The organism is Candidatus Methanoprimaticola sp. MG2 (assembly GCF_047501175.1).
Taxonomy (GTDB): Archaea; Thermoplasmatota; Thermoplasmata; order Methanomassiliicoccales; family Methanomethylophilaceae; genus Methanoprimaticola.
The window spans coordinates 1-52856 of record NZ_JBEQWH010000011.1; the positions used below are offsets into that span (position 1 = coordinate 1).

At 56.5% G+C, this 52856-nt stretch carries 76 protein-coding genes and 2 tRNA genes (1 of these 78 running past the window's edge); 53 read left to right on the forward strand and 25 right to left on the reverse strand.

The window, feature by feature from the left end:
- From V5D86_RS08010 to V5D86_RS08080, 15 genes are all read left to right on the forward strand, one after another.
- The coding region (locus V5D86_RS08010; RefSeq protein WP_414596162.1) for a hypothetical protein at positions 1–311 on the forward strand (311 nt) is incomplete at its 5' end.
- Between the two features lie 342 nt (positions 312–653).
- Positions 654–2117 (forward strand): putative Ig domain-containing protein, encoded by a 1464-nt coding sequence (locus tag V5D86_RS08015; RefSeq protein ID WP_414596163.1) that lies wholly within the window; start codon positions 654–656, stop codon positions 2115–2117.
- 54 nt (positions 2118–2171) lie between these two features.
- Positions 2172–2810 carry an InlB B-repeat-containing protein gene (locus tag V5D86_RS08020; RefSeq protein WP_414596164.1) on the forward strand — a complete coding sequence of 213 codons (639 nt, stop codon included), beginning with the start codon at positions 2172–2174 and terminating at the stop codon, positions 2808–2810.
- A gap of 2 nt (positions 2811–2812) precedes the next feature.
- The gene (locus V5D86_RS08025; RefSeq protein WP_414596165.1) at positions 2813–4114 is read left to right on the forward strand and encodes a putative Ig domain-containing protein; all 1302 of its coding nucleotides are present in this window, start codon (positions 2813–2815) and stop codon (positions 4112–4114) included.
- Between the two features lie 123 nt (positions 4115–4237).
- Positions 4238–6058 carry an InlB B-repeat-containing protein gene (locus V5D86_RS08030; RefSeq protein WP_414596166.1) on the forward strand — a complete coding sequence of 607 codons (1821 nt, stop codon included), beginning with the start codon at positions 4238–4240 and terminating at the stop codon, positions 6056–6058.
- A complete protein-coding gene (locus tag V5D86_RS08035) occupies positions 6055–7869 on the forward strand; it encodes a hypothetical protein (protein ID WP_414596167.1) in 1815 nt (604 codons plus the stop codon). The genes V5D86_RS08030 and V5D86_RS08035 overlap by 4 nt, the downstream gene beginning before the upstream one ends.
- Complete coding sequence (locus V5D86_RS08040; RefSeq protein ID WP_414596168.1) at positions 7866–8186, forward strand: hypothetical protein; 321 nt, start codon at positions 7866–7868, stop codon at positions 8184–8186. Before V5D86_RS08035 ends, V5D86_RS08040 begins: the two co-directional genes overlap by 4 nt.
- Positions 8186–9127, forward strand: coding sequence for a hypothetical protein (locus tag V5D86_RS08045; RefSeq protein ID WP_414596169.1), 942 nt, complete (start codon positions 8186–8188; stop codon positions 9125–9127). The genes V5D86_RS08040 and V5D86_RS08045 overlap by 1 nt, the downstream gene beginning before the upstream one ends.
- On the forward strand, positions 9111–9536 hold the full coding sequence (locus V5D86_RS08050; RefSeq protein ID WP_414596170.1) for a hypothetical protein: 426 nt from the start codon (positions 9111–9113) through the stop codon (positions 9534–9536). The genes V5D86_RS08045 and V5D86_RS08050 overlap by 17 nt, the downstream gene beginning before the upstream one ends.
- Positions 9533–9895 (forward strand): hypothetical protein, encoded by a 363-nt coding sequence (locus V5D86_RS08055; RefSeq protein WP_414596171.1) that lies wholly within the window; start codon positions 9533–9535, stop codon positions 9893–9895. The genes V5D86_RS08050 and V5D86_RS08055 overlap by 4 nt, the downstream gene beginning before the upstream one ends.
- A gap of 3 nt (positions 9896–9898) precedes the next feature.
- Positions 9899–11044 carry a hypothetical protein gene (locus tag V5D86_RS08060; RefSeq protein ID WP_414596172.1) on the forward strand — a complete coding sequence of 382 codons (1146 nt, stop codon included), beginning with the start codon at positions 9899–9901 and terminating at the stop codon, positions 11042–11044.
- A complete protein-coding gene (locus V5D86_RS08065) occupies positions 11041–11316 on the forward strand; it encodes a hypothetical protein (protein WP_414596173.1) in 276 nt (91 codons plus the stop codon). The genes V5D86_RS08060 and V5D86_RS08065 overlap by 4 nt, the downstream gene beginning before the upstream one ends.
- Positions 11313–11507, forward strand: coding sequence for a hypothetical protein (locus V5D86_RS08070; RefSeq protein ID WP_414596174.1), 195 nt, complete (start codon positions 11313–11315; stop codon positions 11505–11507). The genes V5D86_RS08065 and V5D86_RS08070 overlap by 4 nt, the downstream gene beginning before the upstream one ends.
- A 5-nt stretch (positions 11508–11512) precedes the next feature.
- Positions 11513–12634, forward strand: coding sequence for a hypothetical protein (locus V5D86_RS08075; RefSeq protein ID WP_414596175.1), 1122 nt, complete (start codon positions 11513–11515; stop codon positions 12632–12634).
- Complete coding sequence (locus V5D86_RS08080; protein ID WP_414596176.1) at positions 12631–12777, forward strand: hypothetical protein; 147 nt, start codon at positions 12631–12633, stop codon at positions 12775–12777. Before V5D86_RS08075 ends, V5D86_RS08080 begins: the two co-directional genes overlap by 4 nt.
- Before the next feature lie 471 nt (positions 12778–13248).
- On the opposite strand, the gene V5D86_RS08085 is transcribed toward V5D86_RS08080, so the two are convergent.
- Positions 13249–13863 (reverse strand): hypothetical protein, encoded by a 615-nt coding sequence (locus tag V5D86_RS08085; RefSeq protein ID WP_414596177.1) that lies wholly within the window; start codon positions 13861–13863, stop codon positions 13249–13251.
- Positions 13864–13927: 64 nt separating this feature from the next.
- A complete protein-coding gene (locus V5D86_RS08090; RefSeq protein ID WP_414596178.1) occupies positions 13928–14173 on the reverse strand; it encodes a ribbon-helix-helix domain-containing protein in 246 nt (81 codons plus the stop codon).
- 93 nt (positions 14174–14266) lie between these two features.
- Between V5D86_RS08090 and V5D86_RS08095 the strand changes: the two genes are divergently transcribed.
- From V5D86_RS08095 to V5D86_RS08125, 7 genes are all read left to right on the forward strand, one after another.
- Entirely contained in the window at positions 14267–14431 is a 165-nt protein-coding gene (locus V5D86_RS08095) for a hypothetical protein (RefSeq protein WP_414596179.1), read from the forward strand.
- Between the two features lie 2 nt (positions 14432–14433).
- Positions 14434–14604, forward strand: coding sequence for a hypothetical protein (locus V5D86_RS08100; RefSeq protein ID WP_414596180.1), 171 nt, complete (start codon positions 14434–14436; stop codon positions 14602–14604).
- Entirely contained in the window at positions 14601–14864 is a 264-nt protein-coding gene (locus V5D86_RS08105; RefSeq protein ID WP_414596181.1) for a hypothetical protein, read from the forward strand. Before V5D86_RS08100 ends, V5D86_RS08105 begins: the two co-directional genes overlap by 4 nt.
- Positions 14861–15004 (forward strand): hypothetical protein, encoded by a 144-nt coding sequence (locus tag V5D86_RS08110; RefSeq protein WP_414596182.1) that lies wholly within the window; start codon positions 14861–14863, stop codon positions 15002–15004. The genes V5D86_RS08105 and V5D86_RS08110 overlap by 4 nt, the downstream gene beginning before the upstream one ends.
- Positions 15001–15525, forward strand: a complete 525-nt coding sequence (locus tag V5D86_RS08115) for a hypothetical protein (RefSeq protein ID WP_414596183.1) — start codon at positions 15001–15003, stop codon at positions 15523–15525. The genes V5D86_RS08110 and V5D86_RS08115 overlap by 4 nt, the downstream gene beginning before the upstream one ends.
- 132 nt (positions 15526–15657) lie before the next feature.
- Positions 15658–16131, forward strand: coding sequence for a hypothetical protein (locus V5D86_RS08120; RefSeq protein WP_414596184.1), 474 nt, complete (start codon positions 15658–15660; stop codon positions 16129–16131).
- A 114-nt stretch (positions 16132–16245) separates the two neighbouring features.
- Positions 16246–16590 carry a YegP family protein gene (locus V5D86_RS08125; protein WP_414596185.1) on the forward strand — a complete coding sequence of 115 codons (345 nt, stop codon included), beginning with the start codon at positions 16246–16248 and terminating at the stop codon, positions 16588–16590.
- Positions 16591–16627: 37 nt separating this feature from the next.
- On the opposite strand, the gene V5D86_RS08130 is transcribed toward V5D86_RS08125, so the two are convergent.
- From V5D86_RS08130 to V5D86_RS08155, 6 genes are all read right to left on the reverse strand, one after another.
- Positions 16628–16849: a hypothetical protein gene (locus V5D86_RS08130; RefSeq protein WP_414596186.1), complete on the reverse strand. Its 222-nt coding sequence runs from the start codon at positions 16847–16849 to the stop codon at positions 16628–16630.
- A gap of 92 nt (positions 16850–16941) precedes the next feature.
- The gene (locus tag V5D86_RS08135) at positions 16942–17208 is read right to left on the reverse strand and encodes a hypothetical protein (protein ID WP_414596187.1); all 267 of its coding nucleotides are present in this window, start codon (positions 17206–17208) and stop codon (positions 16942–16944) included.
- Between the two features lie 101 nt (positions 17209–17309).
- Positions 17310–17618: a hypothetical protein gene (locus V5D86_RS08140; protein ID WP_414596188.1), complete on the reverse strand. Its 309-nt coding sequence runs from the start codon at positions 17616–17618 to the stop codon at positions 17310–17312.
- Between the two features lie 342 nt (positions 17619–17960).
- Positions 17961–19067: a hypothetical protein gene (locus tag V5D86_RS08145; protein WP_414596189.1), complete on the reverse strand. Its 1107-nt coding sequence runs from the start codon at positions 19065–19067 to the stop codon at positions 17961–17963.
- Positions 19064–19642, reverse strand: coding sequence for a DUF4365 domain-containing protein (locus tag V5D86_RS08150; RefSeq protein WP_414596190.1), 579 nt, complete (start codon positions 19640–19642; stop codon positions 19064–19066). The genes V5D86_RS08145 and V5D86_RS08150 overlap by 4 nt, the downstream gene beginning before the upstream one ends.
- Positions 19639–19935: a hypothetical protein gene (locus tag V5D86_RS08155; protein WP_414596191.1), complete on the reverse strand. Its 297-nt coding sequence runs from the start codon at positions 19933–19935 to the stop codon at positions 19639–19641. The genes V5D86_RS08150 and V5D86_RS08155 overlap by 4 nt, the downstream gene beginning before the upstream one ends.
- A gap of 150 nt (positions 19936–20085) precedes the next feature.
- On the opposite strand from V5D86_RS08155, the gene V5D86_RS08160 reads away from it, so the two are divergent.
- The 9 genes from V5D86_RS08160 to V5D86_RS08200 all read left to right on the forward strand — a co-directional run bounded on the left by V5D86_RS08160 (position 20086) and on the right by V5D86_RS08200 (position 23462).
- Positions 20086–20238 carry a hypothetical protein gene (locus tag V5D86_RS08160; RefSeq protein WP_400235380.1) on the forward strand — a complete coding sequence of 51 codons (153 nt, stop codon included), beginning with the start codon at positions 20086–20088 and terminating at the stop codon, positions 20236–20238.
- 69 nt (positions 20239–20307) lie between these two features.
- Positions 20308–20550: a hypothetical protein gene (locus V5D86_RS08165; RefSeq protein ID WP_414596192.1), complete on the forward strand. Its 243-nt coding sequence runs from the start codon at positions 20308–20310 to the stop codon at positions 20548–20550.
- A complete protein-coding gene (locus V5D86_RS08170) occupies positions 20547–20786 on the forward strand; it encodes a hypothetical protein (protein ID WP_414596193.1) in 240 nt (79 codons plus the stop codon). Before V5D86_RS08165 ends, V5D86_RS08170 begins: the two co-directional genes overlap by 4 nt.
- A gap of 112 nt (positions 20787–20898) precedes the next feature.
- Positions 20899–21270 carry a hypothetical protein gene (locus tag V5D86_RS08175; protein WP_414596194.1) on the forward strand — a complete coding sequence of 124 codons (372 nt, stop codon included), beginning with the start codon at positions 20899–20901 and terminating at the stop codon, positions 21268–21270.
- 2 nt (positions 21271–21272) lie between these two features.
- A complete protein-coding gene (locus tag V5D86_RS08180) occupies positions 21273–21596 on the forward strand; it encodes a hypothetical protein (RefSeq protein ID WP_414596195.1) in 324 nt (107 codons plus the stop codon).
- 672 nt (positions 21597–22268) lie between these two features.
- On the forward strand, positions 22269–22487 hold the full coding sequence (locus V5D86_RS08185; protein WP_414596196.1) for a hypothetical protein: 219 nt from the start codon (positions 22269–22271) through the stop codon (positions 22485–22487).
- Between the two features lie 23 nt (positions 22488–22510).
- On the forward strand, positions 22511–22675 hold the full coding sequence (locus V5D86_RS08190) for a hypothetical protein (protein ID WP_414596197.1): 165 nt from the start codon (positions 22511–22513) through the stop codon (positions 22673–22675).
- An 80-nt stretch (positions 22676–22755) separates the two neighbouring features.
- A complete protein-coding gene (locus V5D86_RS08195) occupies positions 22756–23127 on the forward strand; it encodes a hypothetical protein (RefSeq protein ID WP_414596198.1) in 372 nt (123 codons plus the stop codon).
- Positions 23124–23462 (forward strand): hypothetical protein, encoded by a 339-nt coding sequence (locus V5D86_RS08200; protein ID WP_414596199.1) that lies wholly within the window; start codon positions 23124–23126, stop codon positions 23460–23462. Before V5D86_RS08195 ends, V5D86_RS08200 begins: the two co-directional genes overlap by 4 nt.
- 91 nt (positions 23463–23553) lie before the next feature.
- On the opposite strand, the gene V5D86_RS08205 is transcribed toward V5D86_RS08200, so the two are convergent.
- Entirely contained in the window at positions 23554–23724 is a 171-nt protein-coding gene (locus tag V5D86_RS08205; RefSeq protein ID WP_414596200.1) for a ribbon-helix-helix domain-containing protein, read from the reverse strand.
- Between the two features lie 86 nt (positions 23725–23810).
- Here V5D86_RS08205 and V5D86_RS08210 point away from each other — a divergent pair, with 86 nt between their 5' ends.
- Genes V5D86_RS08210 through V5D86_RS08240 form a run of 7 tightly spaced genes read left to right on the forward strand, consistent with a single transcriptional unit; the run spans position 23811 to position 26144 of the window.
- Entirely contained in the window at positions 23811–24014 is a 204-nt protein-coding gene (locus V5D86_RS08210; protein ID WP_414596201.1) for a hypothetical protein, read from the forward strand.
- Positions 24015–24037: 23 nt separating this feature from the next.
- Positions 24038–24202 (forward strand): hypothetical protein, encoded by a 165-nt coding sequence (locus tag V5D86_RS08215; RefSeq protein ID WP_414596202.1) that lies wholly within the window; start codon positions 24038–24040, stop codon positions 24200–24202.
- Positions 24199–24573 carry a hypothetical protein gene (locus tag V5D86_RS08220; RefSeq protein WP_414596203.1) on the forward strand — a complete coding sequence of 125 codons (375 nt, stop codon included), beginning with the start codon at positions 24199–24201 and terminating at the stop codon, positions 24571–24573. The genes V5D86_RS08215 and V5D86_RS08220 overlap by 4 nt, the downstream gene beginning before the upstream one ends.
- Positions 24570–24755 (forward strand): hypothetical protein, encoded by a 186-nt coding sequence (locus tag V5D86_RS08225; protein ID WP_414596204.1) that lies wholly within the window; start codon positions 24570–24572, stop codon positions 24753–24755. Before V5D86_RS08220 ends, V5D86_RS08225 begins: the two co-directional genes overlap by 4 nt.
- The gene (locus V5D86_RS08230; protein WP_414596205.1) at positions 24752–24907 is read left to right on the forward strand and encodes a hypothetical protein; all 156 of its coding nucleotides are present in this window, start codon (positions 24752–24754) and stop codon (positions 24905–24907) included. Before V5D86_RS08225 ends, V5D86_RS08230 begins: the two co-directional genes overlap by 4 nt.
- Positions 24904–25146, forward strand: coding sequence for a hypothetical protein (locus V5D86_RS08235; protein ID WP_414596206.1), 243 nt, complete (start codon positions 24904–24906; stop codon positions 25144–25146). Before V5D86_RS08230 ends, V5D86_RS08235 begins: the two co-directional genes overlap by 4 nt.
- Positions 25143–26144, forward strand: coding sequence for a tyrosine-type recombinase/integrase (locus V5D86_RS08240; RefSeq protein WP_414596207.1), 1002 nt, complete (start codon positions 25143–25145; stop codon positions 26142–26144). The genes V5D86_RS08235 and V5D86_RS08240 overlap by 4 nt, the downstream gene beginning before the upstream one ends.
- A 134-nt stretch (positions 26145–26278) precedes the next feature.
- Here the strand turns inward: V5D86_RS08240 and V5D86_RS08245 are convergent.
- Positions 26279–26356: transfer RNA gene (locus V5D86_RS08245), tRNA-Arg, on the reverse strand.
- A gap of 322 nt (positions 26357–26678) precedes the next feature.
- Here V5D86_RS08245 and V5D86_RS08250 point away from each other — a divergent pair.
- The 3 genes from V5D86_RS08250 to V5D86_RS08260 all read left to right on the forward strand — a co-directional run bounded on the left by V5D86_RS08250 (position 26679) and on the right by V5D86_RS08260 (position 28296).
- Complete coding sequence (locus V5D86_RS08250; RefSeq protein ID WP_414596208.1) at positions 26679–27479, forward strand: DUF6293 family protein; 801 nt, start codon at positions 26679–26681, stop codon at positions 27477–27479.
- Positions 27480–27671: 192 nt separating this feature from the next.
- The gene (locus tag V5D86_RS08255) at positions 27672–27818 is read left to right on the forward strand and encodes a hypothetical protein (protein ID WP_414596209.1); all 147 of its coding nucleotides are present in this window, start codon (positions 27672–27674) and stop codon (positions 27816–27818) included.
- A 43-nt stretch (positions 27819–27861) separates the two neighbouring features.
- Positions 27862–28296, forward strand: a complete 435-nt coding sequence (locus tag V5D86_RS08260) for a hypothetical protein (protein WP_414596210.1) — start codon at positions 27862–27864, stop codon at positions 28294–28296.
- 33 nt (positions 28297–28329) lie between these two features.
- Here the strand turns inward: V5D86_RS08260 and V5D86_RS08265 are convergent, their stop codons facing one another.
- A complete protein-coding gene (locus V5D86_RS08265) occupies positions 28330–29031 on the reverse strand; it encodes an FKBP-type peptidyl-prolyl cis-trans isomerase (RefSeq protein WP_414596211.1) in 702 nt (233 codons plus the stop codon).
- Between the two features lie 127 nt (positions 29032–29158).
- Between V5D86_RS08265 and V5D86_RS08270 the strand changes: the two genes are divergently transcribed.
- Positions 29159–29233: transfer RNA gene (locus V5D86_RS08270), tRNA-Thr, on the forward strand.
- A 79-nt stretch (positions 29234–29312) separates the two neighbouring features.
- A complete protein-coding gene (locus V5D86_RS08275; RefSeq protein ID WP_414596212.1) occupies positions 29313–30761 on the forward strand; it encodes an alanine/glycine:cation symporter family protein in 1449 nt (482 codons plus the stop codon).
- A 16-nt stretch (positions 30762–30777) separates the two neighbouring features.
- Here V5D86_RS08275 and V5D86_RS08280 read toward each other — a convergent pair whose 3' ends face one another.
- On the reverse strand, positions 30778–32034 hold the full coding sequence (locus V5D86_RS08280) for a hypothetical protein (protein WP_414596213.1): 1257 nt from the start codon (positions 32032–32034) through the stop codon (positions 30778–30780).
- Positions 32035–32136: 102 nt separating this feature from the next.
- Between V5D86_RS08280 and cls the strand changes: the two genes are divergently transcribed.
- The 5 genes from cls to V5D86_RS08305 all read left to right on the forward strand — a co-directional run bounded on the left by cls (position 32137) and on the right by V5D86_RS08305 (position 36294).
- Positions 32137–33615, forward strand: coding sequence for a cardiolipin synthase (gene cls / locus V5D86_RS08285; RefSeq protein WP_414596214.1), 1479 nt, complete (start codon positions 32137–32139; stop codon positions 33613–33615).
- On the forward strand, positions 33591–34646 hold the full coding sequence (locus V5D86_RS08290; RefSeq protein ID WP_414596215.1) for an FAD-dependent monooxygenase: 1056 nt from the start codon (positions 33591–33593) through the stop codon (positions 34644–34646). The genes cls and V5D86_RS08290 overlap by 25 nt, the downstream gene beginning before the upstream one ends.
- A 65-nt stretch (positions 34647–34711) precedes the next feature.
- Positions 34712–35227 carry a hypothetical protein gene (locus V5D86_RS08295; protein WP_414596216.1) on the forward strand — a complete coding sequence of 172 codons (516 nt, stop codon included), beginning with the start codon at positions 34712–34714 and terminating at the stop codon, positions 35225–35227.
- Between the two features lie 6 nt (positions 35228–35233).
- Positions 35234–35767 (forward strand): cysteine hydrolase family protein, encoded by a 534-nt coding sequence (locus V5D86_RS08300; protein ID WP_414596217.1) that lies wholly within the window; start codon positions 35234–35236, stop codon positions 35765–35767.
- Positions 35743–36294, forward strand: a complete 552-nt coding sequence (locus tag V5D86_RS08305; protein WP_414596218.1) for a GNAT family N-acetyltransferase — start codon at positions 35743–35745, stop codon at positions 36292–36294. The genes V5D86_RS08300 and V5D86_RS08305 overlap by 25 nt, the downstream gene beginning before the upstream one ends.
- On the opposite strand, the gene V5D86_RS08310 is transcribed toward V5D86_RS08305, so the two are convergent.
- From V5D86_RS08310 to V5D86_RS08335, 6 genes are all read right to left on the reverse strand, one after another.
- Positions 36295–36831: a hypothetical protein gene (locus V5D86_RS08310; RefSeq protein ID WP_414596219.1), complete on the reverse strand. Its 537-nt coding sequence runs from the start codon at positions 36829–36831 to the stop codon at positions 36295–36297.
- Positions 36828–37394, reverse strand: coding sequence for a prephenate dehydratase domain-containing protein (locus tag V5D86_RS08315; RefSeq protein WP_414596220.1), 567 nt, complete (start codon positions 37392–37394; stop codon positions 36828–36830). The genes V5D86_RS08310 and V5D86_RS08315 overlap by 4 nt, the downstream gene beginning before the upstream one ends.
- Before the next feature lie 62 nt (positions 37395–37456).
- On the reverse strand, positions 37457–37783 hold the full coding sequence (locus tag V5D86_RS08320) for a hypothetical protein (RefSeq protein WP_414596221.1): 327 nt from the start codon (positions 37781–37783) through the stop codon (positions 37457–37459).
- Positions 37780–39438: an AAA family ATPase gene (locus tag V5D86_RS08325; protein WP_414596222.1), complete on the reverse strand. Its 1659-nt coding sequence runs from the start codon at positions 39436–39438 to the stop codon at positions 37780–37782. The genes V5D86_RS08320 and V5D86_RS08325 overlap by 4 nt, the downstream gene beginning before the upstream one ends.
- Before the next feature lie 158 nt (positions 39439–39596).
- Entirely contained in the window at positions 39597–39959 is a 363-nt protein-coding gene (locus V5D86_RS08330; RefSeq protein WP_414596223.1) for a DUF86 domain-containing protein, read from the reverse strand.
- Positions 39949–40254, reverse strand: a complete 306-nt coding sequence (locus V5D86_RS08335) for a nucleotidyltransferase family protein (protein WP_414596224.1) — start codon at positions 40252–40254, stop codon at positions 39949–39951. Before V5D86_RS08335 ends, V5D86_RS08330 begins: the two co-directional genes overlap by 11 nt.
- Positions 40255–40732: 478 nt before the next feature.
- On the opposite strand from V5D86_RS08335, the gene V5D86_RS08340 reads away from it, so the two are divergent.
- Both V5D86_RS08340 and V5D86_RS08345 read left to right on the forward strand, forming a co-directional pair.
- On the forward strand, positions 40733–42241 hold the full coding sequence (locus V5D86_RS08340; protein ID WP_414596225.1) for a hypothetical protein: 1509 nt from the start codon (positions 40733–40735) through the stop codon (positions 42239–42241).
- Between the two features lie 22 nt (positions 42242–42263).
- A complete protein-coding gene (locus V5D86_RS08345; protein WP_414596226.1) occupies positions 42264–42497 on the forward strand; it encodes a hypothetical protein in 234 nt (77 codons plus the stop codon).
- On the opposite strand, the gene V5D86_RS08350 is transcribed toward V5D86_RS08345, so the two are convergent.
- Together V5D86_RS08350 and V5D86_RS08355 are read right to left on the reverse strand one after the other, a co-directional pair.
- Positions 42489–43394: a DUF5685 family protein gene (locus tag V5D86_RS08350; RefSeq protein WP_414596227.1), complete on the reverse strand. Its 906-nt coding sequence runs from the start codon at positions 43392–43394 to the stop codon at positions 42489–42491. The genes V5D86_RS08345 and V5D86_RS08350 overlap by 9 nt on opposite strands.
- Before the next feature lie 39 nt (positions 43395–43433).
- Positions 43434–44771: a sodium-dependent transporter gene (locus V5D86_RS08355; RefSeq protein WP_414596228.1), complete on the reverse strand. Its 1338-nt coding sequence runs from the start codon at positions 44769–44771 to the stop codon at positions 43434–43436.
- A gap of 261 nt (positions 44772–45032) precedes the next feature.
- Between V5D86_RS08355 and V5D86_RS08360 the strand changes: the two genes are divergently transcribed.
- Positions 45033–45341 carry a hypothetical protein gene (locus tag V5D86_RS08360; protein ID WP_414596229.1) on the forward strand — a complete coding sequence of 103 codons (309 nt, stop codon included), beginning with the start codon at positions 45033–45035 and terminating at the stop codon, positions 45339–45341.
- A gap of 17 nt (positions 45342–45358) precedes the next feature.
- Positions 45359–46492: a radical SAM protein gene (locus V5D86_RS08365; RefSeq protein WP_414596230.1), complete on the forward strand. Its 1134-nt coding sequence runs from the start codon at positions 45359–45361 to the stop codon at positions 46490–46492.
- 96 nt (positions 46493–46588) lie between these two features.
- Here the strand turns inward: V5D86_RS08365 and V5D86_RS08370 are convergent, their stop codons facing one another.
- The 4 genes from V5D86_RS08370 to cobO form a co-directional block, all read right to left on the reverse strand.
- Positions 46589–47437 carry a class I SAM-dependent methyltransferase gene (locus tag V5D86_RS08370; protein ID WP_414596231.1) on the reverse strand — a complete coding sequence of 283 codons (849 nt, stop codon included), beginning with the start codon at positions 47435–47437 and terminating at the stop codon, positions 46589–46591.
- Between the two features lie 73 nt (positions 47438–47510).
- Positions 47511–48431: a homoserine O-acetyltransferase MetA gene (gene metA / locus V5D86_RS08375; protein WP_414596232.1), complete on the reverse strand. Its 921-nt coding sequence runs from the start codon at positions 48429–48431 to the stop codon at positions 47511–47513.
- Between the two features lie 4 nt (positions 48432–48435).
- Positions 48436–49344 carry a cysteine synthase A gene (cysK, locus tag V5D86_RS08380; protein ID WP_414596233.1) on the reverse strand — a complete coding sequence of 303 codons (909 nt, stop codon included), beginning with the start codon at positions 49342–49344 and terminating at the stop codon, positions 48436–48438.
- 47 nt (positions 49345–49391) lie between these two features.
- Positions 49392–49940, reverse strand: coding sequence for a cob(I)yrinic acid a,c-diamide adenosyltransferase (gene cobO, locus V5D86_RS08385; protein WP_414596234.1), 549 nt, complete (start codon positions 49938–49940; stop codon positions 49392–49394).
- Positions 49941–50033: 93 nt separating this feature from the next.
- Here cobO and V5D86_RS08390 point away from each other — a divergent pair, with 93 nt between their 5' ends.
- Entirely contained in the window at positions 50034–51566 is a 1533-nt protein-coding gene (locus tag V5D86_RS08390; protein ID WP_414596235.1) for a nitrite/sulfite reductase, read from the forward strand.
- A gap of 406 nt (positions 51567–51972) precedes the next feature.
- Here V5D86_RS08390 and V5D86_RS08395 read toward each other — a convergent pair.
- Positions 51973–52856, reverse strand: part of the annotated coding region (locus V5D86_RS08395; protein WP_414596236.1) for a hypothetical protein (this coding region is incomplete at its 5' end). The annotated region continues 4110 nt past the right edge of the window; 884 of its 4994 annotated nt are in view.

Genomic DNA, 52856 nt, shown 5'->3' on the forward strand with positions numbered 1-52856 from the left:
AGAGCGACGACGAATGGCCCGGACACAGGACCACCGACGAATGGGCCCGCAGGATCGTCCTGTATGCGAGAGCGCACAGCGATGATCCGGAGTTCGGATATACCGATGTGACAAACTACGGGTTGTTCGACTATCAGATCGACGAGGCTTTCGACAGGCTGGCGGAGGAGGGCCTGCTGGATTGGGACAGCGCCGATCCCCGCAGTAGGCGCTTCAGCGGCATAATCGGCATGTATGCTGACGAGGTCGCCGAGTTGGATCCGGAGGAGCGCGAGCGCAGGATGCGCGAGACCAGGGAGGAACTCTCATGAGTAAGCGCATCGAGGGACAGGCCGCTATAATACACGGGGTCTGTTCCGAGTTCGTACCGCCTGAATGTCACCAGGTGCAGGCGCATCAAAATGGACAAAAGCTTCGATGGAATGGCCATGTCGTCATAATCACGCCCTACACTATGTAGGGCCCCTTTCCCAAACATTGTCAAAAAACGGGGTCCTAGGGAGTATATAAACTCCCCACCAAAAAGACAGACTGTCAAAAAACGGTCATTTTCCGACACGATTTCTATTATAATCCTGAAGAAGAGTGAATAATGCGGGTTCGGCCCGTGTTCTGAAAGAGCATCCCATGAGGGTCGGACTCAGGCGATTGACATGAGTTACGCAATGCATACCAAGATCACGATTGCAGCGATAGTTTCGTTGCTCGCAATCCTGGGATCCGTTGTGGCAGTCATGGGTTCAGAAACGGATGCGGCATATACCGAGGACTATGGTGAGATCTTCGAGATTGACATAGCACCCGGTTTCTCGCATTCCTATGCCCCATCCTACCCCAGCGATCTTCAGGTTACCACGTCGATTGAGAAATATGAAGACACTGGAATCGATGCCGAGATTATCGGCGGAAACACTTTGAAGGTGACCGTCAAGGATGGAGTCACCACAGGATCATATGATCTCATTCTCAAGGCAAGCTCGAACACTGGTGGATTCGATCAGGTTGCTTATCAGCACATCAGATACAATGTCGTTGCAGGTCTTTCTGTCTCCGGAAGCATCAACGACATCATCAAGGGAGCCTCGATCAATTTCACTCCCAATGGAACTTCCTCCATGGGAACTGTCACATGGGCAGTGAAGTCTGGAACGACTCTGCCTGACGGACTTTCGCTTTCCAACAACACCATTACTGGAGTACCCACAAATGTCGGTGAAAACACAGTCTCTCTGACTGCAACGGCAAAGGGCGAGACCAAGGATCTTGTCGTGACGTTCACTGTTTACAACAAGATCGTCACTGGATCCGCTGAGACTATAACATCTTATGGTAATGCGGTGTCTTCGACAGCCATCGTCCAGACCGGAAACGATCTGGGCGTCACATGGAAGGTCACTAATGGAACCATGCCCGCAGGCTTCACACTCGATGAATCTACTGGTGTGGTCTCCGGTTCGTCTGCAACTCTCAATGAGACGAGCATCACGATCACTGGGACTTCTGCAAACGGTCCTGCACAGACAGCAACCAAGACCATCACGATCAGATCCGAGCCCGAATTCAGCATTTCCGCTCCTGAGTCGACCATCGTCACGTTCCCCGGAGCAGACAACAAGACGCTCCAGCTCACTGCAACTTCTGGAACTTCCGATGTCACATGGAGTATCAACAGTGTCACAGGCATCACGATAAGTGATGCGGGACTTTTGACCGTCTCTGGCAATGCCACCTCCGCTAACATCACTGTTACGGCTAACACTGCATATGGCCAGACTGCCACAGAGTCCATTATCGTTGCTGTCGAGGATGTTGCCACCATCGATGGAAACGGGTCTCTCTCCGCCAAGGTCAATACACCTGCTACATGTGCGTTCGTAGGATCCATCGAAGGAACCTGGTCCGTGGATGCGAGCAATGTTCCTGCCGGAGCAACTGTGACGATCTCCAATCTCGGAGTTCTCACTCTCGAGGGCAATGCTCCTGCAGATTTCACCGTCACGATCAAGCTCACCACTGCTGGAGGACAGGAGATAACCAAGGAAATCACCTGTAAGATCGTCAGTACACTGATATTCACAGATGTGCCCACGAGTGGTCTCATCATCTACGAGGTCTGATGAGGGTTGGCCATGAATCAGCACTTGATCAGGTCCATTTCTTTGATCAGTGTCATGATGATGGCCATGGTCGCCGTAATGGCGATCATCCCTTCATCTGACGCTGCCGATCAGGCATATGATGTGGATCTGGGAAAGAAATACAGTCTTCAGACTCAGCTAATCTGGGATGGGAAGGATGCTGAGTCCATTCTGTATGAATTCTCGGATGGAACAAGCTCCACTGAGTGGAATCCTCTGAAGACCTGGCCGGCTCCCGGAGTGTATTACATCACGCAGACTGCCACAAACTCCTACAACGGTGGTTCTTCCACGACCACTGTCTACAAAGTGGAGATCATGGGATACCCTGAGATCTTCTTCGAGGAGAATGGGGGAACTGAGGTTGCAGACATAGAACAGACCAAGTTCAACGTCGTGGCCACTCAGCCTGAGGATCCTACACGCGAGGGATACACATTCACAGGATGGTTCGTGGATGAAGCCTGTACCGAGATCTATGATTGGTCTCAGGGAGTCAAGAAGGACATGACGCTTTATGCCGGATGGGAGGGGTCCGATTCCCCTGTAGATCCGGACAAGCCGTCTGAAGATGACAAGGATTCTGATGGGTTCAAGATTGACACCTGGATGATCATCCTTGTGATCCTGATTGTCATCGGAATCGCTGCAGTGTTGTACATGAGGGGCTGATCATGTCAGGAAATCACCTAAAACTCCTTACAGCCCTCTCTGTCCTCACACTTGTAGTATGTACAGTGAGTGGGATTTCTGCATTTTCTGAAGATTCAGATGCGGTTACAGATTTAGGTGGATATATTGGAGGAACGAACCAAAGTTCATCGACGAAGGTATATAGTGTTGTCACAGGAGAAATATCAGATTGTTACAACAAGGGTACGTTCTACGTTTCTGTTGGGGCAAGAATCGGTCTCTCTGACCCTCCTGGTTATTCTGGATGGGTTGAGGAACCGCCTCAGGGATGGGGGTTGTATCTTCAGCCTGGAGATGTGGCTTCAATTGATGGGACGGTATCAAAGGCGGGAACATTTACCTTGACGTATGTGTACGACCTCAATGACACATCTAAGAAAAGATCTGTGACGTTTACAGCGGTTGAGTCATCTGATGCAGATCCTGTAGAATCGATAAAACTGACATGGACCCTTGGAAGTTCTAGTATTGTAACGATGAACAGTACGACCTCTGTACGTGCTATCGTTTCACCTCAGACAGCTTCCGATCTGACCGTGTCCTGGTCTATCACGGAGAATACCGGATCTGCAACCATCACAAGGGAGTGGAATGACACATACAATGGAGAATATAGAAACGGATGCGACATCCGTGGTGATTCTCCAGGAACGGTAACTCTCACGGCCACCGCGAATGACGGGTCCGGAACTTCCAAGTCTGTAACGATAACCATCAGACCATACACCTATTTCCTGGACTATGATCCCAATGGGGGGCTCAGCCCAGACGGTGATGAATATTCGTGGTATGATGAGCTGACAACAACAGACAGCAGTCGGGACGTCACATTTACGATCACGGATTTCGAACCCACTCGTGAGGGATACAAGTTCAAAGGATGGTCGAAGAGCAGTAGTGCGAGCACTGCCACCTATGAGGCTGGTGACCGCATCTCTGTTGGTTACGGTGAGGAAGTAATTCTCTACGCCGTGTGGGGTCAGAGTAATCTGTCATTCAGTTCGACACAGTCTGATACCAATGTGATTGTTGGGAGTAGCTTCGCTTACTCGCCGACCATGAATGTTTCCGGTTGCTCATTCTCGGTGACGGGGGCATCATGGCTGTCGGTGTCTGGTGGGACGATCTACGGCACTCCAACCACCCCTGGTACCTATAACGTCAAAGTAACGGCATCATGTAGTGGATACACGAGTGCCTCCCAATCGTTTACCATCACGGTGCTAAGCTCTCTGGAATTCACAACATCCCCAACCAATGGTCTGATCGCAGTAGAGAGGTGATCTTTCACGCATTCAGACCACTTCAAACTCCTTACCGCCATTTCGGCATTCGCGCTAGTGATTTGCACCGTGTGTGGAATCACACTATCTTCCGAGGATTCCGATGCTGCAAGTGCCCATTCGGTGTCGTTCGAGCTGAATGGAGGTTCGGGAGTGTATCAGACATGGACCGTGTTGAACGGCAGTTCCATTGAACTTCCCACATCGATCTATGGGAGGGACGGATACTACTTGTCCGGATGGACCGATTCTGCCAAGACATACCTGCCGGGCGAGACATTTACGGTCTATGGGGATACCACTTTCAAGGCTGAATGGACACTCATCGATTCCGATGCGGTGGCGGATGACCAGACAGCTGAGAAGGGGAAGATGTTCTCCTACACACCATTCGATGTCACACTGGATTCAAATCCTTCCGAGAGTGATCCTTGGTACAAGCTCTGTTACAATTATTTTGCTCTCGCTAACGAAACTCGCATAACTGCTGTCAAGTGTCCCGACTGGCTGACATTATCCTATGAGCGCACTCCAACTGAAGCCAAACTCACCTTCTCCGGAACTCCTACCGACTCTGGAGTGTATCTCGTTGAAGTTCATACTGAGGTTAATAAGTTGGCCGGTTGGCAACATGTCGATTGGACATACGTTGCATTTACGATTACAGTTGAGTCAAAATCAGACACGGTCGGTACGATCTCGTTTGATTCCAACGGCGGTTCGGGGTCGGTCAACGAGATCTCAGCACCGATCGGGACTGTTGTATCTCTTCCTGGAAAGGTCATCTCAAGGTCGGGATATTCTCTCTCCGGATGGGATATAACCGTTACTGAGGGAATCGGTACGTTCCCGCTCAATTCGTATTTCATCATGGATGGGGACTATACCGCGAAGGCCCATTGGCTTGCCAATGCCAATGTGGTCATACTGGACGGTAGCGGCCAGATAGGCAATCAGATCGATGCCTTCGTCGGATACAACAACGAGACCGTGTCCCTCCCGTCTGAAGGATACAGCAAAGACGGTCACACATTCAACGGATGGAGGTTGACGTCGGATCCAGACACGATCTACGCTCCTGGTTTCATTTATACGATATCCGGACCGACATACATGTCTGCATACTATGTTCCGAACGGGACACCGACATGCAATGTCGTCTTCGATTCCAACGGCGGGACAGGATTTCTGGAGCTTAAGGTCGAATCCGGAAAGAATGTCGTTCTGCCGGACAAGGGATTCAATGGAACAACCAATCTTGAGGGATGGGAGTTCGAAGGTAAGACCTATCTTCCAGGATCTTCCGTAAGTGTCACAAGTGACACGGAATTCAAGGCCGTCTGGGGAACGTCTGCCCCGGATGTGGTCGCCGTAACATTCGATCTGAACGGCGGGTCGGGATCGGTCGCAACTCAGATCCTCAATTATGGGCAGAAGGCATCTCGTCCTGCGGATCCTGTCAAGAGTGCATCGGTCTTCCTCGGATGGTCGATCATCGGAGAGGGGAGTTACTTCGACTTCAGTGTGGGTGTGACATCCAGTGTGACGCTTCGTGCAGACTGGGATCTTCATTTCACACGCACGTATGATGGGAATACAGTCACCATCGAGCTCTCGGAGAGGTATCGCGCATGTCCTACAATCGTCGATTGGGGAGATGGGAAGTATAGTGAGGGGACGTTGTCATTCGAGCATACCTATGAGGGGGAATTCTCCGGGACCGTTACCGTGAATTCCAAGGTCGGGGCCGATCAGATGACTGTGACATCGACAGCTCATGTTTCGGTCGGTCCATCCATTCCAACGGATCCGGATGATCCTGTGGACCCTGACAAACCCTCCGAGGATGAACCGAAGCAGCAGGGCAATCGTCTGGACGTTTGGTTGATCGCAGGAGCGGTCGTGCTTTTCGCAATAATAATCGTCATTTGGAGGTTCACATGACACTGGAAGCTGCAAGGAAGACAATGGCCGTGTTGGCAGTGGCGATAATTCTGACTGCGGCAGTCGGCACCACCATCATGACCGATGATGAGAATGAATCGGAGGCGATCCCGCCACTGGCAATCGCATTCGGCCTTCTTCTCTCAACCGCTGCAACACTGGTCGTGGCAGAGTATGTCCTGAGTCACAATTCACAGAGTGGCGATGAACAGGTTGTCAGAGGGTATGAAGCAAAGGCTGTTGCCGAATCCATCTACAATAACTTGGCATTCTATGAGAACACGCTTTCGAACTATGAGCAGATCTGGGGATTGACCTCCGAGCATCATGTCCGTATGGCAGAGCTCGCAGCCTCAGAGCTCTGGGATGAGGATTCCACATTTTCCGCATCCGACATTCTGGAGCTTTCGGGGGTCTATCTGAACTCCTCATTCATGCTTACGAACTCCACAGCCCAGGTAAACACTATGTGGGATCTCATGACGGAGAGTCTGAAAGATTGGAATTCCGATGACATCTACAAGGACAACATGGGTCTGGAAATCAGTTGGCAGGGTGGGAGCATGTCCACCAAGTCCGATTTCGGATTCCACATAGGTTCTGTGGTCAAGTCCGTTCAGTCCGGAGAGGACAGAGTCTTCATTGGAGACAGTGGGAGGATCTGGTGTGACGGCGATTCGACAATCACAGGGCCTGACGGGAAGATTGTCAACATTCCCAAGGGATTCTCGGACATTTCCACGATTCCAGGTTTCACTTCAGGAGTATATACTCTACAATCCGGGTTATCGTACTGCGGCGATCTGATGCCCGTTCTGGATGCCAAGGCGGCACCCATCCATTCCGGAGCCGTATCCGATTGTGATGGAACTTCGAAGTTGATCACATTCGAGAATGGAAAGGTCATCGTGGATGGGAAACAGTCCGATAGTCTGTATTTCTCCATCCATCCTGCAGGTGCCGAGTCTCAGACCAAGGATATAACCAACAACCTGTCATCGTACGATTCTCTGCTGGATACTGTTCATAGGACGATGTCCACGGCGGCATCTTCTGCAGGTGCGGTGTGGAGCATCTTCGATACTGCCGGGGAGGCATCGTCATACATTACCACACTGGCAGTCCCTAGCATATATGATGGCATCGAGCTCAATGCCTCACAGAAGAAGATCATCACGGTCCTCGCGATGGAGCAGCTTGCCAGATATTGGCAGGATAATGGAGGGGAGCTGAAAACCGATGGTTACACGCTCAGTGACTCGATGAGTCTGGTTGTTCGCGGAGACATCATGTCGGTCACGGGAGAGGTCCTTTACAAGGACGTGATCTACACACCGTTCTTCTACCAGGATACGACGCTGAAGGTTGGGTCGAACTCGGTTTCCAGACAGGCGGTCGTTGCAATCTGGTCCGAGGAAGGATCCAATCTATCGGGGTGGTCGGGTATAACCGATGCATCCAGAGCATCTCTGGCCACGATCGAGAGCGGATATGTTCTAGCTATCGCAGAGATGGAAAAGGATGGCAAGCAGGTCAGTAGTGTGGATCTCACAGTGTCCAAGATCGACATCATTGACCCGTCGGACATGGAGCACATCAAGAACGATATGAAGAGCCCTAATGACCTGGACCGTCTTCTGACGCTTCTTTTCGTCATCGTCGGAGCACTTGCACTGCTGAGCGGATGGAGATCGGGAGGATACGTCACGATGTTCATCGGAGCGATTCTGATCATTGTGGGAATTATGTTCACAGGAACGATCGCTGATGCGTTGGAAGACTGGTTCGGATGGAGGATAGACCTCGGATGATCGAGATCACCTTTGATGGAGTGGGTGCCATCTGCGGCTATCTGGGGGCGATATGGTGTATCCTCAATTTGGCATGGGGTCTGTTCCGCAACGACGCATCCAGGGTCCTGATCTATGGGATCGGGACGTTCGCGGCCATCATCGTGATGCTCAATGTCGGAGGTGTCCTGAACAGTACGACCTGGGGAATCTTCGGATGCTGCGTGTTCGGACTGCATTGTTTGTATGCGGCGGCGACCGGGGAAGCAGCCTGGAAGGTCGTTCTATACGGTATCCTCCTGACGTCTTCGTTCCTGTCCGTCGTAGGGGTGTTCTGATGGATGCAGCTTCAATCGCATTGGGATTTGCGATTACAATGGTCATGATTGTTGTCGGATACAGGATGCGCACAGTATCTCATGCCATCCTCCCTCTGAGAGACCCTGTGTTCCTGATGCTGATTGCGGTAGAATGCACGATCATGATATTGGATTATGTCGGAATTCTGCCTCTTGGGTTGACATTCGTTGAAGATGACACACTGTTCATCACTGACAGAGGTTCCCTTGCACTCCTGATGATGGGTGCAGGAGATGTGGGGTACATCGCAGGATACATCATGTGCCGTCCCGGAGACGTCCTCTATCTAGACATGCCGGATGAGACCCTGACGTACACAGAGGTCGCTCCTATGGTGTGGTATGTCCACAATGGGAACACATATATCATGCCCCAGACCCTCGGAGGGATAGTGGCATCGTTCCTGGGGGCGAAGCATCCTGCGGACATCCCCACGTACGAGATCGCCAGACGGAGGTCTTGCACATTCTCCAACGGTATCCGCATGCCGATGACCATGGATGTGGTCCCTGTGTCGTTGCATGAGACCGAGACGATCACCATCGGCGTGTTCAGAATCGGCAGTAGGAAGATCCGCGATGAGAACCGGAACATCATAGCCGAGTCCCCGAGGTACCTGTGGCATCCCGAGGTGACGTCCCATCGTGTGAGGTTCTCCTCATCTGTGACCGATGACCATCTGGCGTTCTGGGTGAAGGATGGGATCTACCGCGAGTCGATAGAGGATGCCATTGAGGCCGAGGAGAGGGCGGCCAGGCTAGAGATACAGATGCAGTCTGCCAAGTACGATGCCGGGGCCGATCTGGTCGCCGGTCTCGTGTCGCTGTCGACGGATGCGCCCGGCTCACATGAGGAGATCCTTGCGAGGATCGAGGCGGAGAGGAAGAGGAGAGGTGAGGCTGATGCCGAGCATTCCTGATGATGGCACCATGGATGCTGCGCTCTATGGTTCGGCGCACATCGAGACCGCTCTTGCAAGGGAGGATGGGGAGAGGCTGCTGGACGTTATGGGGTCCAGGATGGACGCCCTCCTCTCGAGGATGGACGTGGAGTTGGCCTCAGTGGTCATGGAGGAGGCTCCTGGTCTCGTCTACTCGGACGAGGAGCCGGACATGGTAGCCTGGCCCGGTGACGTGCTCTCGACCGTACGCGATCTGAGAGAGTTGGCCAGGCTGACCCTGGCCTTGGACATAGTCGCATCATGGATCTCGAAGGCCGATCACAGGGGGAGGCTGATCGGACTCGGGGAGCACTCCGCTAGGGTGACGCTCTCCGGAGATGCGGATGCCAACTACAAGGCTGCGGTCCTGAGGAGGTCGATGCCGTGATATCGGACATGTCCTCGGGGAACATCTATCTCAACGTCGTGGCCAGGATCAATCAGGACTACGGGGAGCTGATAGAGCACCTGAGGCAGATGGACACTCGCGTGGCGTATCTCAAGATGTTCGAGCTCTCCCTGAGCTCCGCTCTTCCCAAGCCGCTGTGGGATGTGGATGCATATCGTATACAGAGCTCCAGGACCCCCATGCCGTCGGATCCCTACGGGATACTCCCGTTCGAGACCTTCCGTGCATGGATGACCGTCTATGAGATGGTGATGCGCGATGAGGGCCTCATCGGGACGAGACAGCAAGCCATCCTCGGAATGGATGATGATACTACTCGGGAGAGGTCGGAGGTGTGAGGGATGACAGGCGTCAGAGAGTTCATGCATGACATCCTCCAGCCGGGCGAGACCATCGTCGTCGCCGGTCGCAGGGGACATGGGAAGACGGCGACGGTGATATCCATAGCTCAGCATGTCATGGAAGGCGATTATGGGCATGGTCCTGCGGAGATCATCACCAACATCAAGTTCGGAAGGGTAAGGAAGGGGCTCGAACCGGTAGAGGACTATCCTTCAGGCGTCCACTACGAGGACACCCTGGCAGGTACCCTTCGCAAGGCGGGGGAGATCATACGCGAGTATGGGCCTGGAGGGTGTACGATCCTCTGGTTGTTGGACGAGGCCCAGAACTACATGATGGCTGACGAGAACGGGCGTAAGGAGAATCTCGCTCTCACTAAGTATCTGGGGAATGCCAGGAAGTTCGACATATGCAACATCTTCATGACTCCTGTCCTGAACAATCTGACCCCCAGGGTCCGTTGCTTCCCTACAGGAGAATCGAAGTCAGGTTACTGCTCGCTTCAGATGATCAAGGATAAGGATCTTGGGGCCAAGGTCGCAGGTTCCCGTGCAGATCCCCGCAGCATCACATTTGTGAGGATGGGGCCTGGAATGGGTCTGACTCCGATGTTCATCTCGCCGATGCCATGGATACGGAGCATCTACAGCGGGCTACCGGACGGCTCTTACGGATACGACACCAAGGCCATGGCTACATTCTCCATCGGTGCCAACGACTACGGCGTTCCGTTCAGTCTGGAGGAGTTCCTGAAAGTGACTTCAAAGGGGCTGTCGCACGAGCTGCCGGACAAAATCGATGAATACTTCGACCGTTGGGAGTCGATGGGCTCCGGAGACGAGGAGGCCCTGCCGGGCGAGGATCATTCGATGATCAGAATCTCCGATCAGTGCAGGCGCATCGAGAGGATGCGTGCAGTGGGATTGAAATGGAGGGAGATCGCCGATATCGAAGGTGAGGTTATGACCACCATTCAGTCCCGGTTCTATAAATATGCGGGCATCAGGCCATCGTCAGGGTGTGGCGATGCCAGCATCTTGATGAATGACGAACAGAGGGTCGTCGGTGCGGGCGCGTATATATACAACCCTAAAAGGGGAGGGGGGCCCGAGGGGTCGCCTTCGTTGGAAGGGGGTGAGGCATGATGTTCGGGAGGTCTAAGGATGGAAGAACAGTGAAGAGGCAATCGAAGAGTGAGAGGAAGGCAGAACGTACACACAAAGGTAGGGGGAAGCGTGCACGGAAGACAATCCGTGAGATACCGTCCAGGACGATACAGCAACCGGTTACGAAGAAGCAGACCAGACCCGATGCGGGCCCTCCTCTGAGGACATCAGGAGGGCCGACGAAGAAACAGATTACCGGGCCGACCCCGGAAGAAGTGGTCAGGAATGTAAGAGGAGGAAGGAAGAGATGAGTCTGTTTAGGGAGAGCAAGGAAGTACAGAAGGCGAAGGAGCAGAGGAAGATCGAGAAGCTGAAGAACAAGACCAAGGAGGAGCAGATCAGACTTAAGGCCAAGGAGGCGAGGGTCGAAGCCCGTGCTAAGAATGGAGGGGTCGGAGGAAGCTTTGCATTCCATGACAGGCGCAACGTCCCAAAGAGGTGACCCCGATGGCCACTGTTGGAACGCACTATGGAATCCCCGTCGACGAGGACGGTCACGTTCCTGAGGAGGAGCTGCTCAAGCACTTCCGGAACGTTATGGCAGGACGTCAGCGGGAGTACGATCGGAGGCGCAGGGAGGCGGAGCTCGAGGTTATCGCCGGGGTCCCTGATGCGCACAGGATGCCAAACATCAACCTGGCAAAGAGGGACTACGACAGTACCTCCGACACGGTGATACCTCTCCAGTGCACTCCGGAGCAGGTCGCGGTATGGTGGAAGGATCCCACATGCTGTGACGTCCAGGACATAGACACGGCAGGACCTCCGAAGACCAACATCCCGAGGGACATGACACTCGAGCAGAGGCGCAGTCAGGGGAGGATCAAGGTCGTGGCCACTCCTTCCGAGGAGGCTAAGCTCAGGAGGGAGCTGGTAATGACGTACACGCCGGAGGATCTGAGGAGGATCGCCGAGACCAACCCGACGATCGCCGTGAAGCCCACGGGGGTGGCATACTCGGGACGCTACGTGCCGTCGAGGACGAGAATAGAGTTCGACAGGAAGGATGGATTTGACCAGACGACAATCGCCCACGAGGCGGGTCATCTGCTGCGTGACAGGGACCCTCACAGGGACGACGTAATCACCACACGCAACCCAGAGATCGGCATCGAGGAGTCGTGCACCGTGGCCGAGCAGATGGCCAGGTCTGACAAGCCCGACTACACCGGGTACTACATGAGTGTCGCCGTGTACGACGAGAGGAAACACGTCTGGAGGAAGGCTACGAGGTCCGAGGCCCGCAGGATGGCGGAAGAGGATCACGATCTGTTCACCTACGGTCGTGGTAAGGGCCTCAAAGGGGACGAGGCCCTGAGGTCCGTGGAGCAGAATTGGGCTAAGTCCCATATCGCCAGGCTGTTCACGTCTCGCGGGATGGCCGTCAATGTCATGGCAAGGGAGTACGGTAATGTGGAGAAGGTCACCATGGCCAAGCCCAGGTCCGTTAGAGCCGAGGAGGAGAACAGGAACGTTACAATCACTAATGCCACCGCGGGGATGCCAGGTGTTGCCTCGGCGAACAAGGGAGGCAGACAGATCACGTTGTTCGGGAGAAGGGGAAGATGAAGGAGCTCAGCTATTTTGATAAAAGGAGGATCTGTCAGGAGTACGAGAGAAACTGCCGGAAGGGCAGGAGGGATAGGCGCAGGAAGTTTTTCCGCGCCCTGTTCTCCAGATCCGGTAAGGATGATGGGGAGGATCTCCGGTGAAGCCTGCATTTACGCATCAGTGGGCAGTATCCCGATCCCTCCAGGAATCTCTGGAGCTTGTCCGTCGGCATATTGTAGAGCAGTTTGTCCGACCTGTTGGTAAACTTCACTAGATTTTCATTTCCGAGCTTTGCGGTCTGATAGACTAATGTGAGAGATGTGAATTCCATCTGTACTTCATGGCTAAGGTGGAGAGGTTTGCCGTGATTCGACCGTATCGGTCTGATCACCGCCTCTTTTTATTGTTGGAAACGAAACGACCCTTGCTATCGCGGGGCTGTTTCTTTGCTTGACGGCTTTTTTTATCCGTGCTTTTGCTGGATCCGTTGGAATCATTCTTGATTCCTTTGGTGCCGTAAGCGTTATCCCTGTACTTTCCAGAGTATCCCGGGACATCGGTCTTGCCTCTTGCTTCTAATTCCTCACGATCATACAGACGACCGAAAAGCCTTCCACGAATTTTCATCATGATTATACTCCCATTACAATCGATGACATCACGAAAGCCGCACCGACCACCAGGATGATGGAGCTGGCAATCAGGGCCCTGCGCAATTTCTCATTACAGTATATGTACCAATCAAGCGAACGAAGGTATTGTTCGATCATATCCTCTTCGAGACTCTCTAGATCACCGGCGATGACTCTGTCTTCCAGATCCCATAGGTGCATCCCTATCTGCGGATAGGTGTACGATGAGAGGATGCCCCACACTTCGAACAACATGCTGAGGACAATGGTCACAATCCCGGTTGCATATATCAGTGATCCGACATCTGACAGAGAGAAGGTATGATCGATATTCAATATGGACTCTATTAGTATCAGTGATGAGAACGCGAACAGAATGCCCTGTCTTTGAATGTACGATTCATGTTTGCGAGATTCCATCTCTCCCTGCGAAACAAATTCGTTGTAGATCGTCCTCATCATGGACGAATCTAACTTCCTGAACGATTTATAGAACAGGTCGAACGTATATTTCCCAGGGACAGGCTTCCAATCTTCATCAGACTCGATAGGATCATCGTTTGGCGGGCTACCCTCATCGACCGGAATCCGCCCATCATCCTGTTCATGGAGCATGGATTGCCACTCTCATAGGGTAGATATGTCCGCATAAATCATCTTCATTATGCATCTCGATGGGTCAACCTCCCCTGGGGGTAAATTCCCGCCGTTTGGCGGCATCTTCCTTGGTATTTGAGGTAGCCGTGCTTTTCCCCGCGCCCTCTGATACGGAGCTGAAGCGTCCATCAGATGCCGTCAGTAACAGGAACACAGCTTTGGAGCAGAAGTCCGCGCGGCTGGCGTAGTGTCCCTCTTCCACGAGGCGGTCTATTCCTTCGGCGTCCGCCTCGGGTATCATGATCTTGACCGCTACCGTGTTGGCCATGTTCTAAGAACTTCTTAGATACTTATTAGTGTAATCGAACTGATTAGTAACTTATTAGAAACTTATAAATCTTGTAGAACTAATCAGTTACCGATGAGTGAAAATAATCAATCCACGGCTGTGAAGATTTCTCTGTCCAAGGCTGAGATGCGCGATGTCGACCGTGTCGTAGGGCTTGGCTACGGGAAGTCCAGGGCCGATCTGTGCCGCAAGGCGCTGATAATCTATCTTGAATCCTATCTGCAGCAGGAGGTGTGAGGATGCTGGTCTACCTCTGTCCGATATGCTGCGCGAACCTCGAGCAGGCCAGGAACCCGATGAAGGGGTTCTGTCCCGACTGCCACGTAGTCTATTCTTTGGACAGGTGCATCACCATGGAGCGTATAGTCCCCTCGGACGAGAGGGCGAGATGTCTGGAGGCGGGACAGTGACGTGGCCAGACCTCATAGTGTCTCTGGACTCTGCGGAGACGAGCCTGGATGACGCTGCCATGCTGTGCGACGAGGTCTCCTGCATGCTCTCGTCATTGTCATGGGGGGACGAGGGCCTGATACAGGTCTGCCTCTCAGGGGAGGTCGTGGTGAGGTGTCTACCGCCAGACATTGCTGACGGGGTGGTCAAGACCATAATAGGAAGGTACAGGTCAATCGTCCGGGGGATCATGGATTCCGACGGGAGGGCCCTGGCATGATCGATGTCACCTGGTTGGACGGGGACGAGTTCCGTTCCGCGAACTTTGAGGAGGAGTCTGAGGGACGGGAGTTCCTGGAGTCTCTCCTCGCCCTCGACCTGACATACTGCGCCGTGTGCACGGGGGGTAGGATCGGATGACCGCCACATGCAGGCCCAGGCAGGTTCAGTATACCATGGTTCTCCCCGATGGTCGCCCATTGCTCTTCGGAGCCTTTGGCGACCGTGGGGCCAGGATATTCGCGTTCAACTGGATGTTGGAGCACGGTGTGACCCATTCGTTCCTCATACGGAGGCCGGCCGGGAAGGACCCGGTGCCACTGTTCCACATCTACATCGACGGAACCATGGCAAGGGTGTCCGAGTCGACCGACCCGGATTCCGTCCCACTGAATGAAAGAGAATGGATCACTCGCAGGTTCGTCTTATGCTGCATGGACGACATGGTCGTGATGGATGCCGAACTAGTCTATGAGTGCAATATCCCTTTGATGGTCGATTGGAACGTCGGAGTGGCGTGCGGCTCCGTGTCGGAGGGGTGGTGCAGAGGAGGGTTCGTGAACATCGAGGATGAGGTTGTGAACGGTTACACCCTGGAGGAGTCTAAGATCGGTAATGCATTCAAGGTGTGGACTGTTGAGATGAAGGTTATGGAGGAGTGAATGGTCATCGCGTGTAGATTTATTGTTCCAAGTGATTTCATCGAGTAAGTCGGCTCCCATATCGATTGTATTATGTCTGCGGGACAGGTCTCAGATAAACATTATTATGCAATCCGCAAATTACCACGGGTGATGGACGCCCTCTTAGACGAGACCTCCAAATGCGAGGAATCGAAGGATCCTGTCAGGTTCAAGGTCTGCATGTCCGGTGCCATTGCCGTGATCGTACTGATCGCGGGGTATGTTACAGATCATGTGCCTTCAGCATCTGCATTCTTTTCGATGTTCGTGGCGTCTGTGGGCATGCTCGGATTCCTGATGGTTCCATATCTTCTGATTCTCATTACGAGAGGTAGAAGGTTCAAGGAAGTGTCCGGACACAAGATCGATTTCTTCACGACCGCCCTGTATCTCGGGTGTTCAGCAACAATAAGTCTTCTTCCGTCACTGTTCTATGATCTTATTGGGACATATTCACAATACGTTATGATTCCATGCGTTTTCATGTATATGCTTGGATTGCTAAGTGTTGTGATCTTGATGATGAATTCCATGAGGCTTTTTAGCGGGAGTCGTCTCCTTGATTGTTTATCACAGGATTTGTAAGATCGAGCAGTATGCAACACATCCGACATGATGTGTTTTTAAACGTTGGTCTCGATTCTTAAACGGGATATCATGGGAACCTTTCACATTAAACCTACGAGAGATGGCAGATTCATGTTCAATCTCATCGCTAACAATAATAGGATTATCAGCACATCCCAGACCTATGCTTCGGTCGAGAATGCGAAGGTCGGGATAGAGAGCATTCGCAAGAATTGCTCATCGCACGTCGAGGATCAGACAGTCGAGGGATACGAGGTATTGAAGCATCCGAAGTACGAAGTATATCTGGATGTAGCCGGAAACCCGAGGTTCAGACTCAAGGCATCGAATGGGGAGATTATCGCCGCATCCGAAGCCTACTCCAGCAAGTCATCCTGCATGAATGGCATACGCAGTGTTGCCGACCATGCTCCGGATGCGGAGATCGTGATAGACGACGAACTGAGTGAAGAATGATTAAACTCTTGCCCACTCCGATCACCGAGTGGGTAAGTCATTCCCTTTTACCATCAGTGTGGTTTTGCGCTGATTCCACTTCGCCCTTGTCCATCATCATCTGGAGATATGCATTGCCGCTAAGGTTGCAGTCCACCAGTTCCAAAAACTCACGTTTGTCCAGCTTAAGCTGCCTGGCCATCTTTAGGATCAAAGGGTCCCCTATCTCACGTTCCCCATGACTAATCTTGGTACGTATCCTCGTCTTGATTCCATCCACATAAAGGATCAATTGGCAATGGTCTGCATCATCGTTCCTTTCGAAGCCTTTGTTACATAACCTTGATGACACCACTTTGGCTTTGCGGGTCGTCATTCCTCTGGCCCCTCTATGTTCTCTAGAAGCCATCTCTTGTAATCTCTGGCCACGGAGTCCAGTTCGTCATCCTCGCAAAGTGCATATTCTCTCCAGGCAATGTGAAGTTCATCCAGGAGATCCTTCTCGGCCTCATTTACGTTCACACCTGCCGCATGGAGATCGGCTTCTTCATTGCTGAGGATGACACCCCCTTCCACGTTCTGGATATCGAAATAGAGTGTTTTCTTCATAGAGAACGGGCCAAGATTGTCAATGCCCATCAGATGGGGCGTGGATGCTAACTGGTTGGAGATAGAAGAGTACCCGGATAACGACCGGCTACTGGTAGGATCAAACCAGCCTAGGGCCCCTCCTGCAGATATCACGGCTGAACCCCCAGTATGTGCCCCAGCCAATCATAGATCTCCTTTGCACTCTCTTCGGACATTATCACACCGCATGGCACGGTCCTGATCATGGGCATGGCTTCAGGTTTGACCCCTATACGGGAGTTTAAGCTACCTTCCTCGGAAAGCTTGAACGTCTCTGAGTTCGGTATTGGGATTCTCTCCAGAAAGAAGTTGATTATGACCTCTCCCTTGGGACTCTTGCCCCCATAGCATCCGTTTACGTACATCGGAGTATAGTCGTCAGGGAACTTGTACTTGAATTCTATCTTGTCTTGTTTCATGCTATCTATTCCTGAATATCAATTATGTAATTGTCACTCTTCTCTTCAGTGCATGCCTTGATGCACATTTCTCGGCTTGTACTTCATCGAGATCTCGTCGTTATTTCAGATTTCCAATGCTATTGAATTCCTTGCGACTGGAATGAAACTGGCAACCTCCTCCCTTTTGTCGCGCACATCGCAGTTTCTATCTCATGGGGGCCACAATTTATGATCTCGCCCCACTCCCTTTCGTCTCAGGTAAGCTGTGATCTGTATCATTCATCGAGCAGTTCGATATTTTTTGTGTTATCTTGGAAATGTCTATGCTTTTGCTTGTCTGGTGGTTTGAGTGGGCAAGTTTTAGCTTAGAATTTTGAACCCTTTGGGATTTTCGATGTGCTTACGTCTTCCTCCGGTCAAAACTCCAGTAATTTGCACATTACTGCGCGTCTTCGATGCGTTATATGCATTGTTCAAATCATCTCCAGAAAGCTGGAATGAAGCGTTATATGACTTTCCATCTATATCGACAAGTGTAATCGTAACATCGGCAGATTCATCATTAATTTCGTCACGGGGGTCTTTTAGAACTGTGATCTTACCAACGAAATCGCGTTCTACGGACATCTCTTCTGGACGCATGTTTTTTTCAATGACGTCAATCCTGGGGAATATATTCTTAGTTAGGGTATATGGTTTTGAAATATCGTTATTTTTGCTGATTGTTTTTACTCTGTTTACTTCTATTTCGGCAGCATCGAATCTCAGGTCTAGAACTGAGTTAACGAAATTGTATGATATTTCTAAATCAGAGTCAAGATTTGTTTTATTCCTTTCTGCAGCGTCGATGATTGCACCAAGGGATGACTCAATTTTATCACATAAATAGCTCATTTCGGGTTTGTCAGGAATCATTGTACCGAAAAGGGTCGTTCTTATTGGACCATCTTCCATTATCGGATATATAAATTGGACAATGTAGCTTCCAGCAACAGTTGGACCTACACGTATGTCTTCAAGGATTTTCTTCCCTTTCCAGTTGGATGATCTATAAGATGGTTTAAACTCGCAGTAGTCCCTATAGGCATAATTGTTGATGCTATTCCCAGCTTCTATGATACTTATTAAGTCGGGTACTGGTATGAGGCCAATCTCTCCATTCTCTGGACTGTAATGATACTCGATTGTATCTGAAGATGAGGATATCGTCATGCCTGTGAGTACGCGTTGTATGGATAGGTTATCTGATTCTGACACATCACGGACGACTTCTTCTACTCTGCGAACATAGTCGATGAAGTCTCTGCTGTTAGGAACAGTGACCATCACACTGGTTTCAGGATTCTCAAATATGTCAAATGTAGCAGTCTTTCCACTGGGTACCCAACCGCGAGATGATAGAAACAGTCTGATCTTCTGTGGACTGATTTCTTTTAACACATCTGGAGAGAAGCCATCAATTTTCATTCATTGACCTCCATTTGTTTTATTAGAAGGTGATATAGGCTATTTTCATCGACTTTGTTAGAAAGTGGTATTTTAACCGTAATATTCTTTTTATTTGGCTTTGTGACCTGCCCTGTTGCATCATACCACAACATGGACCCTCTGGCGATCAATTCCTTTTCTTCTATAGATATCCACCCTTCCACATCTTGGGGTAGGATCAGTACGAAAAGCAACCACGGGGAGCATTTCTTTTTACTACTCAGATCATCAAACAGTTTTTTATCAATCTTGTAAGCTAGATGTCCTTCTCTATCATACTTGGGAGTGGATGTACCTTTGAGCTGTACATCTAGATGGAGAGGGATTGGGTGACCTTCTCCTCTTGGAAGAGATATTATCACATCAACACCTGAATTGTCCATTTGTTTTCCCGCATATTCGATGCCGGCACCAATGTACGCGCAAATTTGTCTCAAGTATGCGAAGCTGAGCTCTTCTTTTATCTGATTGTATCTAGAATTGTTGTGTTCATATTTGTGAGAGAAGGAGCCACAGTTCACTTTGGAGCACTTTTCGCTTTTTATGTCACTCACGACCTCACCCCACTCCCTTCCGCCTCAGATGAGCCGCAATTCGTTTCGGACTCCGGCAGGATACCGTTGAGGCGATCGTTGGCGCGTTTGAGGTCTCTGGCGATTTCCAGTCCCAACGCCGTCAGCTCATAGACCTTGACCGTGTGGCCGTCTTTCTCCATCCATGTATCGACAAGGTTGCTATCAACGAGTTTGGCAGCGACATCGACCGCTGTGTAATAGTTCTTAACAACAGCCGTAAGCTGACTTTCCTTGACCTTTCCATTCTCGAACAGGAACAACAGCATGTTCATCACATGTCTGTCCGAAAGGACTGTCTGACCGCCGCCACTCACGTTCTATCAACCGTGTTCTATTCAAATATTAATTTTTATCCATTTTTGTAGACTTCTACATAAACAAACATTTTTATATCAATGCATGTCTACATTATTGTAGATAAAATGGCGACTTTCGTAGACAGCAAGAGGATCATGAAAGCGAGCAGGGTTGCTCTCTCTGATGAGGTCAAGAGCAGATTGGATGTCGATGAGGGCGACATGGTGTTCTTCATTGAGGAAAACGGGAAGATCTACCTGAAGAAAGCAGAGGCCTGAATATGGAAAAACAGGGCACGGGTGCCCTTGGAAACGTTCCCGTGCCCACTCACAAAGAGTTGATGCTGAATGGAAATCGAGGATATAAAGAGATTGTGCGAGGGGAGAGGGATGCCGACAGACGGATGGATGACGTTCTCCGTTCCGGAGAATCCGGTCCAGATCTACGACCGGCCCGGGTTCAGGGCGACGGTCAACAGGGACACGGGCAGGATAAGGGTCTACGACCTGGCGGTCAGCCGCATCCGTCCGGAGATCGACACCGGGGAGGACGACTGGGTGCAGGCGACGATCCTGGAGGCTATCGCATGATGGCCCAGAACATCCCCACGTTCATCCTCCGGTTCGCCTGTCTGCACGGGGGCGTCAAGGCCTCCGCCGTGACCCGGCACATCTGCCCCGAGCTGCGGATGGACATGGAGGAGGCGCAGGGGATCCTGGACGTCCTGGTGGACGAGGGGTTCCTGTCCTCCCCCGGGTCGGATGGCATGCACCGCATCACGGCGGCCGGGCGCACGTTCCTCACGGACCTAGGGGTGAGCGCGTGAGGGCAGCAGTCTTCCGGAACGAGGAGGGACGCCGATGCCGAGCGTCACCGCTGAAATGATAACTACTCCCTTCCCGATGTCCGGGGAAAGGATGAAGGGAGGTGAGAAGAGAATGGCAAGCGAATGGGAGGAGCTGGAGAGGCTGTCCAAGGAGGAGCTCATAATCGAGCTGGTGAAGGAGCGCACCGCGCACCGCGAGCTGGACAGGTCCATACGCGGACTCATAGAGGTCGATTATCCGGCAGACAGGAAACTGCCCGTGTTCGCCGATGACGAGGACACGTCCTTGAAGGAGACCACGGACGATTGGGCCTACAAGGTGGCGAGATACGCCTACGAGCATGCGGAGGATAGGGACGATTTCAGCCACTATGACCTGGATGCGTACGGTCTGGACGAGGATCAGGCGGAGGCCGCATACCGCAGGCTCCGTGAGGACGGCACGATAACGAACGACAGACATGACCAGGAGGGGTGGTTCTGACGGTGCGTGTCTCCAAACGCAGGCACGACTACGAGGCCGCCTCGGTGGAGATCGAGGCCGACAGCATCTCCAAGCCGGTGAAGTTCCGCAGAACATCGGATCATAACGCACTGCAGGTGGATGCCGGAGGGGATGTCAGGATCAAGGTCCGCGGACAGTACCCTAACAAGGGGACAGGGGTGATCAGACCGGAGGTCGGTACCGAGATCCGCGGCGAGGAGTTCATGGTGGATGCACGTAAGATCGTGAGGCAGAGGCCACACGGGAAGAGGGACGTCGCAACCGCCAGCAAGTTCGTCCGTATCTTCAGGAGGTCGAGGGAATGACCTCCGCAACCCGTGTGTTCTGTCCGAGGATTGGTATTTATACGATCCACGACTATCGTGAGGACAGAGGTGTAACGGCTCCCGAGGGAGCCGGATTCCTTGAGGGAATCACTCTTCGGCATCCCTTATGGGATGTCTATGACGATCACACCGTCGCCGGTGATGATCGTCAGCCGGAAACCGCAGTCCCGACACTCGAAGACAATCTCGAGGATCGTCTCACCTCCTGCCGGGCAGGTTCCCTAGGCTCGCCGTCAGACTGGAAATCCAGGCAGAGCCTAAGGACTTCCCCGCTTCGGCATTTCTGCGCAACTTGCGGATCGGACATAAATCTATCGTCCGCAATCATGATTGACGGTTCCGCTGATGGCGGGATAAGAAAGCACAATGAAGCCCTGAGGATTCAATGTTTTGGAAGTAACGCTCCATTGCCTCAGGGCTTCTCCCCTCTTTCCTCTGCTTGCTTGTACCGGAGCACGCAGAGTTCCACTCCGTGGGCCATACTGGCGAAGTCTCTGGAATCCACTTTGTTCTGCAAGTATTCAATGATCTCAGAAGGAAGAGAGACTGTCAATGATATTTTCCTTGAACCTCTTGGCATTAAAGCATTATCAAGTAAGTTACTTTTAAATATCTTCAAGCATGTTAAAGCAATATCAAGTAAGTTACTTGATGGAGCGTTACAATATGCAAGAAATCAACCACTCAGCGGACGCTGTAGACCTCGCCGTGGAGGTCCTTCAGCCGATATGGGACGCACCGACGGACGGGTTCGTGGCGGTGATGATCTGGATGCCGCAGAGGACATCCGCCGCACTGCTGGAACGCATGGAAGCGGAGACCGCCGCCTTCGTATCGAAGCTGCACTCCTCAAGGGAGTCTACCTTCTGAGGAATCTCACAGGAGGGTTCATGATGGCGGTAAGGGATAGGATCCTGATAGACATCAGGACGTGCGACCTCACTCTGTCAGAGGTCATGAGGCGGATGGTACGCTACCAGGAGGAGATGCCCGGTCACGAGGTCTTCATGGACGGGGACCTCTACGCGATCGTCGCAAGAAGGAGGGGTGTCTCGTGAACGGATCGAGCATCCAGGAATTAGCCATAAGAATGCTGTCACCTATTCCTTTCCAGAACGGAAAGGGAGGTGAGAAGAGAATGGCAAGCGAATGGGAGGAGCTCGAGTCGCGGTCCAAGGAGGACCTGATCATCGAGCTGGTCCGCATGAGGAACCTCTATGGCATGCTCCGCGAGGACATGCAGCCCGACAACCCGCTGATACCGTACATGGAGCGCAAGCATACGGGTGAGGGGGACGACTACGTCGAGGGTGAGACCACCACCGACGGATGGGCCGAGCGGATCGCCCTGTACGGTGCGATGCATCCGAAGGACGGCGCGTTCTACTGGTGCGACCTGATGGACTACGGCCTGACCAGCGACCAGTCGTACGATGTCTGTGCGAGACTGAAGGCCGAGGGGCGTCTGAAGCTGCCCGATGGCGTCAGTCTTGGGGAGGATCTCCCATGAGGACGAGACGCAAGCCCGATCATGAGGCTGTGGAGGTCGGCATCGAGGCCGATGAGATCAAGGGGCCCGACTACTTCCCCAAGTCGAAGACCGACGGTGCCAACAGGATCGTGGCCAAAGGGGATGTCATGATCGATGTCCGCAAGCAGCACCCGGGCAGCAGGGACAAGGAGGTCCGTCCCGATCCGGGCACGGTCCTCAGGGCCGATGGCAAGAACGCCAAGATGACCGTGGAGGGTCGGACCGTCAGGAAGGTCCGCAGAGGCGGCCCCAGGGAATCGACCACCGTCGGAGGCATGGTGGAGATCTTCAGGAACAGGAGGTCTCGCAGATGACCTCCGCAATCATGATTAACGGCACTGCGTATGGCGGTGCGAGAACTCATCATGAGTTGCCATCAATCAATGATTCTGGATTGGTACTCCTTTATCTCGGTGGCAACTCGCCCTCTTCTAGGTATTTCCTGTACCAGAACAATGCAGCTTCAAACGCATGCGATCTGCTAGCAAAGCGTTTGGTCTCGACCTCTGAATCAACCCATTTCAATAATGCAGGGTCTATTGTGACTCCTACTTTCGGTCTGTTCTCTTCTTTCATGTCTACTAAAATTCCACCAGAGAATATTAATATTCATGACCGTTTGTATTCTATTATCCACGAAAGTGGGATAGGAGTACCAACACATGACAACAATCAACCATTCAGCGGACGCTGTAGACCTCGCCGTGGAGGTCCTTCAGCCGATATGGGACGCACCGACGGACGGGTTCGTGGCGGTGATGATCTGGATGCCGCAGAGGACATCCGCCGCACTGCTGGAACGCATGGAAGCGGAGACCGCCGCCTTCGTATCGAAGCTGCACTCCTCAAGGGAGTCTACCTTCTGAGGAATCTCACAGGAGGGTTCATGATGGCGGTAAGGGATAGGATCCTGATAGACATCAGGACGTGCGACCTCACTCTGTCAGAGGTCATGAGGCGGATGGTACGCTACCAGGAGGAGATGCCCGGTCACGAGGTCTTCATGGACGGGGACCTCTACGCTATAGTCGCAAGAAGGAGGGATGCAGCATGAGGGCGGCGACACTGTTCGAGGCCCTCGACGCCCTGACCAAGCAGAGATGCTGGAGGTTGGAGAGCGGCGGACAGGACAAGATCTCCTATTCCGAATGGAGGGACACCCTGATGTTCTTCCGGCAGATCACAGGGTCCGAGAGGAAGGCGAAGGAGCTCTGGAGTCAACTGAGGACCGTGAAGACGCCTGACGGGAGGAGACTCGCGCGTCAGGTCAACCAGTCCGACAGCCTGATCCTGGACCTGGCAGCCGCGGGGGACTTCCTCGCGCTGAAGTTCCCCACGTATGCCAAGGCGATGAGGTTCGCGAAGGAGGGGAGCGTCACCGCTTCCCTTCCGGACAAGGACACGATCGAGGAGGATGGGCAATGATCGGCATCGGGCCCCATTGTGTCGGATGCGGATACCTGTTCCTCGGGGCCTACGCCCCGTTCTGCGGAAGAGGGACGTTGACCCCTCTGATCGTTCTTACCGAATGTCCCCGTTCCGTGACGGACGTCCGTTCCGCCGGAGCGAGGGGACGGCAGCTGACATTGGAGGAGGCGTTCGCATGAGGGTGGTGCGTGTGAAGTTGGAGAACAAGAAAGGGGTCTCCGAGCAGATGGTGGAATGGCCCCCGTACTGCATTGAATCGTTCATGATCCGCCTCTTGGAAGAGGTCGAGGCTGGACACAAGGTTACTCTGAAGATGGAGGAGCGCAAATGAATGGGAAGATCACGGTCAGGATCAGGGAGGACGCATCGTTCCTGGATGCACAGCGCATCGTCGGGGACATGATGGACTTCAACACGTACTGCGACATGGACCTGTACACGGACCTCTACGGCACGATATCGGCGGATGCCACGTGGGACGCCCCGGTCGAGCGTATCGTCCAGTTCGTCCATGCCAGGTCCAGTCCTGTGATACTGTCGATATGCTCCGGAGGACGGCAGCTCGCATGAGCAGGTTCTCGGATGCGATAGAGGAGTTCCTGGAGGAGTACGATATGGTCTACGCGGAGATCACCATGCAGGTCAGACGGAGGGAGCTCTATCGCCTGTGTCATGTCGTGGACGATCTGTTCGCGAGGGAGATGATCTCCACGGACGACCCCTCGTCGATGCAGGTGAACGATGTCAAGGTCATAGCCGCCATTCTGAAGAGGGACGGCGGCATGAGCGTGAACACCCGTACCCACATGCTCGGGAGGCTCAACCTGCTCTGCAGGTTCAAGGGGAACCAGGTTGTGGATTCCGCGAAGGTGCGGTACCCATCGCTGTTCCCGGCGAAGGTGGAGACCCGTCTGGGGGTCCTGACCGGGGAGGAGGTCCGCAAGGTCATGGAGTATGCCGGACGCCCGGACCACGACTACAGGACCCTCCGGTCCTGCTGCTCCGTCGTGCTGCCCCTCGCGACAGGCATACGTCCTCAGGAGACCAGGATGCTGAAGGATTCGAACATAGACCTGGAGGCCCGCCTCGTCACGCTGGAGTATGTCAAGGGGATGGATTACTACGGCGAGCCCAGGACCGTGCCGATACTCCCGGATGCTGTGGAGATCATCGCGAGGTATCTCGATGCCTTCCACGCCAAGGGGAAGACCGGCTACATCTTCCAAGGACCGCACGGCGAGCCCGTGTCGGGAAACACTCAGAGGAAATGGAGGGAGCGCTTCGCGGAGGGCTCCGGGGTTTCCCTGGACCACAGGATCCTGAGGAGGACCTGGGGGCAGATGCTCGAGGATATGGGCGTTCCGGAATCGGATGTGTCCGTCCTCCTCGGGCATGCGAGCACCGCCACCACGGCGAGGTACTACGCAAGGGTGAGCGAGAGGCGCGCGATTGAGAGCGTCCGCAGGACGTGGGCCGAGATGGGGAGCATCGTGGCCCGTGCGGAGGCGGACGGAGATGAGAACGAGAGTATGGAGAGGGAGCGATCCCATGAGGGATGCGAAGGGTAAGAAGGGTGTGAACGGTATGAAGGATGTGAAGGATACGACGGATGCGCAAGCGGCGGAATGGACCGGCGAGATGACCGAATTCTCGTGGTCGGAAGTGAAAATCAGGGAGAAGTCTAGCGCTAAAGCTGGAATATTGGCGAACGGGAGGGGATTCGAACCCCCGGCTTGCAGCTTAGGAGGCTGCCGCCATATCCAGACTAGGCCACCCGTCCGTTGAAACGAGTGATATTGGCATCGGATATAAGGGTTTGGGTCGACTGGGATATTGGGATGGAGATGTGATGCAAATTGCGAACCCAGCCGGTTGTCTGGAACCATCTCATGGGTGGAGATGACCCGAACCCGTACCTCGGGGGAGGTACTAGTTGCACCATAGTCGGACATGATATTAAACTATTGTCTGTTATGCTCGTAATATGTGTACATATTGTTTACAATGACTGATTGTTTTGTATGTTATGCTAGTTATTTATATCAGTCATTGCCTGTCATAGGTCGGGATACACTTTGCCGTCTGGTCGCAAAAAGAGGATTATGATAGCCTGCGTCACGTTCGAGACCGCCAAGGTCGTCGAACCTGCACTCTACTACGAGGTGAACAAGGTCCACATAATCCGCTACCTGAAGGATCCCACCTCCGAGGGTGGCAAGATCTATGACAGCTTCTGCAACCGCGTCACGGAGCTTCTCAGAGAGGAGTCCCCTCTGGATGTCGAGGTCTCGATACACAACGAGAGGGTCAGCGACTTCTCGACGATGCTCCGCACCGTGCTCTCCATAATCCAATGCGAGATGCGGGAGGAGCCAGGATGCGAGTTGTATGTGAACATCTCTGCCGGAACGCCCGAATACGCGGCCGCATCCGCCATAGCGTCCATGATGGTCGACGGGGTCATACCGTTCTCCGTAGGGTCCAAGGAATACACCGTACCCACCGAGAGGATCCCGGAGATCTACTATGTGGATGGCAATCCCGTCGGCCTTACCAAGGCCACATACGATCCGCGCGTCCTTCCAAGCTACAACATCGATATGCCCGACGAGGCCCTCATAAAAGGTCTCCGCATCCTCAATGATAGGAACGAGGCAGGGCTGCCGGTGACAAGCGGGAAGATGATCGTCGCCCTGAAGGATGCCGGTCTGTGGTATCGGGACACCGAGGCAAGGAGCGAGGACCGCAAGTCCAACCAGAGGCAGACCGAAGCCGTGTACTATCAGAGGGACTTCATCACCAAATGGCTGAGGAGCGGTTGGATCGAGAAGGACGAGCGTCGCAACAGATACGTAATCACGGATGAGGGGCGCAACTTCATCACCACCTTCTTCACGGACTGAGTCCGGATACGGACGGTTGTTTCGGGAGACGTCCGTCGTCCTCCCATCTTTATTCCAGATCGCCTGTAGTTCCCACTCTCTTTCGCACTCAGGACAATTACAAAGATGACTAATATTACAAAGATAACAACAAGCAGTAATTATATCGATTCCACAATGTGCATATGCGGCGAAAAGTCGCAGGAAATCGAAATGGCACACTACAGACAGACTCTGATTATCCCCGCCCCCAAGCAGAACCTCAACCAGATCAGACCGGTCAGAAGAGCATACGGCAAGTGTAAGAGCAACGAGAACCGCAACCAGGGGATCAACTCCATCCTGGCATATTTCAACTGACGCGGACCGTGGAGTATAAAGGATGCATGAGCGATTGCCATCCATGGGCAGCGCATGCTTCATCCTTGCAGACTCCGATGGAACGGATTGCGACGCGTCTCTTCAGGAGATGCGCATACGCAGATGCAGAGGTTGTGTCAGATGCCTTACCGAACATCCGGGGATCTGCGAGATCGATGACAGGTTCACAGAGCTCATCCCGGTGATACTGGCCCACAGCGAATTGAGGATAAGTGTGGCACCGGAGCACGGGAAGGTCCCGGACAGGGCAAGGAAGGCCATTGAACGCCTGTCAAACATATTGGACGCATACACGGACTGTGGAGGGAACGTGCCTCTACCGGCCGATTCGGTGGATCTGAGGAGGATCACCGTGGCGTATCGCGGAAACTTCGAGGACAGGATGGAATCCGAGATAACCGGGGCCCTCAGGAAGGGTCCCGTCTCGGATGTGGATTTCATTTATTTTGAGAATTGAAATGGTTTTTGAAGGGGTTTGGGTGAAGAGGGATCACTCCTTCTTCTCGTCAGCCTTCTTGGCGGACTCCCAGACCTCGACGAACTCGACGCGGTCGACTCCGAACACGTTGCGGTAGTCGGAGACGAGCCTGTACTTGGCGACGGGCCAGGACTCGTGGAACTTGCAGACATCGGCCTCGGTGACGACGACCTTGTCCTCCATGATCGCGAATCCGAAGTCATCGGCGGACCCGAAGTCGATCTCCATGATGGCCTTGGCCTTCTCGACGGCGTCGGTGATCTCCTCGATGACGGTGACCTTGTACATCAGGTCGTGGCCGGCGAGAGGGCTGTTGAAATCGACCTTGACACGGCCGGCTCCGACGGACATGACGGTTCCGGTGCGGTTTCCGAGGGAGACGGGCATTCCGGGGTAGGGGTTGATCTCGGCCTTGTAGAAGTCCTTCAGGGAGTGGAGCTCGATGAGCTTGGGGTTCCTGACTCCGGCTGCCTTCTCGCAGGGGACGGTGACCTCGATCTCCTTTCCGACCTCGGCGTTGGCGATGGCCTCATCGACCTCGGGGTAGAATCCCTTGGATCCGACGACGTATGCGAGGGGGGCGTAGACAGCCTTCTCGTTGTAGAAGTCGTTCTTCTTGGCGCACTCCTCGATGTTCGAGTCGTACATCCTGTTGTCAGCGTCTGCGAAATAAGCTTTGAAATTGATACGGACGATCTTTTTGGTGTCTGCCATTTCTATAGCACCTCTTTTAAATTAAGGGCGCCGAACGCTTTTTCTGATATAATGGTGTCGGTATAAATCTGGAGCTGGCGTTGCAAAGCAAAGCGATATAAATGATGCGCATTATGGCTGGTTTGGTGCCGCCTTGGCTTAGGGGTATAGCGGCTGACTTGTAATCAGCAGGCCGGGGGTTCAAATCCCTCAGGCGGCTCCACTTATCAATCCCTGGTTCTGTCCATATGTCGCCGTCTGGCAATAGTTTATATGTCTGAAGGCGTCGGCCCGACGCTATCATGACCGTCATCGAGACAATCTCGAACCTCGTCAGTCCGATCTACGATGTGCTGTGGGCGATCGCTTTCGTGGTCCTCATCGGGTCCGGACTGTACTTCACGTTCCGTCTGAAAGGCGTCCAACTCGTCCGTTTCGGACGTTCCATGAGACTGACGTTCGAGCGTGAGAGGCACAAGGACGGTCGCACCGTGTCGGCCTTCCAGGCGTTCTGCATAGGCATGGGGACCCGCATCGGCGTGGGCAACATAGCGGGGGTCGCGACGGCAATAATCACCGGCGGTCCCGGGGCCATATTCTGGATGTGGGTATTCGCCCTGGTGGGCGCCGCGACCAGCTTCATGGAGTCCACACTCTCCCAGATCTACAAGGAGAGGAAGGAGGACGGGGGGTTCTTCGGAGGGCCGGCGTACTACGCATCCAAGGGCACGGGGAACAGGAGGCTCGGCATCGCCGTGGCCGTCGTCCTGACCCTCACGCTGGGGTTCGGGTTCATCGCGGTGGAGGCGTCAGTGTCGGCCTCCGCGCTGTCGTCCGCATTCCCGTTCGAGGGGAACACCTGGGTGTTCGCGATAGTCATCGCGCTCCTCGCGACGGTCCTCATAACCGGGGGAGTCAGGAGGATCGCCAGGTTCTCCACCGTGATCGTCCCGCTGATGGCCGTGTCATGGATCGTGTTCGCAGGTGTCCTGATATGTCTGAACATCGGCAACGTGCCTGCGGCGTTCGGGATGATATTCGAGCAGGCCTTCGCCCCCAGCTCCATAGTGGGAGGAGGGATCGGGACCGCCATTTCCATAGGCCTCCAGAGGGGCATATTCTCCAACGATTCCGGTCTGGGCACGGTGTCCAACGTCGCAGCCGTGGCGGACATCAGGCATCCCATAAAGCAGGGGTTCATCCAGTCGTTCGGCGTTCTCGTGGACACGCTGCTGATATGCACCGTGACCGCCCTGGTGATCCTGTCCTACGGGTCGTTCGAATCCATCTACTGGGGGTTCGGGGATATGGTCGACGGGTCATGGAATCCCCATGACGGTTCGGTCCTGGTCCAGGACGTGGCAGCCGCGACGATCGGGGGCGCGGCGAACGTCATAATAGCACTTTTCATGCTCGTGTTCTCGTTCACGAGCCTCGTCGGAGACTACGTCTCCAGCGAGTCCAACCTGAGGTTCATCCGTGACGATCGCAGGATAGTGACGTTCCTGCGCATAGGCATCATAGCGATCGCGGCCGTGTCCGCGGTCCTGGACACGGAGTTCATCGACCTGATATGCTTCACATTCATCGCGGTCATGGCCATACTGAACGTCGCCATCATCATGAGGCTGAGGAACGACGTGTTCGAGGCGTACGACGATTACAACGGTCAGCTCATGGAAGGTGTCGAGGAGCCGGAGTTCCGTTCCGATTCGATAACGAACAGCTCCGGGGTCACGGAATGGAGGTGAGGGGAGCCCCCCCCCGTCACCCGGTGACCGTGTAGAGCCCGTAGGGGTAGTCCCTGTGGGCCGTGCCGTTGTGGTAGACCGTCCCGTCCGGGTAGATGGAGTACGAGTCGTCGATCCATCCGATGCCATAGGAGTTGTCGTCCAGCGTGGTCTCGCATCCGTAGTACGTCCCGTATCTGAACATGTCCACGGACATGGCGTACGCATACGCCACCTTGCCCGGCATGTACGACTCGAGGGACACGGCCGCGATGGCATGCCCCGGTATCATGAACACTCCCGCGTCGTATCCAGCGGCCGAGAGCAGGACGGCGCAGAGTATCGATGTGTCCTCGCAGTCCCCCGTACCGTGGTATATCGTCTCCATCGGGAACGCGTAGTACTCGTCGCGACCGTACGTCTTGATGTCGAGCGAGTACGAGTAGCATTCCTGGACGAACGCCAGGATGAACTCCGCGTATGGTTGTCCCTCGGCCTTGGTGCCGTACGTCCTCTCGTATATGTCGGACAGCTGCTCCTCCATGGTCGTGATCGTCCCGTTCAGGACGAGGAACTTCTGGACGGCCTGGTAGCTCCCGTTGCCGTACGCGGCCCTCTCCAGCATCGTCGCCCCTGCGGTGCCGGAGTACCTCTGGAACTCGGAGTAGTCGAATCCGATGCTCATGCTGTGCTGTCTCCAGTCGTACGTCCAGGTGTACGTCTTGGTGACCTCGCCCGATACGGTGATGAGGATGTCGTACTGGGCGTATTGCTGCCAGGGCCCCATCTGCCCTAGATAGCACATCACTTCGATGATATAGTTCCCGATGACGGTGTCGTCCAGGGTCCAGTCGAACTCCGGTACGGTGCTGCTTTCCGTGTACCGGTCGTATGAGTGCCCCTCCCTGTACACGGACCAGGAGTAGCTCTTGGCCTCGCCTGTCCTCGAGACGTCCAATGCTATCCCGAGGACGGTGTTCCCGTCCTCGTCCACGGTCTCCGTCACGGTGAACAGGTCGGAATACGTCCCTGACACGGTGAAGCCGGTCATCTCGAAGGAGTTGGTCTCGTTGCTGGGATACGTCGGATCGTAGCCCGGATCGGTGGGGGGATGGTCGTCGGGGGAGGACCTGTCGGGCGAGTCGTAGGTCTGGATGACCGCGAGGAGCGCCACTATCGCTATGGCCACGACCGCTATGGTGACAAGTCTTCCCCTGGGTGTCCCGGATGCCGAATAGCCGCAGTACGGGCATTTCCGATCATGCATCGGGAAGTCGCAGTTGGGACAGCGCATGCACACGGATTCGCTTTCCGTCGTATATAACGGATGCGAACCTTCGTTCGCGGACACCCTGTCCAGGGAATCCACTATATATCGAACGGCATACGGATGGGTGTGACAGACGTAGATAGCATCCTGTCCTTCACGAACATATTCTCGGACCTCGTGATGGTCATCGTCATCATGGACGTGGTGGCACTGATCATCGCGCTGTTCCTGGAGAGGTACGACCCGAGGGCGTTCACCACGTGGCTGATCCTCCTGCTGTTCCTCCCCCCGGTGGGGTTCATACTCTACCTGTACATGGGTGCCACCATCTACAACCGTCGCAAGTTCGTGCCGAAGAACATCTCCGACACGCAGCTCATGCAGGCCCACGAGTGGCAGAGGGACGTGCTGGAGAGGGACATCGAGGCACATCCCGAGGCTGCCGGCATATTCCACATGGCGAAGTCCATGGAGAACGCGGGAGCATGGTCGTACTCCAACAACAACGACATATCCGTCTATACGGAGGGGGACCCGCTCTTCAGGGACATGATCGAGGACATACGCGGTGCCAAGCGCTCCATACTCATCGAGTACTACATCATACGCAACGACCACGACGGGAACGAGCTGCTGGAGCTTCTGACCCAGAAGGTCCGCGAGGGGGTGGAGGTCAGGCTGCTCACGGACGCGTTCGGCATCGGGAAGGGTCCGAAGGAGGGCATTTTCAGATTCAGGAACGCCGGCGGGCACTATGCCACATTCCATTCGTCGATAAACCTGGCGCTGAGCCCCAAGAAGAACAACCGCAACCATAGGAAGATCGCGCTGATCGACGGGCGGATGGCGTACTGCGGCGGGTTCAACATAGGCGACGAGTACCGCGGCGAGGGGCCGCTGGGACATTGGAGGGATGCGACGGTGAAGGTGTCCGGCGCGGGCGTCCTCCCGATGCTCGTCAGGTTCTGCGCGGACTGGCAGTACTGTGCGAACAGGGACCCGCTGAAGCCCATGGAGGCCTACATAGACGTGACGATCTACACCAACGGGGGCAGCGACCGGATGCAGCTCATATCCGGAGGCCCGGACACGATGCCGAACAACCCTGTCCAGATGCAGTACCATTCCATGATCGTCAATGCCCGTTCCAGGCTGTACATAACCACGCCGTACCTGGGGCCGGACGACTCCATGATGGTGGCCCTGGCGAACGCGGCCCGGTCGGGGGTGGACGTCAGGATACTCATCCCCGACAAGAAGGACCACATATTCCTCTACTGGAACAACCTGACCTGCGCCAACGAGCTCATGAGGTCCGGGGTCAGGATCTGGAGGTACAACGACGGCTTCGTCCACGAGAAGATGATCCTCGTGGACGACGTGTACTCATCCGTCGGTTCCGCTAACCTGGACCACAGGTCCACCACGCTGAACTTCGAGACCAACGTGATGATGTACTCCGAGAGGATCAACGACCAGCTCTGCGAGCAGTTCCTCGCGGACTTGGAGAGGAGCACCGAGTACTCCTGCGAGGAGTTCGACAGGCGCACTACGATGATGAAGATCAGGATGGCGGTGTCATGGCAGATGAAGCTGCTCGCGTGAGCGTCGTCATAGTGGGGGCCGGGCCTGCGGGCATGTCGGCCGCCATGACCCTGTCCGGGCGCATGGACACGATCGTCATCGAGCGTCTGGACGATGCCCGGTTCGGGAGGTACCACTCCATATGCGGTGAGGCGGTCAGCGACCGCTCGTTCAAGCGCCTGGGGTGGATGCCCTCGGCGATCGTCAGGAGGGTGGACGCCATAGGCATATCGTCCTCAGGGGGGCGTTCCATAGCGATCCCGGTGAAGGGCTCCATCGTGGACCGTCCGTCCATGCTCGCCGAGATGAGGTCCAGATGCGATGCGAGGTTTGTGCGCGGTTCCGTACGCTCGGTCGAGCGGACCGACGATGGGTTCAGACTGACGCTCTGCGATGGCAGGACCTTCGAATGCGGATGGCTGCTGGGCGCCGACGGTGCCCACTCCACGGTCAGACGCGATGTCTTCCACGCAGATGCGACCGACCGCCTCCCCATCGTGAACTGCATCGCGGAGGGCGATGCGGACCCCGTGCTGGGGTTCACGGTCGCAGGGAGGTATTCCGGCGGGTACAGCTGGCTGTTCCCGTCTAAGCCCGGCACGGTGTCCGTGGGATTCCCCAAGGGATGCGGTGACCCGGCGAAGGTCGAAGGGCTCAGGGAGCACGGTGCTCGCGACCTTCCGTTCGGTGTGCTAGACACGGTCGCGGACGGCAACTGTGCGCTCATCGGGGACGCCGCATGCCTGGCCAACCCGCTCTGCTACGGAGGGATAGGGGCCGCCCTGCTGTCGGGGCGCTTCGCGGCCGAGGCGATCCTCAAGGGGGACCTTGGGATATACGGCAGATGGGTGGCGGGGGACCGCATGTTCGACCATCGCTTCATGGACGCCCACAGGACGTTCTGCTCCTGGACAGACGACGAGATCGAGGATGCCATGATGCCGTTCGAGAAGGGATACTCCGTCCTGCGCGGACTGTACGCCATCCTGAGGCGGCCAGGTTTCTCCAATTTATATATGGCAATTTTCATCGCTTTAAGAATAGGTTGGTGATAATCTCGTTATTTTTAAATATAAATGAGACAACCTATTTATAGTGAGTAAACCGAATACTAATCATGGTTCTAGCATCCACAGAGAACAGGCGCCTTACGTGTGTAAGGTGCTCGTACGAGTGGATACCGCGTAAGGATCAGCTCCCCAAGAGGTGTCCACGTTGCCGGTCGGTGAAGTGGAATGATGCGCATCTCAAGGTTACCTGCCTACGTTGCGACCATACTTGGAACTCGCACGACGGAAGCCCCAAAAGGTGTCCGAAGTGCGGGTCGCATCAGTGGAACGTGCCTCCGAACCTCTTCACATGCAAGAGGTGCGGGAACGTCTGGGAATCCAGAAGCAGCAAGGTCCCCCGCAAGTGCGCCGGATGCGGCTCCCGTCTATGGGATGTCGTCCCGGAGCCCTATGAGGAGGTCCGCGCCGAAGCACGTCCACACGAGGCCAGGGAAGCAGAAGTCTTGGAAGCGTACCGTAAGGGACGCGGATGCATAGACATCGCCATTTCGCTCGGAGTGCCGTATAGCGTCGTGCGCGATACGGTGAAGAGAAGCAATCCTGGTATAGTACCGAAGGCATGAAGGGGCATGCGTGCCCTGGTTGTCGTCGACTATCAAAACGATTTCACAGACGGTCCTCTCGGTAGTCCAGGGGCCGTCTCCATAGAGGGTCCCATATGCTCGCGCATAGAGGACTACCTCCGTTCCGGGGATCCCGTCTTCATGACGATGGATACGCATTCTCCCGATTACCTCTCCACGCTGGAGGGGCGCATGCTGCCGGTGGAGCACTGCATCGCAGGGACTGATGGCTGGAGGCTGCACGGGAAGGTGTCCACGTACCGGGAGAGGTGCACCGTCATCGAGAAGGACACGTTCGGCTGCGCCCGTCTCCTGGAGGTTCTGAAGGGTTTCGACGAGATCGAGATATGCGGCGTGGCGACCAACGTCTGTGTCCTGGCCAATGCGGTCATGGCGAGGACGGCCAATCCTGATGCCAGGGTTCTCGTCAGGAGGGACTGTGTCGCATCATACGACCCGGACCTGGGAGAGAAGGCCTTGGACATCCTGCCGTCGCTGCAGGTGGAGGTCCTCCGATGGGGCTCACGATGCGTCTCCTGACCGAGCGCCTCCAGCTGAGGCGCTTCACGTTGGACGATGCGGAGCCCGCGTTCCGCAACTGGATGTCGGATCCGGAGGTGACGAGGTTCGCCACATGGGAGCCCCACGCGGACGTGGACGAGACGAGGAGGGTGATCTCCGGATGGTTGAGGGACTACGACCTGGGTTCCATGGACTGGTGCATCACGCTGCGCGGATCGGACGAGCCCATAGGGAGCATCACCGTCGTCAGGGAGTATCCCGAGAGGAGATGCTGCGAGATAGGGTACTGCCTCTCGCAGAGGCATTGGGACAACGGGTACATGACGGAGGCCATAGGCGCCATAGTGAACTACGTGTTCGACACGACGGCCTTCGACTTCGTACAGGCCCGTCACGATGTCGAGAACGAGGCGTCCGGGAGATGTCTCGAGAAATGCAACTTCCGTCAGACCGCGGTGTGCGACCTCCCGGACCCCAAGACCGGCAGGATGCGCACGTACAGGTTCATGACCGCCTCCAGGTCGGACGTGTGCGTCTACGTCTGATCAGTCGGGCAGGTTGTCCCTGACCTTCTCGATCCTGCGGACCGCATCTATGTAGCGGGCGTGCTCCGCATCCGCCGCCCTCTTGCAGTCCAGGAACTGCTCGTGGCATGTCTGCGCCTGTTCGCGGAGCCTGTCCGCCTCCTCGTAGAGCTGATGCATCTTGGTATGGGCGAGATTGGACTCCTCGGACGCCTTGGTGGCCTTCTGATGCCAGCTGTTCGCCTGGGACTTGCCCTCCCCGATGTCGCCGAGCCCCCCGGATGCGCGCATCCTCGCGACACGGTCGTTCCATTCGTCGCGTCTCGCGCGGCATTCCTTGGCGGTCAGGTTGGCCTCGTCCCGGCGCTCCTTGTAGACGGCCGCCTCCGAGGACAGGGATCTGGCCTTCCTCTGGAGCTTGTCCCTCTTGTCCGCCAGGAGGGATGCCTTCTCGTGGAAGTCATCCCGGCTCCTCTTGTGCTCGTTGGCCTCGCGGTTCAGGCCCGCTATGATCTCATCGAGCCTCCTGGCGTCCTCCTCGATCTGTTCGGCGATCATCCCTTCAGCCTCAGAAGCATGAACTCGGTCATGTTGCCCTCCATGTCCTCGATGTTCTCGTGGGCCATATGGAGGTCGAACATCTCCCCCGCGTTCCTCCTGCATATCACTGCGGTGTCCTCGGACAGCCTACCGTCCGCCAGCATCTCGGCCGCCACGGCGGTGTCCGACACCTCGATCCTGTCCGCGCCCGGATACAGCCTGTCGAGGCTGTTCCTGGTCTGGAGGAGCGCCTGGATGTGGGATGCCACGTGTCTGACCTCGATCCCGGGGCGTCTGATGAACGCACAATGGTGTATGGGGAGCCACAGAGCACGGAGGACCTCGATGTCATCGCGTCCCTTCAGGGACTCCTCCGTCTCGATCACCGGACCTGCGGTGACGTTGCGGGATGCGACGACCCCGTAGTCGGCCGTTCCCGAGTCCAGCGCATCGATGGTGTTGCGGGAATCCTCTTCCGGGATGAGGGCGAACACGTCCCAGCCCATGGCGCCTGCCAGTTCCGTGGCGGCCTGCTCCGAGTTGGATCCCGGGATGCCCATATACGCCACTCTTATCGTCATGAGCGGAGGGAACAGGTCGCGATATTTAGGAATTCATGACCTTGGTGCGGTTGCATGGGTGGTCACCCTCTCGTTCTCATGAGGCGGTATGCCATAACCCCCAGGATCGTGAGCATGGAGATCATGGACAGGACCACGATGTCCGGAGTCCCATCAGGAGTATCGTTCGGATCGCTCTCCACGACGACGTCCCCGTCGAACGGTTCCCAGGAATCGGCATGTGTGTCGTATACGTGGACGGTCACATCGGTCGTCCCGAACAAGAGGTCCCCCGCATACTCGGGATACATCAGGTCGCTCGGCGTGATGGGTCCGGACGACGCGATGATCATCGGCAGCGCCGACAGCAGGTACTGTGCCCGGACGTCCGCCGCGAACGCAGCGTTCACCCTGATCCGGCGACCGGACCCGCACGGTCGTCGAGCTCCTCCGAGACGATGCGCGCATCCTTCCCGTGGAACGCCATGCCATACAGCAGCACACGTCCACTCAACCCGTGATGGTACTCCCTGTCGCGGATCTGTCTCACGGCATCGGCCGCGAGGTCATCCAGGTCCGATGCCCCGTCTCCCCGCTTCAGCTCTATGACGATGCTCGGTACGCCGGCGACCTTGGATGACATGAGTATGTCACAGTAACCCTTCCCGACCTCACGCTCTGCCTTGATATCATACTGATCGTGCAGGTTGAACAGCAGTCCTATGAGGTATGCCTGATAGGTAGCTTCATCGTCCAGGATCCTGAAGCTCATGTCCGTCATCAGGAGGTCCTCGATCGTCCTGGAGACGGATGCGGCATCGCCGGAGACCAGCTCGTTCTGTAACGATCTTATCTTCCTCCCGGTCGTATCGAGCCTTGCGGCGACCATCTTGGAGTATATGAGGTACATCTCCATGTTGGGGATCGATATGAGGTAGTGGTCGCTTCTCTCATGCATCGCGCGCAGATATCCCGACATGACCATCACAGAGTAGATGGATTCCGGGGCGTAGTCCAATTCTTCGAACGTGATCATACCGTCGATCTCCATTTTCACCGAACTGCCGGTGGCCAGTCCTCTCAGGATATCGTACGTCTCACTCCTGGCATTGGCGAGGAGATGGTCTATGATCGAGTTCCCGCTGGTCCCGGCCCAGTACGATGATGGTTCGAATCCCCTTTTGACGTAGTTGAGGACGCTCCATGGATTGTATATCTCGGCATCTCCGAAGATGTAGCCGTCGTACCAGTCCTTCGCCTCCTCGTACCTCTCCGGATGGCCGTAGTCGGCGCACAGCTTCCTGACCTCGTCCGGGGTGAATCCGAACATCTCGTCGGATTCCTTGGAGAATATGTTGTTCACATACGGGTTGTTGAATCCAGAGAATATGCTCTCCTTCGAGATCTGCATAACGCCGATGACCACTGCGAGATCTAGCGATTCGTTCCCCTTGAGGGCGGAGCCCAGCATTATTTTCATGAAATCCAGTATCTTCCTGAAGTCCTCTGTGCCATGAGCGTTATGTACTGGGTTATCGTATTCATCGATGAGGACGACCACTTTCCTCCCATGGTGGTCCTGCATGAGATTGGTCAGAATGCGGAGGGATCTGGACAGAGTGTCCACATCCGATGTTCCCATCCTTATGTCTGAGACGTCCTTCCTCAGTTTGAGGTCTGAGACATCCTCCAGGACTTCGACATTCAGACGGTACAGGTCGGCGACCTTGTTCGCCATTCCAGCACGGAACGAGTCGAATGTGCTGGAATTGATGTCCTTGAAATCGAAGTATAGGACGGGGGATGCGTTCTTCCTCGGCTCTAGATCCTTCCTCTCGGATACTCTGAGGCCATCGAACCATGTGTTGCCCTTGTGCTTCACGTTGAGGAACGCGTCCAGCATCGAGAGGTTCAGGGACTTCCCGAACCTCCTTGGCCTGGTGAACAGGTACACCTCGACCTTGGAGTCAAGGATCTGCGCGATCAGATCGGACTTGTCGACGTAGTAATAATCATCGCCGCGTATCTCCTTGAAATCCTGGATGCCGATGGGTATCTTCCTCATGCTTTCGCATATGCTCTCAGTAGTCAAATAACTATGCAGGATGTGCGACAAGAAGCAGTCAGGGTGATTGCACCAAAGAGGGGAAGTCACCGAGCATCCATCCGCTCCGACCCGACCATGGCATGCGCTCGGAACCGAGACGGATGTGTTGATGTGATTCACTCGTCCGCGTCTCCGGATTCGAGGACGCCGATGATCTCCAGGCATGCCACTCTGAGCTCAGGGACCCTCTCGGTGATCGTCTTCCACTGCAGTTCCGGGATGACGTTGTGGTATTGGTGCGCGAACATGTCGCGCATGCCTGCGATCTTCCTCCAGGTGACGTCCCCGAACTTGTCCCTGAGCTCCGGGGAGAGCCTCTTCACGAGCTCGCCTATCTGTAGGATGGAGAAGGCGGTCGAGGTCTGGTACACCTTGTTGTCCAGGAAGTCCTCCTCGTCCGAGCCGAACATCTCGACGGCCTCGTTCACGATGTCGCAGTACTTCACGATATCACGAAGGATGTCGATGTCACGCCTCATAGAGCAGCCTCCTGTCTCTGAGGACCTCCCTGCTGAAGTCGTCCCGGAGGGACCCCTGACAGACAAGGTCGATCTCCACTCCGAGGGCATCCCTCAGATCGGCGAAGAACCCGCCGAGTTCGAAGAGGTCGCAGTCGTCGGACGTCACGACGCAGAAGTCGTAGTCGCTATCCTCGGTATTGTCACCGCGGGCCCTGGATCCGAAGAGATACACCTGCCTCATGCCATAGGACTCGGCGATGGGCCCCACTATCCTGCAGAGCTCCTCGAACGTGTACTCCTTCGTTCCGACCATGGTGGGACAATCGCGTCAGCTCTATATAAACCAGGTTCGGGCACGGCCATCCTGAGCTACCGTCCGGAGAACACTCCGGGCACATGGAGAATACGATCCTCACGGAGCTGCTGGAAGGGGGTTCGATGTGTACGTGGGGGACTCCGACGGCAGGGAGGATTTCGTCGCGGAGGGGGGGGCCGCGCAACCAGATCATCAGCCCGATCTTTTTTCTGCAATTTCGACAGGTGAGTACGATCCCGCCCGAGACCCGTTCCTGGTCCCACTCCCTGCAACCGCATGTCGGACATGGCGGTCCATCGACGGCCGGCATCGGACCCTCTCGTTCTCATCCCATGGGATCTGTGCATCGCTCATTCTCCGACTCCTGCCTTTCGGCAAGAGAAGATGGTTCCGAATGCAGCACCCCTCCCGGAAATCGGAAACTGTTTCGTAAAATGGATATCGTATGGGCCGATACGCTGAGGGGGATGCACGGATGACAGTTACTTCCACTCATCACACGACTGCGGATGCGCTCCAATCGCTGGCCGACGCCTGGGCGGACGCGGGGTTCCCAGAGCACGCCTCTGGCCTTGTCTCCGTGGCAGCCGGATGTCCGGACCTGCTGTCCGGATGGCTTGACGCGGAGGAGTTCGAGTGCGGAGGGGACCTGCTGGAGTCATTGAGGTCCTTCCTATCGGTCCAGGGGCAGGGATGTGGTAGGGCCGCGGGTCTGACAGTACGTCTGAGGACTGGCAGTGTGACGTTCGTCTCCCCTGCCGAGGGGATCCCCCCGGAGCTGCACGGAAGGGCGATCTCGGTGGGACCCTCCGAGTACATCGTGTCCGATCCCCGTCTGGCGGTGGCGGAGGCGGAGCTGCTGACGCTGCAGGCGCACGTCTCGGACATGGTCAGGGTCTCCGACGTCAGGGCCGCCAGAGAGGTCCGGTACCTCGGGTCGCCGGACGGGGCGACGCTCGACGCAGCATCCACCGAGGACGGGGTGATTGCGGACTTCGGTCTCCGCAAGAGGAGGCTCGACCTGCTATCGCTGTCGGTCCGCGCTCTGTGCCGCGCCCGCGGGAGACTCAGGGACGTCAGCAGGGATCTGAAGCCGTACTGTGACCTCCGCAGGATTTCCGCGGCGGCAAAGATGATGTCGGGCTCCCGCCTCGCGGAGCTCTTCTCCGGGTTCGACATCGACGGTTCGGTGGACGAGGCCACGGCCATGGGCGTGTCGGAGGGCGTCGGCAGGCTCATCGACGATGGCCTCCTGATTCCCCCGCCCGACCGGTATGACCTTCGTCTCAGGGTCCGTAGGTTCTCTCACACAGGGTTCTCGGGACAGTACAGCGAGGTCCTCCAGGACATCCTCGTCAGCGCCTCGTGCATCGGCGTTCTCGTCCACGAGTACGCCCATGCCATGGACGCCTTCCTGGGTCGCCCCTCCCACTCGGGCGACTTCTCACGGGTCCACGCCCGCTACTGCTCCGAGATCCACGGCGCTTTGGGCGACAACCCGAAGATGGGATATTACGCATCCAAGGTGGAGGCGTTCGCCAGGTGCTACGAGATCTACATCACGATACGCAGCGGCCCGTCGATGATCCTCATGGACCTAACCGGATCGAAGGCCCATCCGAGGACCGACAGGCTGGACGCTCTCATCGTGGACTACTTCGACGGGCTCATATCCAGGGGCGCAAAGGGTGCGAGTGACCGAGCCATTGGCTTGAATTGTGCACCCTGGGGCAACGCGATCAGGGGGATCGAGGAGGTTGTGGAGAAGGATCTCGGCATCGGATCCGATCTCCGCGAATGCCGCAGGACGTTCGGCCAGAGGCATCTGGGCAGCGACCTGGACACAGGGTCCGTGAGCGTGCTCATGGGCTACGCGTCGACGGAGATGACCGAGAGCTTCTACGGTAGGAAGAGGATGACCAAGGCCGTCGGGAGTGTCAAGAGGGCCTGGGACGAAGATGACGGACGGGGACAAAACGGATAAGCCACCTCCGACATCAGCGGTCATGGACGAGAGCTACGGGAAGTGCCGCACATGCAGGTACTGCAATCACAAGGACGACCTGTGGGTGTGCATCCCGGAGTCCAGGCCGACCGGTCCCGACGAGGGGTGCGGGAGATACCGTCCCGGAAGCTGCGGGTCCTGCCTGTCGTGGGGCGGCGGCAGATGCTCTAGGTCCGGAGAGGACAGGGACTCCCTCGACGTCTGCTCCCATTACGACCCGAGGGGGTCATTCTGAGAGGCGTTCCTTCCTGTTGCCCAGGATGTTCTTGATGCTGGCCTTTGCCTTGGCCTCGCCCATGATGACCTTCTTGGCGGATTCGGGTATGCCGTAGTAGACTATGTTGTCGCACAGGCTCTCGTTGCCCCTCATCTGCGGGCGGACCCTGGAATACGCGCCCTGGAGGGACCCGACCACGTCGCCGACGGTCCCGGTGAGCTCGTAGACGGAGGAGTCTATCAGCCTCCTGGCGTTGACGAACCCCGACTCCGGGAGGAGCGGGTTGTATGTCCCGTCGAGGAAGTCGTCCTCCAGGTCGTCGATCGCGTCCATGAGGTACACCGCGGCGGTGAGCTCGGTGAACACATCGCCCAGCTCCCTGGAGTAGAACTCCCCCGAGATGTCCTCCAGGGGCCCCGTCAGGCCCTTCCCGAACTCCCTCCCCATGCGCGGCGCGTCCCTGCATCCGGCGAGCTCCATGTCGCGGAGCCTCATGAACCCCTCCCCGACCATCTCGTCGTACTCGGGGTAGAGGGACACGGCCTTCTCCATGGCGTTGCGCAGGACGAACGAGATCAGCTTCGTCTTCGCGGACGGGAGGTCCGTCTCGTCGTCGTACAGCTCCCATTTGGTCAGGATGAGGGTGTATGCGGCCATCTTCCTCATCATGGACGAGTCGGCCTTGGGGGCGTCCAGGACGCAGATCCTCCTCTTGGTGCCGTCGAACTCCGGACAATCGGACATGATCCCGTTCAGGAGTATGGTGTTGAACGTCATGTCGTAGTTCACCGTGGTCGTGCCTGTCAGACCGAACCCGGCCCTGAGCTGGTGGCACCCCTCGCAGTAGTATCTCCTGTAGAGGTTGTTGTCCGCGGGGGACAGTCTGCTGTAGGCGGGGACGGTGTACCCGAACATCGTTCCTCCAATGGGGACCTGGTTATAAAGGCTGGGGACTCATCCTATGCCGCCCAGGAGCGCCCCGGCGACGAGGGCCACCAGCGTGAGTGAGCAGTAGACGTACTTGCCGAGGGGGAAGAACCATCCGCCTATCCTCCTCTTCGCGCCTTCGCTCACCTCGTCCTCCGCGAACCTCCTGCCGGCCACCCAGAAGAACATCGCCCCGGCCAGGAGGGCGCCGAGCGGGCATATGAATATCGATACGGCGTCCATCCACTGGGAGACGATCCCCTGTATGCAGAGGGCTACGATGCATCCGATCGCGAGGATCGCCGCGGTCGCGGTCGCGCGACGCGTCCCGAACCTCTGCTGGAGGTACTCGATCGGAGCCTCGTAGAGGTTGATGATGGAGCTCAGTCCGGCGAACAGCACGCAGACGAAGAAGACCACCCCGATCATCTGGCCCATCGGCATGCCGTTGAACACGTTGACGAGATGGATGAACATGAGCCCCGGACCGCCGCCCGTCAGCTCGGAGCCTCCCGCGGCCATCGCGGGTATTATGACCATGGATGCAAGGAGCGCGGCCGTGGTGTCGAACGTCGCGACCACCCCTGCCGAATATGGTATGGACTCCTTCCTGTCGAGGTACGACCCGTAGATGACGCTGCCGTTGCCGGCCACGGACAGGGAGAAGAACGCCTGTCCGAACGCGAAGATCCAGACCAGGGGGTTCCCGAGCATCTCCGTGTCGATGGAGAATATGTAGGAGTATCCTGCGGACGCCCCCGGAAGGGTGGCGATGTAGACCATCAGGCCGATGAACAGGAGGAAGAGGACGGGCATCATCACGCTGTTCGCTTTCTCTATGCCTCTGGACACCCCGAGGGCGAGGATGCCCAGGGATGTCACGACCGCCACGACGACCCAGACGTTCGCACCGCCGGACGTCGCTATGGAGTCGAAGAGCCCGCCGATGGACCCCATGTCCTGGCCCAGGGATATCAGCTCCCCGTTGAACGCCATGAACGTGTAGTCGAAGATCCAGGCCATGACACAGGTGTAGCCTATCGCCAGTGCCAGGGACCCCATGATGGGGATCAGGCCTATGGCCTTCCCGATCCTCTCGTTCCCGAAGCGCATCTCCGTGCATCTGCCGAACGCCCCCACGGGTCCGGTCTTGGCGGAACGTCCGAGGGCGAACTCGGCCATCACCCCGGTGAGGGCGATCAGGACGACGAAGAACAGGTACGGGACGATGAACGTCAGCCCGCCGAAGAGCGACACCATCGCGGGGAAGCGCCAGATGTTGCCCATCCCCACGGACGAGCCTATGCAGGACACGATGAAGCCGCCCCTGCTCCTGAATCCGTCACGCTCGCCTTCGCATCCCATCGGAGAACCTCGTCTTCATGTCATGATGATGGGGCGGATATGAATGTTGGTATCGTAAAGGGACATCGTTCATCTATATTGTACATCAATAGGGCCTGTCGGAGTGGATCCCGCGTCCGTCGAGGGAGGGCGGTGCGGGCCGGTTTCGGTACCGATGGGGAGGGTCCGGGCACAGCCAGAGGTCCGGAGTGTCAATAAGTCATATATATGGCATAAAGGTTCGGAAGCTGTACCAGCCAGCAGTGGTAGGTGAATAGAATCATGGCGTACGACGCGGAATCCGTTGACAAACTGACAGCACTTTACGAGAGCCAGTCCCCGGCAGCATTCATCGCATTCGCGATGGAGGGCCTTCCCGAGAACTACGACCATGACGGTCGTTTCGACGGTGCCGCCGACGAGGAGCACGGCGGAGACTCCAAGTGCAGCTACTGCTGCTGCGGAGACAACGGATACTGCAACTCCCTGGGATGGCACGCCTGCGTCGTCGGTCTCGTCGTCTGCTGCTGCGCTTGCTGCTGCTACGTCACCAACGGTTTCAACGGCGTCTGGACCTACTGGCCCTTCTGAGCCGGCATCCGCCGGCCATGAAGCCCTACATCTCGGTCATCGTCAAACCGACACTTTTCTGCAACGAGTCCTGCAGCCACTGTTATCACGCTCCAGAGGAGCGTGTGCGCGGGGACATCTCCTTGGACTCGATAGACCGCCTCATGAGGATGGTCTCCGAGGAGTATGAGGCCGCCTGGTTCATATGGCACGGAGGGGAGCCCATGACCCTTCCGATGTCCTTCTACAAGAGCGTCATGGAGATTGAGGAGAGGTACTTCGGGAAGAACTCCTTCCGCGTGGGGAACACCATACAGACCAACGGGACGCTCCTCAACAGGCGCTTCATGGCCTACTGCAGGGAGAAGGCCATCAACGTCGGGGTCTCATGCGAGGGACCCTACAACGGCGTCCTGAGGGAACTGGATCCCGAGAAGGCGATATCCCTTCTGTCCGCCAAGGAGAACAAGTACTCAGTCAGCTCGACCATATCGAGGGAGACCGCTCTGAGGCAGAGGGAGCTCTACGAGTACTACCGCGACAAGGGCACCAACGTGTCGTTCTCCCCCGTGATCCCCGCCGGGTGCGCCAAATGCAACGGCACCGTCCCGGATGCGGATGAGTTCATCAGGGGGAGCATAGAGGCGTTCGATGCGTGGCTCCACGATCCGGACTCCAAGGTCCCGCTCATACCGCATTACCTCTACGTGCTGAACTACCTGGGGGACCCGACGCCGTCCGACTGCGCCCACACGTCCTGTCTGACGAAGTGGATATGCGTCCATCCGGACGGTTCGATATACCCGTGCGCTAAGGCCTGCCCGAAGGAGTTCTGCATGGGGAACGTGAACGAGATCGAGCACATCTCCGATGCCTTCCGTTCGGAAGGGTTCGGGAGGATCCTGGAAGGCTCGATCAAGCGCAGGGAGAGGTGTCAGACCTGTCCCATATTCAGATACTGCAACGGCGGATGCAGCATGGATGCATATCACGAGTGCGGCATCGAGAACAACGGGGGAGATTCGTGCAGGATATTCCGCGAGGTCTTCACCCACATATCGGCAGAGGTCCAGGGCATCATCGACGGGAGGGAGGATGTCTCGGGGCTCAACCCCTTTGTCAAGGATGCCATCGTCGGGAAGCTCGTCAACCCGAAGACCGTGTCCCAGTGACGGCGGTCTTCAAGCGTTGCACAAATTGTGCAACGCTTGAGTCCAAGGCGGACATGCCGGTGTAATCTTCAGAGAACGATCTTCGAGAGACAGCGATCATCTCTTGACGGCGACCGCCAGGATCTCCTTCGCCTTGGGGTCGGTGGGTTCCAGGGGTGTATCCCATCTGCCCGCCTGTACATAGCGTATATCGGACACGGTCATGCCTTCAGATTCCAGCATCTCCCTGACCTCGGAACCTGTGTATCTGCGGTCGCGTATCACATATTCCGCCTGCAGGGAGTCATCGCCGCTGAACTGCTCCTTCCTGTAGACGAGGTTCGAATCCGGATCTATCAGGAAGTGTTCGGGATCGAACACATCCCCGCACTTGTGCATGATGTCCGTGGGTTTCAGACGGAACAGCAACTCCGGATTCCCGATAACGTTCCCGACGTTCTCGGGCCTGGCGATAGCACGTGTCAGCTCCATGTTCATGACGGAGATGATGAGGGTTCCTCTGGGCGAGAGGGACCTCACGCAGTTTCTCAGGATGCTGAGGTTGTCCTCTTCATCCGGGAAGGACCCTATGATGTCGTAGAGGGCAAGAGCGACATCGAAGCCCTGTGTGCGATAGCCCCTTCCGTCAGCGACCTGGAACTTTGCATTCCTGGGGTGGGGTTTCTTCCTGATCTTGGATATGTTGCTCTCCGAGAAATCGATGCCCAGGACGGAGCTCTGAGGATGTCTCGATGCGATCTCCAGGGAGTGGCGTCCGATGCCGCAGCCCATATCCAGGACCTTCGATTCCCGAAGGTCGACCACCGATTCTATGAAGTCTACCTCCTTTCCTGTGTGGGAGGCCCAGGGTTGCCTGTCCATCTCCATACGTCCGTAGGCTTCACGGAGCTGGGACTCGGAGAAGTCGATCGTCCCTTCAGGTCCGTCTTTGAAGTCAAAATCCATTCGATTGCGGAATGGAATGTATAGTATATAAATGTCCGAGAGCGGCCCCTTTCCGAGGGCCGCCCCCGGTTGTTCACCTGCGTCCGATGGCACCCTTGTCGTAGGGTGTCTCCTGATAGACGCAGTAGTTCAGCCAGTTCGTGAAGAACATGGTCGCGTGGCATCTCCATCTGACGATCGGGTCCTTGTGCGGGTCGTCGTCCTCGAAGTAGTGGTCGGGGACGTGCGGGTTCTTCCCCGCCGCGAGGTCGCGCTCGTACTCGTACGCCAGCGTCCCCTTGTCGTACTCGAAGTGTCCCGTGATGAACACCTCGTTCCTCTCGGACACCACTATCCCCACCCCCGTCTCCGGGGACGAGGCTATGATGTGCAGGTGCGGGTCCGCCTGTATGTCCTCGAGCACCAGCTGGGTGTGCCTGGACTGGGGCATGTGGAACCTGTCGTCGAACCCCCTGAGTATGGGCTCGTTCGGGGCCTGGACGTTGTGCTCGAATATGCCGGAGATCTTCGATTCCAGGGGGTACTTGCGTACGCCGTAGTGGTGGTAGAGTCCCGCCTGGGACCCCCAGCAGATGTACAGGGTGGACGAGGAGTGGCTCCTGGTCCAGTCCATGATCTCGCACAGCTCCGGCCAGTAGTCGACGTCCTCGAACTCTATGTTCTCCACCGGCGCGCCGGTGATTATGACGCCGTCGTAGTTCCTGTCGCGGACCTTCTCGAACGTGGTGTAGAACCTCCTGAGGTACTCGGCGGAGGTGTTCTTGGAGGTGTGGCTGGCCATCTGCAGGAACTCGACGGTTGTCTGCAGGGGGCTGTTGCTGAGGCACCTGAGGATCTGGGTCTCCGTCTCGACCTTGGTGGGCATGAGGTTCACGATCAGGATGTCCAGGGGACGTATGTCCTGCGTCGTCGCCCTGGTCTCGGTCATCACGAAGATGTTCTCGGACTCGAGGACGGATGCCGCGGGCAGGTCGTTGGGGATGTTCACCGGCACGTTATCACTCGTCGAATATGCCCAGGCTCATGTACTTCTCGCCGCCGTCCGGGAGTATGGCGACGATCCTCTTCCCGGGATGTCTCTCGGCCTCGCGGATGGCGGCGAAGACGTTGCATCCCGACGATATGCCGCAGAATATCCCCTCCTCCCTGGCGAGGCGGACGCACGTCCTGACGGCGTCGTCGCCGTCCACGGTCTCGATGCCGCCGAGGAGGTCCGCGTGCAGGTTCCCGGGGACGAAGTTGGCCCCGATGCCCTGTATCCTGTGGGGTCCGGCACGTCCGTCGGACAGCAGGGGGCTCTCGGTGGGCTCTATGCCTATGACCTTCCCCTTGGAGCCGGCGTCGATGAACGCCTGCGCTATCCCGGTCGCCGTCCCTCCCGTTCCGAACCCGGCGTACACCAGGTCGACGTCCGGGAGGTCCCTGAGGATCTCCCTGCCGGTGCCGGTCCTGTGGGCCGCGGCGTTGGCGGGGTTGTCGAACTGTCCGCAGACGAAGCCGTCCCTCTCCTTCGCGATGGAGTCGGCCATGTCGACCGCGCCCTGCATCCCCTGCGCCCCGGGGGACAGGACGACCTCCGCGCCGTACGCCCTCATGAGGGATATGCGCTCCTTGGTCATGGTGTCCGGCATGACGATGACCGCCTTGAATCCCCGGGCCGCGGCGATCATCGCTATCGCGATGCCCATGTTCCCGGAGGTGGGCTCCACTATGGTCCCCCCTTCCCTGAGCGCTCCGCGTGCCACGGCATCCTCGATCATCGACAGTGCCGCGCGGTCCTTGATCGATCCCGCAGGGTTGCCCCTCTCCGCCTTGACGTAGACGTGGGAGCCCTTGGGCGCCATCCTGTTCAGACGTATGAGCGGCGTGTCGCCGATGGTCTCCGTGATGCTGTTGTAGACTGCCATATGATGTTCCGACGAATGCGACGACCGATAAATACCTACCCATTTGGTCAGAATTCGATGCCCTTCCTCGCGGGTATCCCGCGGTCCATGGGGTGCTTCACCAGGGTCATCTCCGTAACCAGGTCCGCGTACTCGATGATCTCCGCCGGGGCTCCGCGCCCGGTCAGGACGACCTCAGTGTTCGGCGCCCTGCACTCCAGCATGGCGATGACGTCCTCCGCGGACACGTGCCCGAAGCGCATGGAGTTGTTTATCTCGTCGAGGATCACCAGGTCGTACCTCCCGGAACGGAGGGCCTCCGTCGAGACCTCCATGGCCTTCCCGGTGAGCTCCAGGTCCTCCTCCCTGGAGACCTTGCTCCCGCACATGTGGTCCGCGCCGAGGGAGACCATCTCGAAGCTCTCCAGGCTCTTCGCCATCACCTGCTCGCCGTATCCGCAGTCCGGCTTCAGGAACTGCACCATGATAACGTTCAGTCCGGAGCCGATGGCCCTGAGCGCGAGGCCGAGGGCGCACGTCGTCTTTCCCTTTCCGTTCCCGGTGTACACCTGTACGAGTCCGAGCTTCTCCTTCGTTGGTCCGGGGCATGGGGTCATGGTCACGGTATCGGTAAACGAGCGTAAAAGGCAGACGCTTCCGCAGTCATCCGTATAAACCATCCGTCCGCTGTGGATGCCGGGTGTCAGCGTATGAAGGATGCAGAGTTCTTCAGGTCCAGGATCCCGGTGTTCGCGGAGGCCGAGAGGAGGTTCTTCGCCGGGGAGATGTCAGCGAAGGAGTACAAGGGCATATCCGGGCAGTTCGGAAGCTATGCGCAGAGGGGCGGGGAGCGCGGGATGATCAGGCTCCGCATGTGCGGCGGCCACATGGACCGCGACAAGCTGGGGTTCATAATAGACGAGTGCGAGAGGTACGGTCTGGACCGCGTGCACACCACGACGTGCGAGACCGTCCAGCTGCATGACCTGGAGGGGGACCAGATCGCGGAGGTCATGGACCGCGCCCTGGACCACGGGATAAACACCCAGGGCGGCGGAGGGGACAATCCCAGGAACGTATCCGCCACGTCGCTGTCCGGTGTCGAGCCGGGCGAGTACTTCGACGTGTACCCGTACGCGAAGGCGGCGGAGAGGTATCTCCTGGACATCATGACCGAGGTCAGGATGCCCCGCAAGCTGAAGGTGGCCTTCTCGTCGTCAAGGAGGAACGAGACCCATGCGACGTTCAGGGACCTGGGGTTCGTCGCCAGGCCGTACGGGATGTTCGACGTCTGGTCCGCCGGGGGGCTGGGCAGCAACCCGAGGATGGGGGTGCTGGTCGCGGAGGGCGTTGACCCCTCGGAGACCCTGTACTACGTCAGGGCGATGGTGGACACGTTCGTCGAGCACGGGGACTACGGGAACCGTGCGCGTGCCAGGACCAGGTACATGAGGGACGCCCTGGGCGACGAGGGGTACCGCAGGGAGTTCCTGAGGCACCTGGACGAGGTCAGGGGGAGAGAGGACCTGGACATCCACCCGGAAATCCCGGTGTACCGTCCCCGGCCGATTGTGGAGGTGTCCCCGGACCACAGGAGGGTGTTCAGGCAGAAGCAGGACGGACTGTACTATGTTTCGTACCGTCCCCTCGCGGGGGACGTCCCGCTGGATGTCCTGAGGAGGATATACGATGCGACGTCCGACATGCCGGATGCGGAGGTCAGGATATCCCCGGACAGTGCGTTATACGTGATAAACCTGGACGGGAACGAGGCCATCGCGGTGGAGGATGCGACGTCCGGAGGGGCGGAGACCCTGTTCGAGACGTCGGTGTCATGCATCGGGGCGACGGTGTGCCAGATCGGTCTGAGGGACTCGGCGGGGCTGCTCAGGGGGATGGTGGACGCGGTCAGGGCCGAGGGCCTGCCCGCCGACTGCCTCCCGAGGTTCAGGATATCGGGGTGCGTCTCCAGCTGCGGTTGCCATCAGGTGGGCGTCGTGGGACTGCAGGGAGCGTCCAAGAGCGTCGGAGGGGAGAACGTGAAGGTGTTCAACGTGACCGTGAACGGATGCGGACTCCAGGGCAGGGAGAGGTTCGGGGACCTCATCGGGGCGGTGCCCGTGGACAGGTGCACGGACATGGTCCTGCATCTGGGGAGGACGGTCGCCGCGTCCGGGAGACCGTTCGACGAATGGTGCTCCGATGCGGACCTGAAGGAGGTCCTGAGGGACTATCTCGTGTGACGGCCGGACTTGTTTCCGATATGGATGTGAGACGGTGGCAGGTCGTCGCTTCTCATTGTCAATGGATTGTGGTAGGTTGTAGAATGGACCGCCGGGGGGAGAGCCCCGGCGTAAGGAGGGACACGGAGGAATACACATCCATTTCACCAGATGTCCCGGTTTAGCGTCATCTCTGAGGCTTGTGATCCACTGAGCGTGATTTCGTCGGCGGTCGTTCTCCGTATGTGACCGCTGTGTCCTGTGAACTCTAAAGGGTCCGGGACCTCCCGTCCGGGAGGCCCCGCTCCGAGACCCGTTTGCTGTTAAGGTTATGGGTGTGCTCCGTGGTCGTCGGGGCCCTTCCGGGCCCCTGTGTTTCCTGTTCAGGTTATTGGTCGATAGCCTTCGCTCATCCGTGTGTTTACGATCAGCTCCTCATGAGCCTCATGGCGACGATGATGGCCATGACGACGATGAGGACGACGAGGATGATCAGCAGGTAGTCGGTGATGGTCATTCCATTGTCGGCTGCGGGGGTGTCGGGCTGGTCGGGGGTGAATCCGGACTTCTCGATACCGGTGAGCTGGAACGTCACGGTGATGTCCTGGCTTGTTGTGTCATCGTCATCAAATCCAAGCTTCGCAGAATCGGGGATTCCAGAGAGAGTGAAGCTCAGGCCAGATACGGTGCACTCGGCACCCTTCTCAACGGTTCCGTTGATCGCGAGTTTCGCATCTCCAGAGTATCCGTTCGCAAGGGTGTATGTGATCGTGTGGGTTCCTGCAGAGAGGTTTCCGTTGAAGAGGTAGAGTCCGTTGTACTTCACAAGGATCTGTCCGTCGATGAAGATATCATCGACACCTTCGTTGGCAAGGATCGCAATCCGATATACCTCGGTCTCGATCTTCGCAGTAACCTTCTCACTGGATCCAATGAGATCGTTGTTCACGAGATCTCCATCCTTGTTGAGCCAGCCCAGGAAGAGGGCGTTCTCTACAGGGATGTCGAATCCTGCAGCATCAGCAGTGGGTTCTTTGATGCTGGAGATAGTCATGCTTGCATTCTTGGTGTACACGGTCATCCAGAGTCCATCGTTCACGAAGAACTGGGTGGACTTGATGGAGATGTCATCGAACACCTTGAGTGCGGCTTCGTCGAGTACCGCATCGCCTGCGATATATGCGGTTCCATCGCTTCCAAGGGCGACCGGTCCGTTGACGGTTGCGACAGCTCCGGTGGTCTTGGCTTTAAGGATTCCGACGTACAGTTCAGTAGCACTGGCGATTCCGGATGCAGTGGTGCTGGTGGCAG

Coding starts and splice junctions, on each gene's coding strand:
- V5D86_RS08265 (WP_414596211.1), bottom strand. CDS start 29,031: ATGGCAGACACCAAAAAGATCGTCCGTATCAATTTCAAAGCTTATTTC.
- V5D86_RS08315 (WP_414596220.1), bottom strand. CDS start 37,394: ATGACGATAAGAGTGGCGTATATGGGCATCCCGGGATCCAACTCGGAG.
- V5D86_RS08100 (WP_414596180.1), top strand. CDS start 14,434: ATGCTGGTCTACCTCTGTCCGATATGCTGCGCGAACCTCGAGCAGGCC.
- V5D86_RS08330 (WP_414596223.1), bottom strand. CDS start 39,959: ATGAGGCGTGACATCGACATCCTTCGTGATATCGTGAAGTACTGCGAC.
- V5D86_RS08070 (WP_414596174.1), top strand. CDS start 11,313: ATGAGTCTGTTTAGGGAGAGCAAGGAAGTACAGAAGGCGAAGGAGCAG.
- V5D86_RS08095 (WP_414596179.1), top strand. CDS start 14,267: ATGAGTGAAAATAATCAATCCACGGCTGTGAAGATTTCTCTGTCCAAG.
- V5D86_RS08200 (WP_414596199.1), top strand. CDS start 23,124: ATGAGGACGAGACGCAAGCCCGATCATGAGGCTGTGGAGGTCGGCATC.
- V5D86_RS08365 (WP_414596230.1), top strand. CDS start 45,359: ATGAAGCCCTACATCTCGGTCATCGTCAAACCGACACTTTTCTGCAAC.
- V5D86_RS08205 (WP_414596200.1), bottom strand. CDS start 23,724: ATGAAAGAAGAGAACAGACCGAAAGTAGGAGTCACAATAGACCCTGCA.
- V5D86_RS08085 (WP_414596177.1), bottom strand. CDS start 13,863: ATGCTCCATGAACAGGATGATGGGCGGATTCCGGTCGATGAGGGTAGC.
- V5D86_RS08160 (WP_400235380.1), top strand. CDS start 20,086: ATGGCGACTTTCGTAGACAGCAAGAGGATCATGAAAGCGAGCAGGGTT.
- V5D86_RS08040 (WP_414596168.1), top strand. CDS start 7,866: ATGATCGAGATCACCTTTGATGGAGTGGGTGCCATCTGCGGCTATCTG.
- V5D86_RS08190 (WP_414596197.1), top strand. CDS start 22,511: ATGGCGGTAAGGGATAGGATCCTGATAGACATCAGGACGTGCGACCTC.
- V5D86_RS08140 (WP_414596188.1), bottom strand. CDS start 17,618: ATGAAACAAGACAAGATAGAATTCAAGTACAAGTTCCCTGACGACTAT.
- V5D86_RS08195 (WP_414596198.1), top strand. CDS start 22,756: ATGGCAAGCGAATGGGAGGAGCTCGAGTCGCGGTCCAAGGAGGACCTG.
- V5D86_RS08210 (WP_414596201.1), top strand. CDS start 23,811: ATGACAACAATCAACCATTCAGCGGACGCTGTAGACCTCGCCGTGGAG.
- V5D86_RS08155 (WP_414596191.1), bottom strand. CDS start 19,935: ATGAACATGCTGTTGTTCCTGTTCGAGAATGGAAAGGTCAAGGAAAGT.
- V5D86_RS08350 (WP_414596227.1), bottom strand. CDS start 43,394: ATGTTCGGGTACACCGTCCCCGCCTACAGCAGACTGTCCCCCGCGGAC.
- V5D86_RS08185 (WP_414596196.1), top strand. CDS start 22,269: ATGGAGCGTTACAATATGCAAGAAATCAACCACTCAGCGGACGCTGTA.
- V5D86_RS08015 (WP_414596163.1), top strand. CDS start 654: ATGAGTTACGCAATGCATACCAAGATCACGATTGCAGCGATAGTTTCG.
- V5D86_RS08370 (WP_414596231.1), bottom strand. CDS start 47,437: ATGGATTTTGACTTCAAAGACGGACCTGAAGGGACGATCGACTTCTCC.
- V5D86_RS08275 (WP_414596212.1), top strand. CDS start 29,313: ATGACCGTCATCGAGACAATCTCGAACCTCGTCAGTCCGATCTACGAT.
- V5D86_RS08165 (WP_414596192.1), top strand. CDS start 20,308: ATGGAAATCGAGGATATAAAGAGATTGTGCGAGGGGAGAGGGATGCCG.
- cysK (WP_414596233.1), bottom strand. CDS start 49,344: ATGGCAGTCTACAACAGCATCACGGAGACCATCGGCGACACGCCGCTC.
- V5D86_RS08335 (WP_414596224.1), bottom strand. CDS start 40,254: ATGGTCGGAACGAAGGAGTACACGTTCGAGGAGCTCTGCAGGATAGTG.
- V5D86_RS08255 (WP_414596209.1), top strand. CDS start 27,672: ATGGCACACTACAGACAGACTCTGATTATCCCCGCCCCCAAGCAGAAC.
- V5D86_RS08025 (WP_414596165.1), top strand. CDS start 2,813: ATGTCAGGAAATCACCTAAAACTCCTTACAGCCCTCTCTGTCCTCACA.
- V5D86_RS08295 (WP_414596216.1), top strand. CDS start 34,712: ATGGTTCTAGCATCCACAGAGAACAGGCGCCTTACGTGTGTAAGGTGC.
- V5D86_RS08135 (WP_414596187.1), bottom strand. CDS start 17,208: ATGGGCATTGACAATCTTGGCCCGTTCTCTATGAAGAAAACACTCTAT.
- V5D86_RS08300 (WP_414596217.1), top strand. CDS start 35,234: ATGCGTGCCCTGGTTGTCGTCGACTATCAAAACGATTTCACAGACGGT.
- V5D86_RS08220 (WP_414596203.1), top strand. CDS start 24,199: ATGAGGGCGGCGACACTGTTCGAGGCCCTCGACGCCCTGACCAAGCAG.
- V5D86_RS08235 (WP_414596206.1), top strand. CDS start 24,904: ATGAATGGGAAGATCACGGTCAGGATCAGGGAGGACGCATCGTTCCTG.
- V5D86_RS08215 (WP_414596202.1), top strand. CDS start 24,038: ATGGCGGTAAGGGATAGGATCCTGATAGACATCAGGACGTGCGACCTC.
- V5D86_RS08080 (WP_414596176.1), top strand. CDS start 12,631: ATGAAGGAGCTCAGCTATTTTGATAAAAGGAGGATCTGTCAGGAGTAC.
- V5D86_RS08045 (WP_414596169.1), top strand. CDS start 8,186: ATGGATGCAGCTTCAATCGCATTGGGATTTGCGATTACAATGGTCATG.
- V5D86_RS08065 (WP_414596173.1), top strand. CDS start 11,041: ATGATGTTCGGGAGGTCTAAGGATGGAAGAACAGTGAAGAGGCAATCG.
- V5D86_RS08060 (WP_414596172.1), top strand. CDS start 9,899: ATGACAGGCGTCAGAGAGTTCATGCATGACATCCTCCAGCCGGGCGAG.
- V5D86_RS08240 (WP_414596207.1), top strand. CDS start 25,143: ATGAGCAGGTTCTCGGATGCGATAGAGGAGTTCCTGGAGGAGTACGAT.
- V5D86_RS08035 (WP_414596167.1), top strand. CDS start 6,055: ATGACACTGGAAGCTGCAAGGAAGACAATGGCCGTGTTGGCAGTGGCG.
- V5D86_RS08170 (WP_414596193.1), top strand. CDS start 20,547: ATGATGGCCCAGAACATCCCCACGTTCATCCTCCGGTTCGCCTGTCTG.
- V5D86_RS08355 (WP_414596228.1), bottom strand. CDS start 44,771: ATGGGATGCGAAGGCGAGCGTGACGGATTCAGGAGCAGGGGCGGCTTC.
- V5D86_RS08225 (WP_414596204.1), top strand. CDS start 24,570: ATGATCGGCATCGGGCCCCATTGTGTCGGATGCGGATACCTGTTCCTC.
- V5D86_RS08360 (WP_414596229.1), top strand. CDS start 45,033: ATGGCGTACGACGCGGAATCCGTTGACAAACTGACAGCACTTTACGAG.
- cobO (WP_414596234.1), bottom strand. CDS start 49,940: ATGACCCCATGCCCCGGACCAACGAAGGAGAAGCTCGGACTCGTACAG.
- V5D86_RS08345 (WP_414596226.1), top strand. CDS start 42,264: ATGGACGAGAGCTACGGGAAGTGCCGCACATGCAGGTACTGCAATCAC.
- V5D86_RS08115 (WP_414596183.1), top strand. CDS start 15,001: ATGACCGCCACATGCAGGCCCAGGCAGGTTCAGTATACCATGGTTCTC.
- V5D86_RS08110 (WP_414596182.1), top strand. CDS start 14,861: ATGATCGATGTCACCTGGTTGGACGGGGACGAGTTCCGTTCCGCGAAC.
- V5D86_RS08290 (WP_414596215.1), top strand. CDS start 33,591: ATGGCAGATGAAGCTGCTCGCGTGAGCGTCGTCATAGTGGGGGCCGGG.
- V5D86_RS08175 (WP_414596194.1), top strand. CDS start 20,899: ATGGCAAGCGAATGGGAGGAGCTGGAGAGGCTGTCCAAGGAGGAGCTC.
- V5D86_RS08230 (WP_414596205.1), top strand. CDS start 24,752: ATGAGGGTGGTGCGTGTGAAGTTGGAGAACAAGAAAGGGGTCTCCGAG.
- V5D86_RS08390 (WP_414596235.1), top strand. CDS start 50,034: ATGAAGGATGCAGAGTTCTTCAGGTCCAGGATCCCGGTGTTCGCGGAG.
- V5D86_RS08250 (WP_414596208.1), top strand. CDS start 26,679: ATGATAGCCTGCGTCACGTTCGAGACCGCCAAGGTCGTCGAACCTGCA.
- V5D86_RS08340 (WP_414596225.1), top strand. CDS start 40,733: ATGACAGTTACTTCCACTCATCACACGACTGCGGATGCGCTCCAATCG.
- V5D86_RS08280 (WP_414596213.1), bottom strand. CDS start 32,034: ATGCGCTGTCCCAACTGCGACTTCCCGATGCATGATCGGAAATGCCCG.
- V5D86_RS08120 (WP_414596184.1), top strand. CDS start 15,658: ATGGACGCCCTCTTAGACGAGACCTCCAAATGCGAGGAATCGAAGGAT.
- V5D86_RS08260 (WP_414596210.1), top strand. CDS start 27,862: ATGGGCAGCGCATGCTTCATCCTTGCAGACTCCGATGGAACGGATTGC.
- V5D86_RS08310 (WP_414596219.1), bottom strand. CDS start 36,831: ATGATCGCCGAACAGATCGAGGAGGACGCCAGGAGGCTCGATGAGATC.
- V5D86_RS08305 (WP_414596218.1), top strand. CDS start 35,743: ATGGGGCTCACGATGCGTCTCCTGACCGAGCGCCTCCAGCTGAGGCGC.
- V5D86_RS08050 (WP_414596170.1), top strand. CDS start 9,111: ATGCCGAGCATTCCTGATGATGGCACCATGGATGCTGCGCTCTATGGT.
- V5D86_RS08325 (WP_414596222.1), bottom strand. CDS start 39,438: ATGAGGAAGATACCCATCGGCATCCAGGATTTCAAGGAGATACGCGGC.
- V5D86_RS08020 (WP_414596164.1), top strand. CDS start 2,172: ATGATGATGGCCATGGTCGCCGTAATGGCGATCATCCCTTCATCTGAC.
- V5D86_RS08145 (WP_414596189.1), bottom strand. CDS start 19,067: ATGAAAATTGATGGCTTCTCTCCAGATGTGTTAAAAGAAATCAGTCCA.
- V5D86_RS08125 (WP_414596185.1), top strand. CDS start 16,246: ATGTTCAATCTCATCGCTAACAATAATAGGATTATCAGCACATCCCAG.
- V5D86_RS08075 (WP_414596175.1), top strand. CDS start 11,513: ATGGCCACTGTTGGAACGCACTATGGAATCCCCGTCGACGAGGACGGT.
- V5D86_RS08090 (WP_414596178.1), bottom strand. CDS start 14,173: ATGGCCAACACGGTAGCGGTCAAGATCATGATACCCGAGGCGGACGCC.